This window comes from Bacillus sp. FJAT-42376 (assembly GCF_003816055.1).
Lineage (GTDB): Bacteria > Bacillota > Bacilli > Bacillales > Bacillaceae > Metabacillus_B.
Window position 1 is genome coordinate 114,587 of record NZ_CP033906.1, and the last position, 57,239, is coordinate 171,825.

Annotated in this window: 56 protein-coding genes and 1 other RNA gene (1 of these 57 cut by a window edge); 20 read left to right on the plus strand and 37 right to left on the minus strand. The window is 45.0% G+C overall.

Features of this window, described 5'->3' with window-relative positions; genetic code table 11:
- Positions 1-142: 142 nt before the first annotated feature.
- Positions 143-730, plus strand: coding sequence for a spore coat protein GerQ (gene gerQ / locus CEF21_RS00570; protein ID WP_481747611.1), 588 nt, complete (start codon positions 143-145; stop codon positions 728-730).
- 480 nt (positions 731-1,210) lie between these two features.
- On the opposite strand, the gene CEF21_RS00575 is transcribed toward gerQ, so the two are convergent.
- The 4 genes from CEF21_RS00575 to ssrS all read right to left on the minus strand — a co-directional run bounded on the left by CEF21_RS00575 (position 1,211) and on the right by ssrS (position 3,631).
- Complete coding sequence (locus tag CEF21_RS00575) at positions 1,211-1,582, minus strand: DUF423 domain-containing protein (protein ID WP_123912938.1); 372 nt, start codon at positions 1,580-1,582, stop codon at positions 1,211-1,213.
- A 95-nt stretch (positions 1,583-1,677) separates the two neighbouring features.
- Positions 1,678-2,973 (minus strand): purine/pyrimidine permease, encoded by a 1,296-nt coding sequence (locus tag CEF21_RS00580; RefSeq protein WP_123912939.1) that lies wholly within the window; start codon positions 2,971-2,973, stop codon positions 1,678-1,680.
- A 39-nt stretch (positions 2,974-3,012) separates the two neighbouring features.
- Positions 3,013-3,318 carry a YwdI family protein gene (locus CEF21_RS00585; protein WP_123912940.1) on the minus strand — a complete coding sequence of 102 codons (306 nt, stop codon included), beginning with the start codon at positions 3,316-3,318 and terminating at the stop codon, positions 3,013-3,015.
- 116 nt (positions 3,319-3,434) lie between these two features.
- Positions 3,435-3,631, minus strand: a non-coding RNA gene (gene ssrS, locus CEF21_RS00590) — 6S RNA.
- A 164-nt stretch (positions 3,632-3,795) separates the two neighbouring features.
- Here ssrS and CEF21_RS00595 point away from each other — a divergent pair.
- On the plus strand, positions 3,796-4,143 hold the full coding sequence (locus CEF21_RS00595; RefSeq protein WP_123912941.1) for a YflT domain-containing protein: 348 nt from the start codon (positions 3,796-3,798) through the stop codon (positions 4,141-4,143).
- A 32-nt stretch (positions 4,144-4,175) separates the two neighbouring features.
- Here the strand turns inward: CEF21_RS00595 and CEF21_RS00600 are convergent, their stop codons facing one another.
- A complete protein-coding gene (locus CEF21_RS00600) occupies positions 4,176-4,850 on the minus strand; it encodes a uracil-DNA glycosylase (protein ID WP_123912942.1) in 675 nt (224 codons plus the stop codon).
- Positions 4,851-4,868: 18 nt separating this feature from the next.
- Positions 4,869-5,690, minus strand: coding sequence for a glycosyltransferase family 2 protein (locus CEF21_RS00605; RefSeq protein WP_123912943.1), 822 nt, complete (start codon positions 5,688-5,690; stop codon positions 4,869-4,871).
- Between the two features lie 139 nt (positions 5,691-5,829).
- Here CEF21_RS00605 and CEF21_RS00610 point away from each other — a divergent pair, with 139 nt between their 5' ends.
- Positions 5,830-6,150 carry a YflT domain-containing protein gene (locus tag CEF21_RS00610; protein ID WP_123912944.1) on the plus strand — a complete coding sequence of 107 codons (321 nt, stop codon included), beginning with the start codon at positions 5,830-5,832 and terminating at the stop codon, positions 6,148-6,150.
- 93 nt (positions 6,151-6,243) lie between these two features.
- Here CEF21_RS00610 and CEF21_RS00615 read toward each other — a convergent pair whose 3' ends face one another.
- The 5 genes from CEF21_RS00615 to CEF21_RS00635 form a co-directional block, all read right to left on the minus strand.
- Complete coding sequence (locus CEF21_RS00615) at positions 6,244-6,501, minus strand: GlsB/YeaQ/YmgE family stress response membrane protein (protein ID WP_123912945.1); 258 nt, start codon at positions 6,499-6,501, stop codon at positions 6,244-6,246.
- A gap of 415 nt (positions 6,502-6,916) precedes the next feature.
- Entirely contained in the window at positions 6,917-8,911 is a 1,995-nt protein-coding gene (locus CEF21_RS00620) for a beta-galactosidase (RefSeq protein ID WP_123912946.1), read from the minus strand.
- 20 nt (positions 8,912-8,931) lie between these two features.
- Positions 8,932-10,467 carry a UDP-glucose--hexose-1-phosphate uridylyltransferase gene (gene galT / locus CEF21_RS00625; protein WP_123912947.1) on the minus strand — a complete coding sequence of 512 codons (1,536 nt, stop codon included), beginning with the start codon at positions 10,465-10,467 and terminating at the stop codon, positions 8,932-8,934.
- A gap of 32 nt (positions 10,468-10,499) precedes the next feature.
- The gene (galE, locus tag CEF21_RS00630; protein WP_123912948.1) at positions 10,500-11,483 is read right to left on the minus strand and encodes a UDP-glucose 4-epimerase GalE; all 984 of its coding nucleotides are present in this window, start codon (positions 11,481-11,483) and stop codon (positions 10,500-10,502) included.
- A 12-nt stretch (positions 11,484-11,495) separates the two neighbouring features.
- A complete protein-coding gene (locus CEF21_RS00635; RefSeq protein WP_123912949.1) occupies positions 11,496-12,668 on the minus strand; it encodes a galactokinase in 1,173 nt (390 codons plus the stop codon).
- Between the two features lie 277 nt (positions 12,669-12,945).
- Between CEF21_RS00635 and CEF21_RS00640 the strand changes: the two genes are divergently transcribed.
- On the plus strand, positions 12,946-13,827 hold the full coding sequence (locus CEF21_RS00640) for an AraC family transcriptional regulator (RefSeq protein ID WP_123912950.1): 882 nt from the start codon (positions 12,946-12,948) through the stop codon (positions 13,825-13,827).
- Here CEF21_RS00640 and CEF21_RS00645 read toward each other — a convergent pair whose 3' ends face one another.
- The 3 genes from CEF21_RS00645 to CEF21_RS00655 all read right to left on the minus strand — a co-directional run bounded on the left by CEF21_RS00645 (position 13,828) and on the right by CEF21_RS00655 (position 16,031).
- Entirely contained in the window at positions 13,828-14,109 is a 282-nt protein-coding gene (locus CEF21_RS00645; protein ID WP_123912951.1) for a hypothetical protein, read from the minus strand.
- Between the two features lie 332 nt (positions 14,110-14,441).
- Positions 14,442-15,383 carry an SDR family NAD(P)-dependent oxidoreductase gene (locus CEF21_RS00650; protein ID WP_123912952.1) on the minus strand — a complete coding sequence of 314 codons (942 nt, stop codon included), beginning with the start codon at positions 15,381-15,383 and terminating at the stop codon, positions 14,442-14,444.
- Positions 15,384-15,452: 69 nt separating this feature from the next.
- Positions 15,453-16,031 carry a TetR/AcrR family transcriptional regulator gene (locus tag CEF21_RS00655; protein WP_123912953.1) on the minus strand — a complete coding sequence of 193 codons (579 nt, stop codon included), beginning with the start codon at positions 16,029-16,031 and terminating at the stop codon, positions 15,453-15,455.
- A gap of 156 nt (positions 16,032-16,187) precedes the next feature.
- On the opposite strand from CEF21_RS00655, the gene CEF21_RS00660 reads away from it, so the two are divergent.
- Together CEF21_RS00660 and CEF21_RS00665 are read left to right on the plus strand one after the other, a co-directional pair.
- Positions 16,188-17,000: a bifunctional hydroxymethylpyrimidine kinase/phosphomethylpyrimidine kinase gene (locus tag CEF21_RS00660; protein ID WP_123912954.1), complete on the plus strand. Its 813-nt coding sequence runs from the start codon at positions 16,188-16,190 to the stop codon at positions 16,998-17,000.
- Positions 17,001-17,496: 496 nt separating this feature from the next.
- Positions 17,497-17,730: a hypothetical protein gene (locus tag CEF21_RS00665; protein WP_123912955.1), complete on the plus strand. Its 234-nt coding sequence runs from the start codon at positions 17,497-17,499 to the stop codon at positions 17,728-17,730.
- A gap of 37 nt (positions 17,731-17,767) precedes the next feature.
- Here the strand turns inward: CEF21_RS00665 and nfsA are convergent, their stop codons facing one another.
- On the minus strand, positions 17,768-18,517 hold the full coding sequence (nfsA, locus tag CEF21_RS00670) for an oxygen-insensitive NADPH nitroreductase (protein ID WP_123912956.1): 750 nt from the start codon (positions 18,515-18,517) through the stop codon (positions 17,768-17,770).
- Positions 18,518-18,943: 426 nt separating this feature from the next.
- Between nfsA and CEF21_RS00675 the strand changes: the two genes are divergently transcribed.
- Positions 18,944-20,302, plus strand: coding sequence for a YjiH family protein (locus CEF21_RS00675; RefSeq protein WP_164462056.1), 1,359 nt, complete (start codon positions 18,944-18,946; stop codon positions 20,300-20,302).
- Positions 20,303-20,443: 141 nt separating this feature from the next.
- Here the strand turns inward: CEF21_RS00675 and CEF21_RS00680 are convergent, their stop codons facing one another.
- The gene (locus CEF21_RS00680; RefSeq protein WP_123912957.1) at positions 20,444-21,280 is read right to left on the minus strand and encodes a YitT family protein; all 837 of its coding nucleotides are present in this window, start codon (positions 21,278-21,280) and stop codon (positions 20,444-20,446) included.
- Positions 21,281-21,426: 146 nt separating this feature from the next.
- Positions 21,427-22,638: an MFS transporter gene (locus tag CEF21_RS00685; RefSeq protein WP_123912958.1), complete on the minus strand. Its 1,212-nt coding sequence runs from the start codon at positions 22,636-22,638 to the stop codon at positions 21,427-21,429.
- A 94-nt stretch (positions 22,639-22,732) separates the two neighbouring features.
- On the opposite strand from CEF21_RS00685, the gene CEF21_RS21160 reads away from it, so the two are divergent.
- Positions 22,733-22,873 carry a hypothetical protein gene (locus CEF21_RS21160; RefSeq protein ID WP_164462057.1) on the plus strand — a complete coding sequence of 47 codons (141 nt, stop codon included), beginning with the start codon at positions 22,733-22,735 and terminating at the stop codon, positions 22,871-22,873.
- Here CEF21_RS21160 and CEF21_RS00690 read toward each other — a convergent pair.
- On the minus strand, positions 22,863-23,486 hold the full coding sequence (locus CEF21_RS00690) for a flavodoxin family protein (protein ID WP_123912959.1): 624 nt from the start codon (positions 23,484-23,486) through the stop codon (positions 22,863-22,865). The two genes, CEF21_RS21160 and CEF21_RS00690, sit on opposite strands and share 11 nt — an antisense overlap.
- A gap of 211 nt (positions 23,487-23,697) precedes the next feature.
- On the opposite strand from CEF21_RS00690, the gene CEF21_RS00695 reads away from it, so the two are divergent.
- Positions 23,698-23,988, plus strand: coding sequence for a spore morphogenesis/germination protein YwcE (locus CEF21_RS00695; RefSeq protein ID WP_123912960.1), 291 nt, complete (start codon positions 23,698-23,700; stop codon positions 23,986-23,988).
- A 177-nt stretch (positions 23,989-24,165) separates the two neighbouring features.
- Here the strand turns inward: CEF21_RS00695 and qoxD are convergent, their stop codons facing one another.
- The 4 genes from qoxD to qoxA are packed head-to-tail and all read right to left on the minus strand — an operon-like array spanning position 24,166 to position 28,081.
- Positions 24,166-24,528: a cytochrome aa3 quinol oxidase subunit IV gene (gene qoxD, locus CEF21_RS00700; protein ID WP_123912961.1), complete on the minus strand. Its 363-nt coding sequence runs from the start codon at positions 24,526-24,528 to the stop codon at positions 24,166-24,168.
- Entirely contained in the window at positions 24,521-25,144 is a 624-nt protein-coding gene (gene qoxC, locus CEF21_RS00705; protein ID WP_123912962.1) for a cytochrome aa3 quinol oxidase subunit III, read from the minus strand. Before qoxC ends, qoxD begins: the two co-directional genes overlap by 8 nt.
- Before the next feature lie 14 nt (positions 25,145-25,158).
- The gene (qoxB, locus tag CEF21_RS00710) at positions 25,159-27,111 is read right to left on the minus strand and encodes a cytochrome aa3 quinol oxidase subunit I (protein WP_123912963.1); all 1,953 of its coding nucleotides are present in this window, start codon (positions 27,109-27,111) and stop codon (positions 25,159-25,161) included.
- A gap of 16 nt (positions 27,112-27,127) precedes the next feature.
- Positions 27,128-28,081: a cytochrome aa3 quinol oxidase subunit II gene (gene qoxA / locus CEF21_RS00715; protein WP_123912964.1), complete on the minus strand. Its 954-nt coding sequence runs from the start codon at positions 28,079-28,081 to the stop codon at positions 27,128-27,130.
- Between the two features lie 304 nt (positions 28,082-28,385).
- Here qoxA and CEF21_RS00720 point away from each other — a divergent pair, with 304 nt between their 5' ends.
- From CEF21_RS00720 to CEF21_RS00730, 3 genes are all read left to right on the plus strand, one after another.
- The gene (locus tag CEF21_RS00720) at positions 28,386-28,628 is read left to right on the plus strand and encodes a hypothetical protein (RefSeq protein ID WP_241156740.1); all 243 of its coding nucleotides are present in this window, start codon (positions 28,386-28,388) and stop codon (positions 28,626-28,628) included.
- 594 nt (positions 28,629-29,222) lie between these two features.
- Positions 29,223-30,860, plus strand: a complete 1,638-nt coding sequence (locus tag CEF21_RS00725; protein ID WP_123912966.1) for a PTS transporter subunit IIBC — start codon at positions 29,223-29,225, stop codon at positions 30,858-30,860.
- Position 30,861: 1 nt separating this feature from the next.
- Positions 30,862-31,656, plus strand: coding sequence for an endonuclease/exonuclease/phosphatase family protein (locus tag CEF21_RS00730; RefSeq protein WP_123912967.1), 795 nt, complete (start codon positions 30,862-30,864; stop codon positions 31,654-31,656).
- A 73-nt stretch (positions 31,657-31,729) separates the two neighbouring features.
- Here CEF21_RS00730 and CEF21_RS00735 read toward each other — a convergent pair whose 3' ends face one another.
- On the minus strand, positions 31,730-32,737 hold the full coding sequence (locus tag CEF21_RS00735) for a DUF3231 family protein (RefSeq protein WP_123912968.1): 1,008 nt from the start codon (positions 32,735-32,737) through the stop codon (positions 31,730-31,732).
- A gap of 429 nt (positions 32,738-33,166) precedes the next feature.
- Positions 33,167-36,373 (minus strand): efflux RND transporter permease subunit, encoded by a 3,207-nt coding sequence (locus CEF21_RS00740; RefSeq protein ID WP_123912969.1) that lies wholly within the window; start codon positions 36,371-36,373, stop codon positions 33,167-33,169.
- 128 nt (positions 36,374-36,501) lie between these two features.
- On the opposite strand from CEF21_RS00740, the gene CEF21_RS00745 reads away from it, so the two are divergent.
- Entirely contained in the window at positions 36,502-37,356 is an 855-nt protein-coding gene (locus CEF21_RS00745; protein ID WP_123912970.1) for a TetR/AcrR family transcriptional regulator, read from the plus strand.
- A gap of 404 nt (positions 37,357-37,760) precedes the next feature.
- Here CEF21_RS00745 and CEF21_RS00755 read toward each other — a convergent pair whose 3' ends face one another.
- The gene (locus tag CEF21_RS00755) at positions 37,761-38,885 is read right to left on the minus strand and encodes an endonuclease (protein ID WP_206427812.1); all 1,125 of its coding nucleotides are present in this window, start codon (positions 38,883-38,885) and stop codon (positions 37,761-37,763) included.
- Between the two features lie 315 nt (positions 38,886-39,200).
- Here CEF21_RS00755 and CEF21_RS00760 point away from each other — a divergent pair, with 315 nt between their 5' ends.
- Together CEF21_RS00760 and CEF21_RS00765 are read left to right on the plus strand one after the other, a co-directional pair.
- The gene (locus CEF21_RS00760; RefSeq protein WP_241156817.1) at positions 39,201-39,539 is read left to right on the plus strand and encodes a DUF485 domain-containing protein; all 339 of its coding nucleotides are present in this window, start codon (positions 39,201-39,203) and stop codon (positions 39,537-39,539) included.
- 10 nt (positions 39,540-39,549) lie between these two features.
- Positions 39,550-41,091 (plus strand): solute symporter family protein, encoded by a 1,542-nt coding sequence (locus CEF21_RS00765; RefSeq protein ID WP_123912972.1) that lies wholly within the window; start codon positions 39,550-39,552, stop codon positions 41,089-41,091.
- Positions 41,092-41,343: 252 nt separating this feature from the next.
- Here the strand turns inward: CEF21_RS00765 and CEF21_RS00770 are convergent, their stop codons facing one another.
- The 5 genes from CEF21_RS00770 to CEF21_RS00790 all read right to left on the minus strand — a co-directional run bounded on the left by CEF21_RS00770 (position 41,344) and on the right by CEF21_RS00790 (position 45,925).
- A complete protein-coding gene (locus CEF21_RS00770; protein WP_123912973.1) occupies positions 41,344-42,051 on the minus strand; it encodes an ABC transporter ATP-binding protein in 708 nt (235 codons plus the stop codon).
- Positions 42,051-42,830 (minus strand): ABC transporter ATP-binding protein, encoded by a 780-nt coding sequence (locus CEF21_RS00775; protein ID WP_123912974.1) that lies wholly within the window; start codon positions 42,828-42,830, stop codon positions 42,051-42,053. The genes CEF21_RS00770 and CEF21_RS00775 overlap by 1 nt, the downstream gene beginning before the upstream one ends.
- A complete protein-coding gene (locus CEF21_RS00780) occupies positions 42,805-43,779 on the minus strand; it encodes a branched-chain amino acid ABC transporter permease (protein ID WP_123912975.1) in 975 nt (324 codons plus the stop codon). The genes CEF21_RS00775 and CEF21_RS00780 overlap by 26 nt, the downstream gene beginning before the upstream one ends.
- Before the next feature lie 8 nt (positions 43,780-43,787).
- The gene (locus CEF21_RS00785; RefSeq protein ID WP_123912976.1) at positions 43,788-44,666 is read right to left on the minus strand and encodes a branched-chain amino acid ABC transporter permease; all 879 of its coding nucleotides are present in this window, start codon (positions 44,664-44,666) and stop codon (positions 43,788-43,790) included.
- A gap of 89 nt (positions 44,667-44,755) precedes the next feature.
- The gene (locus tag CEF21_RS00790) at positions 44,756-45,925 is read right to left on the minus strand and encodes an ABC transporter substrate-binding protein (RefSeq protein ID WP_123912977.1); all 1,170 of its coding nucleotides are present in this window, start codon (positions 45,923-45,925) and stop codon (positions 44,756-44,758) included.
- A 362-nt stretch (positions 45,926-46,287) separates the two neighbouring features.
- Here CEF21_RS00790 and CEF21_RS00795 point away from each other — a divergent pair, with 362 nt between their 5' ends.
- Positions 46,288-46,797 carry a hypothetical protein gene (locus tag CEF21_RS00795; RefSeq protein WP_123912978.1) on the plus strand — a complete coding sequence of 170 codons (510 nt, stop codon included), beginning with the start codon at positions 46,288-46,290 and terminating at the stop codon, positions 46,795-46,797.
- Between the two features lie 311 nt (positions 46,798-47,108).
- Here the strand turns inward: CEF21_RS00795 and CEF21_RS00800 are convergent, their stop codons facing one another.
- Positions 47,109-48,092 carry a DUF3231 family protein gene (locus CEF21_RS00800; RefSeq protein WP_123912979.1) on the minus strand — a complete coding sequence of 328 codons (984 nt, stop codon included), beginning with the start codon at positions 48,090-48,092 and terminating at the stop codon, positions 47,109-47,111.
- Between the two features lie 131 nt (positions 48,093-48,223).
- Between CEF21_RS00800 and CEF21_RS00805 the strand changes: the two genes are divergently transcribed.
- Positions 48,224-48,841 carry an NAD(P)-dependent oxidoreductase gene (locus tag CEF21_RS00805; RefSeq protein WP_123912980.1) on the plus strand — a complete coding sequence of 206 codons (618 nt, stop codon included), beginning with the start codon at positions 48,224-48,226 and terminating at the stop codon, positions 48,839-48,841.
- A 182-nt stretch (positions 48,842-49,023) separates the two neighbouring features.
- Here CEF21_RS00805 and CEF21_RS21760 read toward each other — a convergent pair whose 3' ends face one another.
- The 5 genes from CEF21_RS21760 to CEF21_RS00825 all read right to left on the minus strand — a co-directional run bounded on the left by CEF21_RS21760 (position 49,024) and on the right by CEF21_RS00825 (position 52,910).
- Positions 49,024-49,506 (minus strand): GyrI-like domain-containing protein, encoded by a 483-nt coding sequence (locus CEF21_RS21760; protein WP_346773360.1) that lies wholly within the window; start codon positions 49,504-49,506, stop codon positions 49,024-49,026.
- Positions 49,507-49,520: 14 nt separating this feature from the next.
- Positions 49,521-49,886, minus strand: coding sequence for a helix-turn-helix transcriptional regulator (locus CEF21_RS21765; RefSeq protein ID WP_346773361.1), 366 nt, complete (start codon positions 49,884-49,886; stop codon positions 49,521-49,523).
- A 219-nt stretch (positions 49,887-50,105) separates the two neighbouring features.
- A complete protein-coding gene (locus CEF21_RS00815) occupies positions 50,106-50,792 on the minus strand; it encodes a GntR family transcriptional regulator (RefSeq protein ID WP_164462058.1) in 687 nt (228 codons plus the stop codon).
- Between the two features lie 90 nt (positions 50,793-50,882).
- Positions 50,883-51,728: a YitT family protein gene (locus CEF21_RS00820; protein WP_123912982.1), complete on the minus strand. Its 846-nt coding sequence runs from the start codon at positions 51,726-51,728 to the stop codon at positions 50,883-50,885.
- A gap of 522 nt (positions 51,729-52,250) precedes the next feature.
- Entirely contained in the window at positions 52,251-52,910 is a 660-nt protein-coding gene (locus CEF21_RS00825; RefSeq protein ID WP_123912983.1) for a TetR/AcrR family transcriptional regulator, read from the minus strand.
- Positions 52,911-53,074: 164 nt separating this feature from the next.
- Here CEF21_RS00825 and CEF21_RS00830 point away from each other — a divergent pair, with 164 nt between their 5' ends.
- From CEF21_RS00830 to CEF21_RS00840, 3 genes are all read left to right on the plus strand, one after another.
- Positions 53,075-54,538 (plus strand): aldehyde dehydrogenase family protein, encoded by a 1,464-nt coding sequence (locus CEF21_RS00830; RefSeq protein WP_123912984.1) that lies wholly within the window; start codon positions 53,075-53,077, stop codon positions 54,536-54,538.
- A 148-nt stretch (positions 54,539-54,686) separates the two neighbouring features.
- Complete coding sequence (gene exaC / locus CEF21_RS00835; RefSeq protein ID WP_123912985.1) at positions 54,687-56,204, plus strand: acetaldehyde dehydrogenase ExaC; 1,518 nt, start codon at positions 54,687-54,689, stop codon at positions 56,202-56,204.
- Between the two features lie 20 nt (positions 56,205-56,224).
- On the plus strand, positions 56,225-56,602 hold the full coding sequence (locus CEF21_RS00840; protein WP_123912986.1) for a DUF779 domain-containing protein: 378 nt from the start codon (positions 56,225-56,227) through the stop codon (positions 56,600-56,602).
- 140 nt (positions 56,603-56,742) lie between these two features.
- Here the strand turns inward: CEF21_RS00840 and CEF21_RS00845 are convergent, their stop codons facing one another.
- On the minus strand, positions 56,743-57,239 hold the 3' portion of the coding sequence (locus CEF21_RS00845; RefSeq protein ID WP_123912987.1) for a PH domain-containing protein. Its footprint extends 118 nt past the window's final position; the window shows 497 of its 615 coding nt (coding positions 119-615); its start codon lies beyond the right edge, outside the window; the stop codon is at positions 56,743-56,745.

Consider the following 57,239-nt stretch of genomic DNA (forward strand, 5'->3'; position numbering starts at 1 on the left):
GCTCCGGAAACCTGGTACAGCCAGGAGAATTCCGGGCGCTGGATATTACAATGCTTCTATACCCCTAGCCAGCAGGATGGCGCTTCTGTTTTTTCAGCGCGCTGATGTTTTGAAATGACAACTCATGAAATGGGGGATTTTCATGCTATTTAATAAAAAGCAGGGAAACAACGGGCAGCAGCAGGCACCATATCCTTATCCCGGCTACGGGTACGGATACGATCCGGGATATGATGCTTCTTATGACCAGCGGGCTTATCAGCCTTTTGCGATGCAAGGACAGCAAGGTCAGGGACAAATGCAGCAAGGCCAGGGTCAGCAGGGAATGGGACAACAGGGAATGGGACAACAGGGAATGGGCGGCATGCAGGGGCAGCAGGGCCAGGGGCAAATGCAGGGATTTCAGATTCCTCCCATGCAGTCACAGGCTTCTCCCTCTCAGAGTATTCCCGGAATGCTGCCGCTGGAAGAATCGTATATTGAGAACATTTTAAGACTGAACAGAGGCAAAACCGCGACCGTTTATATGACATTTGAAAACAATAAAGAGTGGAATGCAATGATTTTCAAAGGGACGATCGAGGCAGCGGGAAGGGACCATATTATCCTGAGCGATTCCCAAACAGGAAGACGGTATCTGCTTCTCATGGTGTACCTGGATTATATTACCTTCGATGAGGAAATCAATTATGAGTATCCGTTTGCAATGGCAACATATTCACCCCGGTAACCGGATACCGGAGAAACTTTCACTTTTCATAGAGAATTGTGCGTCAAACTGACGGATTAACCGTGTTTTAACGGGGGGGCAATGCTCTGTATTTCTCTGCACTGACCCTCATCCCTTCACCGCATCAAGGGGCAGAGGAAGACTGCCTGCATCCCTTGCGCTGAAAGGATTGGCCGTTTGCAGGGACGGAGCTTTCGTCCTTTAGCGAGGCGAGGGTCAGTGCTATGCACTGACCCTCATCCCTTCACCGCATCAAGGGACAGAGGAAGACTGCCTGCATCCCTTGCGCTGAAAGGATTAGCGGTTTGCAGGGACGGAGCTTTCGCCCTTTAGCGAAGCGGGGGTCAGTGCAAACCGGAAACTGTAAACCGCAAACCGCAACCGGCAAACCATCAACCATCAGCCAAACTGCACCCCCGGAACCCCTGACCGAATCGGCACACAAAAAAAGAGCCATGCTCCTGCACAGCTCTTTTTTTGTTATAAATATTTTACTGCGGCTATCACAATCATAACCCATGAAGCAAGGAAACATAGTCCGCCAAGGGGGGTAATGGCGCCAAGCACACTAATCTGGGTGACGGCAAGGACATAAAGACTGCCAGAGAATAGGATAATGCCTGCAAGCATGAGCCACCCGGCCCACGTCACCAGTCCGGCATTCGAGATTTTATCTGCTAGAAAAGCCGCAACGAAGAGGCCTCCTGCATGAAACATCTGATAGGTAACGGCTTTTTCCCATATGGCGATATATTTCTCCGGAATTTTTCCTTCCAGTCCATGTGCCCCAAAGGCTCCAAGCGCCACTGCCAGGAAGGCGTTAATGGCGGCGAAAATAATGAACAGCTTCATTTCTACCAGCTCCTGTTATGAAATCGTCTTCTTTCATCTTACCCCACCGCTTCGAACTTTCCAACTGACTGTGTCATGAACGTTTTGTGACCGCTTTAGCCATTCGCCTTTTTTCCAAATTTAAGCGTAAGCTGGTCTACTATAATCGCAAGGATGGTTCCCAAAATCAATCCGTTGTTAAAAATAGAGATTAAGACAGGCGGAAATCCGGTAAATGCCTCGGGCGGAACATACATGGCTCCTGTGCCCGCGAGCAGCGCAATCCCCATTGTGTACAGCATTCGATCTTTATCCTGTGTTTCATTAAGCTGTCGGAGTGCCATTCCAATCATGCCCGAGAAAACGACAAATTGAACGGCGAATCCGACCGGTGCTGGAAGTGCGGCAAACAGATTAAGGATCAGAGGAATCATACTCATCACAATAACAAGAAGGTTGGCTAAAATAAACGGACGCTTTGCGCCATTGCCTGTCGTTGTAATAAATCCGGCGGCTCCTGAAATAGGGACAGGACCGACCGCTCCGGTAAGTCCGCTGATCCCGTGGCTGAGGCCGGCAAAAATACTTGCCCGCTTGCCCCGTCCAGGAATCTCCGCATCTCCTCCGCCCAATGCCCGGACAGCCTGCTCTGCCACTTTAATACTTGCTAGCATGTTGGCAATCAGGAGCAGCGTGATAAAAAAGGCCGTGACAATCATGCCTGCATTGAAAACCGGTACGCCGAATGGAAACAGCACGGGGAATGCGAACCAATCGGCTGTACCTTTGACCGGTTTAGCGAGGCCGAGCAGCGCAAAGACCCCCCAGCCGGCAAGAAGGCCGATGAGGATGGAATATTGTTTGAAAAACGGCCGTTTCATCCGGCTTAGAAAAAAGGTAAAAAGCAGGATGGCTGCGGCTGCCGCGAACACAGCCGGATCTGCCTTCGATCCCCGGTAGCCAACCCCCATAATCCCTTTAACGATGGAACCGCTCAGCTGGAATACGAGCAGAAGCAGATAAGTGCCTGTGACAAGGGGAGTAAATAATTTTGCCAGTTTATCAACAAGACCGAGCAGCGCAAACAGCAGAAAGAAACCGCCGCTCATGATAAGCGCACCCTGGAGGTTCTGAAGTGTATCTATGAAGCTTGCAAAAAGCGTGCTGCTCAATCCGGCATAGATGGAGTAAACCCCCCACCACAATCCAGCCGGACCTTCATTAATCGGCAGTTTGTGGCCAAACAGGACCTGCATCAATCCTGCAAGGCCAAGGACAAAGAGCGTACTTTGAATAAGAACGGCGGTCTGGGCGCCATCAAGCTCGTAAAGCTGGCCGATTGCAATCGGCACGACAATTGTAGAAGCAATAATAAAGAAGACCCATTGCAGGGCGGATAAAAGCAATTTCATCTGTGTACCTCCATTAAAAAAAGCCGAACAAACGGCTTATTAAAAATCAAATAACGACGAACCATTCGCTCCTTCATCTTCTAAGCGGCCATCTGTACCCATTATTTTCGAAGAAGAAGGCTTGGATATTCCCATCATTTTCTGCAGTTCAGCTTCACTGATGCCATTTTTCTCTGCCGGTTCAGGTTTTTCCTCAGAACGATCCGGTTCCTGCTCGAGCACCACATCACAAAGACTTTTAATGACGAGAAGCCGATCCCTGATGCCCTGATCAGAGCCTGCTATCTTTGCCTGCCGCAGCTCTGCTTCCATTTTGTTCAGCAGCTGGTGTATTGAAATGTCCATAACGACCCTCCTTCTCACGTTGCTTGTTTCTCTATTTTACCACGAATTGCGGGCCCTTCCCAATCCAGCCATAGGAAAAGCCAGTTTCCCAATGGAAACTGGCTCTAATAACAAATAAGGTAGCCGCTGTTGCCGTAACTCATTATAAGAAAGTTTTAAACCACCACTTCTCCAAGTGGGTGTTCGCAGAAACGCTAAATGATGTCCTCCCTGTCGTATAGACGAAGGCGTATCATCTGCGGTTCAATGTAAAACTCCCTATTACAGCTTAAAGGTTAAAACTTTATTATCATTACGAACAATGCAGCTAGTTTTTATATAATACTTCATTCTTCTGACGAACACAAGGGGTTTGCCTTTTCGGTGGAAAGAGACAAACTTAAATAGGCCGAAAGGACCGAAAAAGCATCCGCAGGTTTTAATTATGCTGATACGTGCTAAATAAGTAGTGGACAACAAAATCAGGAGGCGAAGAAAATGAAACCAGTAGTAAAAGAGTATACAAATGATGAAACATTAAAAAACGATATTTTAGAATTAAAAGGCCAAGGGGTCGATCCTAAAGATTTATATGTTCTTTCACACGATGATGAGCGCACGAAACGCGTAGCCCACAATGCAGATGCCAATACAATCGGTCTAGCCGAGATGGGACTTGGCAGTGCAGTAGGCAATATGTTCAGCAAAAAGGGAGACGAGCTGCGCGCCAAATTGCAGGACGTAGGTTTCTCTGAAACAGAGGCTGAGGCATATGAGGAAAAATTGGATCAAGGGAAGATTCTTCTGATCGTAACGGATCATGAGCGGGCAAAATCCCTCGTATAAAGGCAAAAAGGCTGGCACATTGCCAGCCTTTTTTATATGCACCAGTCAATTTCTTTCAAGCCTTTTTCTTTCAAAAATTCATTCGTTCTTGAAAAAGGTTTACTCCCAAAGAATCCCCGGTTTGCTGAAAACGGACTGGGATGAGGCGATTCAATTACTGCATGCTTCGTCAGATCAACGAGTTCTTTTTTAGCCTGCGCATGCTTCCCCCAAAGGATAAACACAACCGGATCTTCTTTATTGTTCAGGCTTCTGATGACCTCATCTGTGAACCGTTCCCAGCCAAGGTCTTTATGGGAATTGGCTTCCCCTTTCCGCACAGATAAGACGGTGTTCAGCAGCAGCACCCCTTGTTCTGCCCATTTAACGAGGGAACCGTGAGAAGGCTCAGGGCATCCGAGATCGCTGCTCAGCTCCTTATAAATGTTTTTAAGCGAAGGAGGTTTCCGGACCCCCTCTTTAACTGAAAAGCTCAATCCATGAGCCTGTCCGGGTCCGTGGTACGGATCCTGTCCTAAAATGACGGCCCTTACTTCACTGTAAGGGGTCAAATGGAGGGCGTTAAATAAGTCATGCGGGTCCGGATAAACGGTCCCGCTTTCATATTCGCGCTTTAATTTTTCTCTTAAAGATACGTAATAATTCTCTGAAAACTGCTCCTCCAGTTCATTCCACCAGTCGTTTTTGATTAGCTGCTTCGCTGTCATTCCCCTCACCCCGCTTTTCTATTTCGCTAAAGAATTTTCCTGGGCGAGCCTGGAGACAATCGGCATCCCGTCCCAGCTAATCTCACTCGATGATTCAAACGTTTTTATTTCAGGTTCTTCCAGCAGTGCCGAAAAGTTTTTGACCTCTAGTTCTCCAAGATCATGTTTATCAGCCAAAATGTTCAAAAACCCTTGTCTCACAGAGTCCAGCTGGGCAGATTGATTGTCTCCGTCCCCGTCGAATGAATAAATAACCCCTGCAACTGGTACCCGCTTAACGATATGATTTTTCATCACTCTTAAAATAAAATCCCAATCCCAATAATTGTGCACATCCAAGTCAAAGTAGCCTATTTGATCATGAAGCTGCCTCTTGTACAAACTCCCGGACGGTACGTAAGTGGAGAACCGCTTCATATTATGCGGATCATACTGATAGGCAAAGAGCTTTCTCTCCTGCGGGAAACGGATGAATCTCTGCCATTTGAACCTTACAATTTCAGCATCTGAGTAAACAAGATCCGCCTTATCCAATGCGCGGGACATGCGCTCCAGGTGGGCGGGCATGAGCAGGTCATCATCGTCGCACAGCATAATGGCCTCCCCTGTCGCCTGCCTCACTCCGAGGTTTCTTGCGGTAACATGGCCTCCATTTTCAGTTAAATGCTCAATCTGGATTGGCAGCTCCGGATACATCTCCTTCAGTCTGTCCACCCGTTCTCCCGCATCATTGACAATAATGATTTCATACGGCTTCAGTGTCTGCCGCAGGAGACATTCCATTAGCTCGGCAAGCGCCCATAAACGGTTATAGGTTGTGATTACGACAGATATTTTCATTTAGCCATCCCTCACTTACGTTTCTTTGTTTTCATTAAATCATATATTGCGTCCGATATCATCTTTCAGCAGGTTAGTTTTTACTCTTGTCAAACAGGGTACTGTCTCATTAAACACTGTCTTTAGGGAGGAATTGAGAATGAAATTGTTTGTGGTTGAAAATGGAGTTCAGGCCTCTGAAAAAGTTAAGGAGCTGGAAGAACAAGGGTTAAGCAAACATTCCATTTTTTTGTTCGCACAAGATCCGGACCGTTCCAGGCATTTAACCGAAAACACAGATACAAAGGAAATGAGCACAATGGATAAGGGGCTATTCAACACGATGGCGAACGCGTTTCGATCCAGAACGGAAGAATTGACATCCAAAATGGCTGCTCTTGGCTTAAGCCAGAATGAAGCACTTCACTATGAAGAGGAACTTGCCAGCGGCCGCATTGTCATTTTGGCTAAAGAAGAGTAAAGCGCCCTTCATCTGGATAAATAAAAAGACTAACCCTGTTTTAAGGGTTAGTCTTTGACTTGAGAAGCACGGATATGCAATCCGCTTCTTCTATTAATGAGCTGTTCTTTTTGTCGCTCTAAAGATTAGTCCTACAAGGAATACGATAATGGCTGCACCGATAATCGCCGGGATAATATAGAAACCTGCGATTTCCGGTCCCCACGCTCCAAGGAGCAATGTGCCAAGCCATGCGCCTGCAAATCCTGCGATAATGGAACCAATGATTCCGCCCGGCATTGAGTTTTTTACTAGCATGTCACCAATCCAGCCGATGACTAATGCGATTAAGATAGATACGATAAAGTTCATTGAATTGTCACTCCTTTAGGTTTTAATACTCTATACATTCCTTGAAAATACACCTTTAAAACCTATTCAAAGTGGAAATCTTTATAAATAAACCATTAGTCCTGATTAAAAATCCTTATTATCCCTATTTATGATTCGATGGATTCAAAAAAAGAGGCCAGGACAAAAGGTTTCCTTCTAATAAAAAAGCTCTGTTGAACTTTGCTGTTGATTTCCGCTACTGTCGTTCGCTTCAATCAACAGGGTAAAAAAAATCAACAGCATGCTTTAACATAGCGAATAAAAAAACCGAGCTATTATCTGAAACTCTGGTATAGAGTTTCGTAATAGTTCGGTTTTTTTGTTTTTCATGCTTTTTCAAAAGAAATATTCGGTTAAAAGACAACAATTTTAGTTTTGTCCCAGCTTCTAATCTTTATATTTTTTTAAGCAAAACAGAGCCGAGCGGATCCAGCATAATGGACGCCGGAACTTTTTCCTCTGATGCACAATCCATCCATGTTCCTTCAGGCAGATTGAGTTCGGCGGATGAATCGACAGAATGATTCATCGCACTTAAGAAGCTCCCTCTGATGACGACCTCTGTCCCTCGTTCAGTTTCCATGAAATCTGCTCCCGCTTCTTCAAAAATGTCTTTGTATAGAGCCGTGAGCATGTGTTCTTCAAGGGCTGTTCCAATATAATAAACCGTTCCTTTTCCGAATCGGTTCTTTGTAACTGCAGCTGTCCCTTTGTAAAAGCAGCCATCGTATTCTGCCAGAACCTCCGCTGTAACCGGATCAATTAAATCACACCAAACCGATGCGCCGGATTCAAGGCCGTTCAGACTGCCTGACGTCCCGATTACCTTATTCTGCTGTCCGGTTTGCAAAGATTCATACTCATTGATCTGAATACCCGTCATAGCGGAAAGCTCACCCGGAAGCGTTTGTCCGGTTACAAAGTTATTTGGCTTTTTCACACCTGAACGATAGCTGAATACGACTGTTCCTCCGTTTTCTGCATACCGTTTCAGCTTTTCTGTAAATACAGGATTCTCAAGGAAGTAAATAGGGACAATAACCGTTTTATAGCCATCCAGACTGCTGCGGCTGTTTACCGCATCAGTGGCCACGTTTAAACGATGGGCCGGGGTATAATGTCTTAAAAGCTCTTCCCGGTGGGAAAATGCGCTGCTCTGCGGCTGAATTCTCCATGCCCATGCGTTCTCCGGCTCGTAGTAAACCGCTGCCTGCGCTTCATACTTCGAGGCAATCCAGTCATCACCATGTTTCTTTAATGAATCGATGACTTCCTTTACTTCGCGGAATTTCCGCTTCGGAATGCCATCATGGTCAAGAATGCCGTGGCAAAATTCTTCTGTTCCAAAATGCGCTGCACGCCATCTGAAATAAACGATCGCCTCTGCTCCTCTTGAAATAGCCTGATAGGTCCAGAGTTTAATATGTCCGGGTCTCGGAAGGTAGCCGATTTTGCTCCATCCTTGAGCTCCCGACAGTTCCTCCATAACCCAGTAGCCTTTTCCGTTCTTTGTCCCCCGGCACAAGTCATGCTGATGGGCAATGGCGGAAGGAGAGACCGGTTCTGCCAGTCCGCCCCATACCGGATAATTGTCATAGGCGACATAATCCAGATCCTCCGCCATGTCCCATTGATTGATGGCCTGGTCCGTATAGACGAAATTATGAGTCAAAAATTGATTTTCCCGGATATGGGCCCTTAGGATATCGGTCTGCAGCTTGTTGTAGCTTGTGTAGGCGTCCGCACAAAAACGGTCAAAATCAAGAAGCAGACTTGGATTGTGTTCCTGGAGCACTTTTCTCGGCACGGGAATCTGTGCCCAATCCGTATACGTCTGGCTCCAAAAGACGGTACCCCATTCTTTATTAAGACGAACAAGCGTTTCATACTTTTGTTTTAACCAGTCTTGGAAGGCTTGCCGGTCCTCTTCTCCGTAGCTCCGGTCTGATTTTTCATGTCCGTATTCATTATCTGTCTGCCAGCCGATTACATCCGGGTGCTGACCATAATGTTTTGCCATTTCAGCGACGATTTTTTTCGTATATTCACGAAAGACCTTGCTGTTTACCGTGTAATGCCTTCTCGCTCCGAAGGAAATTTGAACCCCGTTCTCATCCGTCGGCAGGATTTCCGGATGCTTCTGGATCAGCCAGGCAGGCGGAGTAGCAGTCGGCGTTCCAAGTACAATTTTGATTCCATGATCGGTAAGCAGTTGAATGGCCCGGTCATAAACGGAGAAATCAAAGCGCCCCTCTTCCGGCTCCATCAGCTGCCAGCCAAATTCAGCCAGTCTTACCACATTCACTCCGAGCTCCTTCATAAGCCTGATATCTTCCGGCCATCTCGATTCAGGCCACTGCTCAGGATAGTAATCCACTCCGATAAACATCCATCCACACTCCTGTCTGCTTATAGTTGAACGGGTTCTCCACCCGTTTTTTCAATAAAGGATGTAAAAGCTGCCATTCCTTTTTCATCCCGTTTAAATACACCGGCATGCTCAAGGATCACAGCGAACACTTTCCCCAGTTCTTCCTGCAATAAAGCATAAGCGTTATCCCCGTTCATGCTGCAGCGCTTCTTTATTTCAAGCGCCCAGTCCAAATGCTTGCGGAGTTCCGGACGCTTCCTGATTTCCTCTTCGGCGTCTTCTAATGGAAGAATCTCGGAAAGCTGCTTCATTTCCTCTGTTAAACGCCCGGGCAGAACCGCTAATCCCATTACTTCAATGAGACCGATGTTCTCTTTTTTTATATGGTGAACTTCTTGATGGGGATGAAAAATCCCCATTGGATGTTCTTCACTCGTCCGGTTATTGCGCAGGACCAGGTCCAGTTCAAACAGTCCGCCTCTCCGCCTCGCAATAGGTGTGATCGTATTGTGCGGTTCCTCTCCCGATGAGGCATACACATTCACATCCGGATCCGAATAAGCCTTCCAGCCATTCAGAACATGATCAGCAAGCTGCACCAGATGCGCTTTGTCCGTCCCCTGAAGCCTGACTACAGACATCGGCCACTTCACTATTCCAGCTTTCAGCCCCGGGAAATCGGGAAAAGAGAACATTTTCTCCATTTCTGCTTTGGCCATCGGGAAGTCGTGGCGCCCGCCCTGAAAATGATCATGACTCAGAATGGATCCTCCAACAATCGGAAGGTCTGCATTGGATCCGAGAAAATAATGCGGATACTCATCTGTGAAGTCGAGCAGCCTTACGAAGGTTTCTTTCGAAATACGCATGGGCTTATGCTCTCCTGCGAATACGATACAGTGTTCTTTATAATACACATAAGGAGAATATTGAAGAAACCATTCTTCTCCATTGAGTCCGACAGGGATAATCCGGTGATTCTGCCTTGCAGGGTGATTCACTCTGCCGGCGTAGCCGACATTTTCCTTGCAGAGGAGGCAGTCAGGATAACGGCTGTCTGCCATTTGCTTTGCCGCAGCAATGGCCTTCGGATCTTTTTCGGGCTTCGACAGATTAATAGTGATCTCCATTTTTCCGTAAGGAGTAGACGAATACCAATGCTGATTTTTCGCAATTCGGTCCGTTCGGATATAGTGGACATCCTGAGCAAACTGGTAGTAAGAATCCGTTGCTGCTTCAATGCCTTCCCGGTCTGATTTTTCAATGAATCGGCGGATGACTTCAGACTGGGATGGAGTAAGACATCCCATCAGCTTCGTATCCATAAGATCCCGGTAAGTGACAGAGTCTGCCTCAAGCCGTCCATTAACAGCCGCCCATCCAAGAATTTTCTCCAAAATCGGAATGGGCGTATCCGGCACTCCGCCAGTTGAAGCCTCGGCCTGTTCACCATTAAGATCCAGAGCCTCAAAAAGCCTGTTTCTTACGAGATCCACATCCCATTTGGACACGAGCTTTTTCTCCATTCCATATTGAAGCAGTTCCTCTATATACGCATAAATCGGATTTGGCATACCGTTCCCTCCTATTCAGTTATGGCAATCGTTTAATAGCCATCCGGGTGTTTTTGATACCATTTCCACGCACTCTCAATCATTACTTCAAGGTCAGCATACTTTGGCTTCCAGCCAAGCTCTGAGACTGCTTTTTCAGACGAAGCAACTAATCTCGCAGGATCTCCCGCTCTCCTCGGCGCCGCTTCGGCAGGAATGGCATGACCTGTTACACGTCTTGCAGCATCAATCACTTCTTTTACAGAAAACCCGTTTCCGTTACCAAGGTTATATGTCCCGCTCACCGCCCCTTTTCTTAGAGCGTCAAGAGCAAGCAAATGAGCGTCCGCCAAATCCGTTACGTGAATGTAATCCCTTATACACGTCCCATCCGGTGTCGCATAATCCTCTCCGTAAATCATAATCTTTCCGCGCCGGCCCAGTGCCACTTGCAGAATGATGGGGATGAGATGGGTCTCAGGATCATGGTCTTCTCCAAGCTTTCCTTCCATATGGGCACCCGCTACATTAAAATAGCGCAGGACCATATAGTTCAATCCGTATGCTTTCTCTGACCACTTCAGCATTTTTTCAATGGCAAGCTTCGTTTCCCCGTATGGATTTGTCGGTTCCGTCGGCTCATCTTCCCGAATCGGAATAGTTTCCGCCTCTCCGTAAGCAGCAGCCGTTGAAGAAAACACGATTTTTTTGACATCAAACTCCTTCATCACTTTCAGAAGGCAAAGGGCGCCGTAAACGTTGTTATCGTAGTACTTCAGAGGATCTTCGACACTCTCTCCAACTAGAGAGTCTGCTGCAAAATGCATTACAGCTTCAATCTCATTCTCCTGAAATAAATGCCTTAAGAACGCTTCATCCCGCAAGTCGCCCGTGTAAAGCTTCGCTCCTTCCAGAACCGCCTCCACATGTCCTTTTTGCAGGCTGTCCGCCACAATGACCTGTTCTCCCCGGTCCAGCAGCTCCGACACCGCGTGACTTCCGATATATCCGGCTCCGCCGCAAACTAAAATTGCCATGATATTTCCTCCTTAAATAGAAGTGATTTCTCTTGCACCTTCGCCAACTTCCACAACATAAAATGCCGGGATCAGACCTGTTTGTTTTTCATAAGCGGCACCCGCCCCGGAAATGAATGAAGGGACCGCGTCTTTTTGTACAATACTGACCGTGCATCCGCCGAAGCCTGCACCAGTCATTCTTGAACCGGTGACACCCGGCTGTTCCCAAGCAATTTCCGCCATTGCGTCCAGTTCTTTTCCGGTTACTTCATAATCATCCCTCAGTGATTTGTGGGACTCATTCATTAATTGTCCGAAGCCTGCTATATCTCCTTCGCGGAGACGCTTCACCGCCTCTAAAGTCCGGATATTTTCCATAACAGCATGCCGGGCTCTTTTTCGGTCTGTTTCATTTTCGATTGCATATTGGTTTTGTTCAAATTCCTCCGCAGACAGATCTCCGAGTGACTGAATATCGAGCTTTCTTTTCAGTTGTTTCAATGCGCGCTCACATTCAGCACGGCGCTCATTGTACTTTGAATCCGCAAGTGTCCGTCGTTTTCCTGTATTGGAAATGACGAGGACCGCATCATTCAATTCCAGCGGACTGTACTCATACTCCAGAGTTTGGCAGTTTAGGAGCACAGCCGAATCCTTCTTGCCCATCCCAATGGCAAATTGGTCCATAATTCCGCAGCTTACACCAATAAAGTCGTTTTCTGCATGCTGACTCATTTTGACCAGTTCAATCATGTCTATTGAAGATCTTGTCAGTTCGTTGAACATCACAGCTGAAGCAAGTTCAATGGATGCTGAAGATGAAAGTCCGGCACCGTTCGGGATATTTCCGAAATACAGCACATCCATTCCGTGGATCAGCTTCATTCCTTTTATAGCGAATTCTTTCATAACCCCTTTCGGATAATTAGCCCAATCATGTTCCTCCCGATATTGGAGATCATCCATCCCGAATTCCATGATTCCTTTTTCTTTGAAATTCAGAGAATACAGCCTCATCAGCTGATCGCTCCGTTCTCTTACAAGACAGTATGTTCCGACATTTAAGGCACACGGGAAGACGTGTCCGCCGTTATAATCCGTATGCTCTCCGATTAAGTTCACTCGTCCCGGAGCAAAAAAAGCCCGCGGTTCTGACCCATGCCCGAATACTTCATTAAATTGATTAAGTAACTTTTTAAGCATCGTTTTCCCACCTGACATTCTATCAATATTTATCGCACGAACCGTCTTTCGCACTCTGGATACGAACATTTCTTTTCGTATTTGAAAACGTATTCAATACCTATTTTCATTGTAGAGGTGTGAATAGGGGATGACAATGGTAAAATAGTTCATAAACAAGGGTATTTTTTTGCTCTTATAAAAGAAGGCTATTGCGCAAAGGTTCAATGTTTCCACAACTTAGCAGATTAACTGTCCTGCAGATAAAATAATCTTTTTTTGCTTGGAGGGAAGGTTTATGCCTGCATCATCATACGGGTCTGTCGCGTTCCGCTTTAAAGAAGAGCCTCTGAATAAGCTCGCCCAGCTCTGGTCGGTCGGATGGGATGTGCAGGCATCCTCCATTTATTCGTGGAGCGGGACTGAGAGGAAGGATTTGGGGAAGGTCATTTTCCAGGTGACCCTCTCAGGATTCGGAGAAATTCAAATAGACGGGAAAACCCATCGAGTTCAGCCGGGACAGGCTTTTATCGTAAAAAGCCCAAGTAATTACCGCTACTATTTGCCGGAAACAAGCGATAAATGGGAGTTTATGTACCTAACCTTGTATGGGGAGGAAGCAGATCGCTGCATCAATCATATCCGTCAAAAGACCAGCCAGGTTCTTCGTTTCCATCCAGAATCCATCCCGGTGAAGCTGTTAAAACAAATTTATGATGAAGCGAGTACAAAAAACATCAAATCCGCCTATAAAGGATCGAGTCTCGCCTATCAATTCATCATGGAGCTGTATGAATACGTATCGGAGATGGATAAAGAAATGGATGAGTGGCCCGAGAGTGTCGTCAGTGCCGTGCTTTTCGCAAGACATTCGTACGATAGCCCGATCGGTCCTGACGAAATGGCAGATGCATCCGGTCTTTCAAGATACCATTTCACAAGAATGTTCAAGAAAAATACGGGTCTTACCCCGATTCAATATTTAACGAACATCCGCGTGGCAAAAGCAGTTGAATTGCTTACGCACACCAAATACACTATTGAAGAGATTGCCGGGCTTGTCGGATATACGAATGCCAATTATTTAAATAAAGTATGCCGGAAAGTAACCGGAAAATCCCCCGGACAGATCAGGAAGGAAAAAACCGAGTGGCAGCAGGAGAAATTCATCCAAGACTAACTAATCATTAATTTCAATCGTCAATGATCCTTTTGAATGAACGATTTTCATGCTCGTTCCCGGTGTCATGATGTTTTCAAAAATATCTTTAGCCGTTTGAAGAGCAAGTTCCATCCGCTCCGCTTTCTCTTTTTCCTCTTCATTCAGCCCGTTTTGCTGCAGGGTGCCCATCACTTGATTGTGGTCCTTTTCCAAGCGGTCATAAATCTCATCATATAAGGTTTGAATGTCCAACGGATCACCTGCTTTTTCTTCATTTAGTGTCATTATATCACGGTTCAAACCATGTGCCGCCGGTTCAGTTTATACGGCGGCGGCTTCCTGATTTTTTTACACATTCATCGGAACGCAGCTGCTTCTTCTCTTTTTTATAAAAGCTCTGTTAAACTTGGCTGTTGATTTCCGCTGAAGTCGTTTGCTTATCCTTGGGCGGGCGGTGAGCCTCCTCCTGGCTTCGCCACTGCGGGGTCTCACCTGTCCCGCTGCTCTCAGCTCGGAGTCTCACGCCTTCCGCTCCAATCAACAGGTGTGAAAAATCAACAACATCCTTTAAAATAGCCTTTATAAAAGCCCGAGATTCGGACAAACCGGCTGAAACGAATGATTTCTTTTAGTTAAGAGTGCTCCGAGCGTGCCATAAAAGCCAGCGTTTCTGAAATCCCACGCTTATAGGATGTAGATGGAAGAGGTCCTGCCTTCTGTTCATATTTCTCCCCGGATAAAATAACAGGCTGTTCATTCAAATACATCATTTCTCTCACTTCCTTCATATTCCGGTTAAACAGACCCATAAACCAAATCGCCCGTTTTCCTATTTTCATGACAGGTCTCGAGTAGCCGGCTTCTGTTTTGAGCAAGCTTATTATTTCGTTCCCGCTTATTGTCCCCGCCCCAGGAATGTTCCAATTTTGCCCGTACGCCTCCTCATTTAAGATCAGAGTTACCGCAGCTTTAGCTCCATCCGGAGTATAGATGAATTCTCTTTTTATCTCCATATCTCCTATAAAAATGGCCCGTTTATTGGCCATGACATTTTTCAGTGTTTGATGAAGAAGCGAATTCTCAGCATTAGGCCCGTAATAATCAGGGAAATGGAGGATCATGTATGGGATTCCTGCTTCTCTTACCATGTTCTCAAGGGATAAACGAATTTTCCCCTTTTTAGTATGGGGATTTTTTTGCGCATTTTCCGTTACTTTTTTGCTGTATTGTCTGCCATATGCGTAAATATTATCAATTATAATCAGCTTCGCCTGCTCAATCTTAGCCGCCTGCACCGCATGCCTCATGATGGCGGGGTGTCCATCCGTCCAGTCCGAATAGGGAACACTGACTGTATGAAAAATCACTTCCGCTCCTTTGCAGGCCTGCAGGATATCTTCCTCTTTAAAAGCATCGCCAGTTTTAATATCGATTTCTCTTACTCCTCCAAAGAGCCGCTCAAGTTTCTTTTTATTCCGTGCAAATGCCGTCACTTCAAATCCTTGACGCACAAGTTCGTTTACTAGTGAATACCCCATTCCTCCTGAGGCTCCAAGTACCGCAATCTTTTTCATCCAAATCCCTCCTATTATTTAACCAGTGGTCAATTACGGGGTAAAAAAAGGCTGCAGCGCGATCTGCAGCTATTTTTTAATAAGTGTCTGCATTAAAAATTGGACATGGCGCTCCGCCATTTCTTTCGTATCTTCAAACTTCATTCCTGTTTTGCTATAATGTGTCACAAATCCATGGAGCGATAGAAAAACAGACCAGATTTCGGAAACCGTTACTTTTCCATCCGTGAGGTTATAAAGAGACTGTGCGAATTTCTCATAGCTGATGTTCGGTTCCTGTGCAAAATAGCTCTTTACTTCCTCATCCTTAATAAGAAACATCACTTCATAGTGACTCTGATGGGTGAGCCCAAATTCAATATATCCAAATAAGATGCTTTTGAGCTTCTCTTCATCTGATGCCTGTTCCCTGTCCACAATTCGGTTCAGAACGTCATCCAGGAGCTGAAAATCAGAACGGACCATCGCATAAAAGAGTTCCGCCTTGCTATTGAAGTGATAGTAGATGGATCCATGGCTGTACCCAAGTTCTTTTGCTATTTTCCTCATAGAGACATTCTGATATCCTTCTGCTGTAAATAGCTCGCGCGCAGCATCCATGATGATATCCCTTGTCAGCTCCTGCTTAACTGCTTTTCTCGCTGCCACTTTTACACCCCGTTTTATTAACCACTGTTTAATTAAGAGTTTATCTGTTATTCCCATAAACTGCAAGTTCTTTTTAACGACAGCACGTGAATCTTTATAACCACGGACTCTATTGGTATAATAAATAAAGAAGAGACAAGGATGGAGGTACAGCATATGAATATGCCTAAAGCATTAACCATTGCCGGATCGGACAGCAGCGGAGGAGCAGGAATCCAAGCTGATTTAAAAACGTTCCAGGAGCATGGAGTTTACGGAATGTCTGCTTTAACAGTAATTGTCGCGATGGATCCCCACAACGAGTGGCATCATCAGGTTTTCCCTGTTGAGCTTGATATAATAAAACCGCAGCTCGCTACAATCGTCGAAGGAATTGGAGCAGATGCAATGAAAACCGGTATGCTGCCGACTGTGGATATTATCCAGCTTGCAGCAGATACAATAAAGAAGCACGGTTTGAAAAATGTGGTCGTGGATCCTGTTATGGTATGCAAGGGAGCGGATGAAGTCCTTTACCCGGAGCTTGCTGAAGCACTCCGTGATATCTTAACTCCGGTTGCAACCGTTGTTACACCCAACCTTTTTGAAGCCGGACAGCTGAGCGGAATCGGCGCCATCACAACCGTTGATCAAATGAAAGAAGCGGCGCAAAAAATTCATGCACTCGGCGTTCCATACGTTCTGGTTAAAGGCGGCGGAAAGCTTGATCATGAGAAAGCAGTCGATGTTCTTTATGACGGCACAGACTTTGAAGTCCTTGAAAGCGAGCGGATTGATACTTCGTATACTCATGGCGCTGGATGCACGTATTCATCAGCCATTACCGCGAACCTTGCAAAAGGCCTCGATGTAAAAGATGCCATTTATGAAGCTAAAAAATTCATTACAGCTGCGATTAAACATTCCTTCCCGCTGAATGAATATGTCGGACCTACCAATCATGCAGGATTAAGACTGTATGGTGAATAAAAAAGAGCAGCCTGATCGGATGATTGGGCTGCTTTTTTGTTTTTGGTGAGATGTGTTGCCTGTTCCGGGGCATTTAGTTTTTTCGTACCTGGTATTTAGCTTGTTTTGGGGAATGTCTGAAAACCGCCCTATTCAAGTTCCTTTCCCTGCCGGCAATCAAGGTTATCCACAGTTTTATTAAGGTTTCGCTTTTATTTTGTAAATTGTTAGATATACACAGGTAAAACTCGGTTTACAAACAGGTTATCCACAAAAGTTATCAACATATCCACAAAAGTTATCAACATTTTGTGTGGGTACGTGTGTTCCCTACTATATCTGCGTCTGCGTTTTTCGTCATACACAGCTTGTTCACAGGTTCATGAAATAAAAAAAGGAAATGGATCATGGTATGGAGAAATTAACCTTATAGATGGGATGAAAACTTTGCGAGGAGAGGTCTTTTCGATTTACGAATGTACTAGAATAATAGAAAAAGCCGGGGGACACCGCTTCAATGCCAGAACTTTTATTGATCCTTCTTATTGCATACGCAGTTTGCTTTATCCTTTTTTCTGTACTGTTTGCCCTTCTCTATCTAGCTTCAGGCAAAAAAAGCTCCTTTAAACAGGCTGCTGAGGATGTAGTGGATCTCTTTGTTTTAACGCCTGCCGGATGGTTCATTTCCATCCTTTACTTTCTGTATCTTGTGGCCGTTTTCCCTTTTTGGTGGCTGTCGAAACGAAAATAACGAAACAAGCCCCCATAGACACCGGGGGCTTGTTTCGTTATTGCTTGTTTAAGCCGTTCTTTTCCACAAATTCCTTCATGTACATCCGCTGAGGATGGGAAAGCATTTGCGCCATTTGCCCCGTCCACGTATCCGACCGCTCTCCTCCGGTACGCTCCTTATAGTAGGAGGACACTGTTTCGTTGTATTCATTAAGCTGTTTCTCATACTCTGCCGGATCTGTATCATATTGCTCCTCGAAATAAAGATGTTCGAATGGCAGTCTTGGCTTTACATCAGGATTCTGGTCCGGATAGCCGATCGCCATTCCGAATAGCGGAATCACGCGTTCCGGCGTTTTAAGCACTTTCGCCACTTCCGGGAGATTGTTCCGCAAACCTCCTATATAACAGATGCCAAGCCCCATCGATTCGGCAGCGACAGCTGTATTTTGGGCGGCAAGAGCTGCATCGATGAGAGCGACCATGAATTTTTCTGTGCTTTCAAGGGATTCGGTTACATCCATGTTCTCCATTTCCCCTATTTTCTGATGCCGGTAGAGGTCTGCGCAAAATACAAAGAAATGGCCGTTATGCGCCACATAAGATTGTCCGCCGGCAAGCTCGGCAAGCTTCTCCTTCGCTGCAGGATTTTTCACTCCGATAATGGAGTATGCCTGGATATTGCTTGAAGTGGAGGCAGCCTGCGCCGCTTTCACGAGCAGAGAAATTTGTTCATCTGTTAATGGCCGGTCTTCAAACTGGCGAATGGAGCGGTGTTTTAATATCGTTTCAATAGTAGAATTCATTGTCTGCATCCCTTTCTTTTTTTAAAAGCTCCGTTAAACTTGGCTGTTGATTGCAACAGTTAGCAGGCGCTCACTTTCTTCGGGGTTTCACCTGTACCGCTGCTCTCGCTTGAGTCTCGCGCCTTCCGCTTCAATCAACAGGTGTTAAAAACCAACATCAGGCTTTAACAGAGCCTTTGTTAAAGCCCGCTTCCTGACGGGCATGTAAACAGGAAAGCCTGTGAAGCAGTTTCCAATCTTTATACTCTTTTCCCTCTCACCTCCGTACTGATTTCCTGTCTAAAGAGTATCCAAATTGGCAGAAGCGCGTCAAACAATTGGTTTTAGAGAGGTTTAAAAGCGAATGTTTGAGGAAAATAAAGAAAATAGCTAATGAAGCTTTGATGAGAGCCAATGTATGAATAATCACCCTAAGGAGTTTTCAGCTTGAGCGTACATACAAAAAATCAGATACAGTCATCTAATATAATAAAATTTCTTATTCCGTCTCTGCTCGGTATTTTCCTGTTTATCATTCCCATAAAATACGGCGGGGATGTCACCATCCCTATTGCTATATTCTCAAACGTGCTTCAGGAGGCTCTTGGCGGCTGGCTTCCTGGTATTATGACAGGCATTATTACCGTAACGGCTGCGGGAACCATTTTGTACAAAACCGCTAAACCTGCTTTTATGGAGAATAGCCCGTTTTTGACTGCCCTTTTCAATGTTCTCCCGATTTGGACAGCCGCGAGGATCATCGGAGCTATTTTTGCGGTACTCACTTTTTTAAAAGCGGGACCGGAGTGGATTTGGTCAGAGGACACGGGCGGCCTACTTTTAACTGATTTACTCCCGGTGCTTTTCTGTGTATTCCTTTTTGCAGGCTTGTTCTTGCCGCTGCTCCTGAATTTTGGTTTGCTCGAGTTTTTCGGTGCCCTTCTTGCCAAGTTTATGAGGCCGGTCTTTAAGCTTCCCGGCCGTTCTTCCATTGATTGTCTGGCATCCTGGCTTGGTGACGGAACGATTGGCGTTTTGCTTACGAGCAAGCAGTATGAAGAAGGATTTTACACAAAGCGGGAAGCGGCGGTTATTGGCACGACCTTTTCAGTTGTGTCCATTACGTTCAGTCTTGTCATTATTGGCCAGGTCGATTTAAAGGGGTACTTCATTCCCTTTTATTTAACGGTAACAGCTGCAGGGATTGTGGCAGCGATTATCTGTCCGCGAATCCCTCCGCTTTCGAGGAAATCGAACACGTATGCAAATAACGAAGAATCAGGATTGAATGAAGACATTCCAAATGGATATTCCCGTTTTGGCTGGGGCTTGAAAATGGCTTCCGAAAAAGCAGAGAGTAGCCGGGGCGTGAAGGAATTCTTCAAAGATGGGGCAAAGAATGTATTGGATATGTGGATGGGAGTTGCACCGATTGTCATGGCGCTCGGGACCATCGCACTCATGATTGCTGAGTTCACTCCTTTTTTCAAATGGCTCGGCTTACCGTTCATTCCCATTCTCCAGCTTCTGCAAGTACCGGAAGCGGCGGCAGCCTCTCAAACCATTATGGTCGGGTTTGCTGATATGTTTCTTCCTTCTGTCATAGGCCAGGATATTGAAAGTGATTTGACCCGTTTTGTGATTGCTTCCTTATCTGTTACACAGCTCATTTATATGTCAGAAGTGGGAGGCTTGCTGCTTGGCTCCAAGATCCCCGTATCTTTTTGGGAGCTGTTCGTCATCTTTCTGCAGCGGACCATCATTACGCTGCCGGTCATTGTCCTGGTGGCCCATATGCTTTTTTAAAAATCAGCTTCGTGCAGTTTGGAACACCGGCTAATCCGGGCATGCAGTGGAAGCTAAACGGAAGACCTGTCTGTCACGGAAATCAACTAACAAGTAAGCACTGAATATAAAAAATCCCCTCCGGCATCGAAGGGGATTTTTTTACGTTTTCGGAAAGGTAAAGCCTTCACCGAATACATCGCGGACGTCATGGATGACGACAAACGCTTTATCGTCAATCTTATGAACAATTTTTTTCAGCTGGAACAGCTCCTGTTTGTTAATCACGATATAAAGGATGTCCCGTGACTCTTTTGTATAGCTGCCTTTTGCAGAGATAACCGTTACTCCCCGGTCCATATCTGCATTCACCCGGATTGCCACTTCATCTGCATAATCGGAAATAATGGTCGCAGCCTTCCTTGTATCGAAGCCTTCCAGTATATAATCAAGCACTTTTGTACTGATATAAATGGAAATGACGGTATACATCGTATTCGCAGCACCAATGACGAAATAAGAGCTCAGTACAACAATCATATCGAACAGCAGCATGGAGCTGCTTACACTCCAGCCGAAATATTTCTGAGTCATTCTTGCAAGTATGGCGGAGCCGCCGGTTGTTCCTCCTGCCCGGAGAACAAGCCCAAGGCCAACACCGATAAAAATTCCAGCAAAGACCGTCCCAAGAATCGCATCTTCAACCGGCGCGGCCATTCCTTCTGTAAGCCGTAAAAAAACCGATGTGAAAACAATTGAAATAATGGAATAGTACGTCACCCTCTTACTGAGCATGCGGTACCCGACAGCAAGCAAGATTCCATTCATGATGAAATTCGTGAAGCCCGGCGACCATTCCAGCACATAGTATAAGAGCATGGATATCCCTGTAACTCCGCCTTCTCCAAGATGATTTGGAATAGCAAAGAGATTAACACCAATTGCAAAAAAGAAAGATCCGATAATAAGAAGGCCGTATTCTTTAAGATTTGTCAGCATAGTTGTCGCCCCTCGGAGAATTTCGTTAAAAGAGTGCAGAAGCCGTTCCGGAACCGTGCATCTGTCTGACGCTCCGGCCGTCTTCCTGCCCTTTCTGTCCATCAATATATCATCCGCCACAGCGGTAATCAATACTCGGATTGTTTTTAATAATCTTCCAGCTCCGTTTGCTTTGTTTCTTTTCCTAAAAATGCTACAGCGAGCACCCCGACAAAGATAGAAATACAGAAAACGGTGAAAATGGTGCCGATTTCAATCTGGTTTTTAATCATGTAGCCAACGAGCAAAGGCCCAAGAATCCCGCCGATCCGGCCGAATGAAGCAGCCATTCCGGAGCCCGTTCCCCTGATTGAAGTAGGATATTGCTCAGGTGTATACGCGTAAAGCGCACCCCATGCCCCCAGATTAAAGAAGGAAAGCAGCATGCCCGTTGCAAGGAGAAGGCCGGCTGTTTCTGCATTCCCGAAGAAATATGCACTCGCGGCCGTGCCGGTTAAATAGACAATCAAAACAAATTTTCTGCCCATTTTTTCAATCAGCCAGGCAGCACTGAAATAGCCCGGAAGCTGGGCGAGGGTCATGATCAGCACATATTCAAAGCTTTTAATGAGGGTAAATCCTTTCAGCGTCATCACGCTTGGAAGCCAGAGAAACATCCCGTAGTAGGAAAACACGACAGAAAACCATAAAATCCACAGCATGGCAGTGCGCTTCGTATATTTTCCGCTCCACACTTTTGCCATTTTCACGAAAACTGATTCACTGTCCTTTTTTTGAACCGCTGTAAATGCACGTGAATCCGGCAGATTCCATCTTAAATACAGGGCGTAAAAGGCTGGGATGGCACTTATGACAAGAGCCGTTTGCCACCCGAAACGAGGGATGATAAAGAAAGCAATCAATGCAGCGATCAGCCAGCCGCCTGCCCAGAAGCTTTCAAGGAGAACCACAATCCTCCCTCTTTCATGCGGTTTGACACTCTCTGAGACTAACGTTGAAGCTACCGGAAGCTCTCCGCCAAGACCCATTCCAATAAAGAAGCGCAGGAATAGAAATACCGGAAGCGCCCATGCAAGAGCAGATAGCCCGCTTCCTACAGAAAACAGGAGAAGCGTAATGATAAAGACATTTTTCCGGCCGATGCGGTCAGCCATCAATCCAAAAATGAGAGCTCCCGCAGCCATCCCAATTGAGTTAACAGAACCAATCCAAGCCATTTGGTCAGGCTTGAGCTGCCATTCGACTGCAAGGGCAGCGATAATAAATGAGAGCAGTCCTACATCCATTGCATCGAACATCCAGCCCATGCCGGCTATTCCCAAAAGCTTTCGTTTTGAAAGCTGTTTCTGATTGTCCATATGTAACACCCTTCTTTTTCAAAATTCTTCTTCATTATGGCACAACCTTCCGTTTTAGCAAATATGATTCATGTTCCTTTTGACGGAAGGAGGAATGGAAGAAGAAATCCTCATGCTGCGCCATACATCATCCGGTCATGGAAGAGGTCATGATCGCGTCCATGACGCAGCAGGAAGACAACAAAAAAAGCACAGGCACTCCGAAGCCCATGCTTTTAACTTTCTTATTGAATGACCGTCCCTTGAGCGGGTATTGGATTCTCTTTCAGCAGACGGGCAAAGTGTATTAGATTATAGGCGAGCATTTGAACATGCTGCTTTGTAAATTCATTCTTGTACCCTTCCGCTTCAATGAATGAAGGTCCCGGACCAGCTTCCCCTACCCAATATGTATCGGTATTTGGAGGAATGGTAAAACCCATATGCGCCAGACCGTACAGGATGGATTTGGCCGCATCTTTTGCTCCATCTTCATTTCCTGTAATCACGGCTCCGCCTACTTTGTTGTAGTAAATTGACTGACCCTTCTCATTCGTTAAACTGCTTCCGCCGTATATTCTTTCCATCACCATCGTCGCGATGCTGCTTTTTTCTCCCAGCCACAGCGGTGTTCCGATAATGACAATATCAGCCTCTTTTATTTTTTCAAAAATCTCCGGCCATTCATCTCCGCCCCCCATGTCATCTGAAATTCCAAATGACACGTTGTAATCGGCCACTCTTACGATTTCCGTATAAACGCCCTCCCGCTGCATAATTCCGGTTACTTTTTTAATTAAGGCCTCCGTATTGGATTCTTCTTCTCCTTTTTTCAGGGAACAGTTTAAAACAAGTGCTTTTACCGTCATTTTTCAGCCTCCTCAAAATGTATAGTTTAAAAATTCCACAAATGAGAAATGCTAAACATAAAAATAGGCAAAAAATCTCAGCTAAAATCCTTTAATTTTCTGAATTTTGTGATATACTAATTGTAACAGAAAGTTCACAAATTGTTCTTCTCTCTGTCACAATTGGTCAAGTTATGTAAGCGTTAACAAATTTGACAAGGAGGTAAGTGAAATGGATGTGTTCGTGGTATATTTGTTTATCGCAACAGCTACTCCTTTATTTCTCTGGCCTGAACGTAAGAGATTAGCCCTTCTTCATATTCCGTTTATTGCAGGAATGTGGACGTACTTTCTCCTCTATCTCAGCGGAAGCCTGAACTTCATTGACCACTATGTCCTCAACATGATCTTCGTCGGCAATGTAATCTTTGCCCATATCGCAGCATTCCTAATTTACGCCATCCCAATGATTCAGCGCGAACGGGAGAAAAAAAATTCTCCAAAATCACCGATTATTGAATAAACCTTGCGATCGGCAATCGATCCAAGGTTTTTTCTTTTCCTTAAAACTTAATGATATGGATTCGTAATGACCGATTTTTGGCTGAATGCCTGAGTTTGAAATGAAACAGAGGGTTTTCAACCATTAACAAAGGCAAAAAGAAGCCGGAGAATCAAAGAATTCTCCGGCTCTTCTTTCTTATTCATGTCCTTCATGTTCACCATGAGAAGGAGCATTTTTCTGATGTTCCATGTGTCCTCCATGAGAACCCATTACCCATACCGTTCCAGCTACAATCACAATTGCAATGAATGCGGCAAATACGGTATTGATCGTTTGTATGACTCCGCTGCTGCTCTCTGTCATATGCATGAACATGAGAAGCTGCAAGGCAGCCTGGAAGAAAGCAAAAACGAAAATAATGATCAGAATCGTTGTGTTTGAGAATCCTGAAGCTAATCCAACCCATAGGGCCAGAAGGGTTAAAATGATGGATAATGCGAATCCAATCACGTTACTCCAAGGAAATTTATCGTGAGATGTTTGCGTATTACTAGCCATTATACAACACCATCCCCATCAAATAGACTCCTGTGAAAATGAAAATCCAGATAACGTCCAGGAAATGCCAGTAAAGACTGGAGATAAACAGTTTTGTAGCATTTCGTGAATTCAAACCGCGTTTTTTCACCTGGATGAGGATCAATGTGATCCACGCGATCCCAATGGATACGTGGAGTCCGTGAGTTCCGGCAAGAACAAAGAATCCGGACCAGAACGCGCTCGTTTGAAGCGTCGCTCCTTCATGCACATACTCGATAAATTCATACACTTCATAGCCTACAAAGCCCAGGCCGAGAAGAAGGGTGATAATCGTCCAAATAAATACACCCTTAACGTTGCGGCGGCGCAGTTCATGAACTGCGATACCGCTTGTGAAACTGCTCACTAAGAGCAGGAATGTCATAATCAGTACGCCTTTAACCTGGAATAGGTCTCCCGGAACCGGGCCATCTGCCGTTTGGTTGAATAGTGCGAAATACGTTGCAAACAATGTTGAAAACAGCGCAATTTCCGCTCCAAGGAAAATCCAGAAGCCAACAATATTCAATCTTCCTATTTCAGATTGGTATTCCAGCGGCGTGTTAAGATCATCATGTGTTTGTGAATGTCCCAAATTTCACGCCTCCTTTAAACGGTTGCCCGTTTTTCCGTTTCTTGTATTTCTTCTACGCTGACGTAGTAGCCGTCATCAATTTCAATTGACCGCAGGATCATCGTTGCGAATACACCGATCAATCCGAGAATCGCCATCCACCATAGTGAGAAGACCAAACCGAATCCTGCAATTCCAAAGAATACAGACATGATTAACGGTCTGCCGGAGTAGTTAGGCATATGAATTGGTTTATATTCAACGACTTCACGCTTGCCTGTCGTTTTATTCCGCTGCTTAATTCTCCACCACTCGTCCATTCCTGTTACTTCAGGGATAACAGCAAAGTTGTAGTGTGGAGGAATTGCTGTAGATGTTGACCATTCAAGTGTACGTCCATCCCATGCATCTCCCGTTTGCTCTCTTTCCGCATAACGGTAGCTGTAATAAATGTTGTAAACAAGAACCATAAAACCAACGGCCATTCCAAGAGCTCCAATGGAAGCAACAATGTTCAGATCCTGCCAACCGTCAGCTGCATCGTACGTGTTAACACGGCGAGGCATACCATCAAGACCAAGGAAGAACATCGGGAAGAAACATACGTTAAAGCCGATATTAAAGAACCAGAAGCTCCAGCGTCCAATTCTTTCGTTCAGTTTGTGGCCAAACATTTTTGGATACCAGTAATATAAACCAGCGAAACATGCGTAAACTGTACCTGCAATCAATACGTAGTGGAAGTGGGCAATCAGGAAGTACGTATTGTGGTACTGATAATCAGCTGCTGCCATCGCAAGCATAACTCCTGTTACTCCTCCAATTGTAAAGGTCGGAATGAAAGCAAGAGACCAAAGCATTGCGACGGTAAATTTAATTCTTCCTTTATAAAGCGTAAACAGCCAGTTAAAGATTTTAACCCCTGTCGGGATCGCAATGGCCATTGTAGTAATCGAGAATACAGAGTTAACTCCTGCACTTGAACCCATTGTAAAGAAGTGATGCACCCATACAAGGAAGCTCAAGCCGGAAATAACAACAATCGCTGCCACCATCGCTTTGTAGCCGAATAGTGCTTTGCGGGCGAAAGTTGCAATAATTTCTGAGAAAATACCGAATGCCGGCAGGATAACGATGTATACCTCAGGATGTCCCCAAATCCAGAATAGGTTCGCCCAAAGCATCGGCATACCGCCGTCTGCAAGCGTAAAGAAATGGGATCCGAACAAACGGTCAAATGACATAAGTGCAAGTGCAACAGTCAATACAGGGAAAGCAAACACAATGATTACGCAAGTGATTAAAGCAGTCCATGTAAACATAGGCATACGCATTAACGTCATGCCTTTCGCACGCATTTTCAAGATTGTAACCATGAAGTTAATACCGGTCATCAGTGTACCGATACCTGCTACCTGAAGTCCGAGCAAGTAGTAGTTCTGACCAGGTCCGGGTGAACTGTCAACACCGGCAAGAGGCATATAAGCTGTCCAGCCCGCTGACGGGGAACCCCCGAATACGAATGAAATATTAAACAGCATCGCTCCTACGAAAAATGTCCAGAAGCTCAATGAGTTCAAGTAAGGATAGGCAACGTCGCGTGCTCCGATTTGAAGCGGAACCACCACGTTAATTAAACCGATAAGGAACGGCATCGCCATGAAAATGATCATGATCGTTCCATGTGTCGTAAAAATTTCGTTATAATGCTGTGAATTTAAAAACTGAGAGCTGTTCACTGTCAGCTGCGCCCTCATTAGAAGTGCATCGACCCCTCCGCGGAATAGCATAAGAATCGCGGCGATGATATACATAATGCCGAGCTTTTTATGGTCAACGGAAGTCAGCCAGTTCGTCCAAAGCCATTTCCATTTCTTGAAATAGGTAAGAACGGCAATGATAGCAATTGTTGTAAGACCAATGGATACCTGGGCTCCCACAATAAGCGGATCGTCAAGGATCAAATTGTTCTTGATGAATTCAAACACTGAAATTCCTCCTTTCTTATTTGGAGCCTAGTTCGTCCCCAGTATCATTTTCCTCTTGTTCTTTATCTTTTGAAGAGTGCTCTTGATACGTCACTCCATATTTCTCACGTACTCTTTCTGCATACTCTGCATCTTTTGCATGATCCACAAATTTCAAATGCGTAGAAGAGAACGTCATTGGTTTTGTATGACCAGGGAACATCAATTTTTCATACTGTTCCTCTTTAAGCTTCGGTGCGCTTTTGCTTTTCTCTACCCAGGCTGCAAAGTCCTGTTCTGTCTGGGAATAAACTTTAAAGCGCTGGTCCGTAAATCCTTCTCCAGTAAAGTTGGCGTTGCGGCCTTCATACGTGCCCGGCTCATCCGCCTGAAGGTAAAGCTTCATTTCCATTTCAGACATGGCATATTTCTGTCCGCCAAGCTGAGGAATCCAGAATGACGCCATATTATCTGCTGATGTCAGACGGAATTCAATCGGACGGTCTTCAGGAATATAAAGCTGATTGACCGTTTCAATGTTTTCTTCCGGATAGCTGAAAATCCACTTCCAGTCGACAGATGTAGCATACACAACAAGAGGCTTCTTGTCCGCGTGTTCACTTTCCGGTATCTCTTCAAGGCTGTAAATAGCCTGAACCGTTGGAATAGAAAGTGCAATAACGATAATAATCGGAATGACTGTCCAAACAATCTCCAGGAACTTGCTGCCTTCCATTTCAGGCGGCTCATACCCCATGTTTGTCGGGCGTTCGCGATATTTTATAATGATAAGAACAAACAAAACAAAGACAACTGCTATGATTAGCAGCATAAATACGATTGAGAGCATAATCAGATCTCTTTGCTGCGCGGCAACCGGTCCTTTCGGATCGAGAACGGCCATCTGGCTGCAGCCGCCAAGCAGGAATACTGACATTAAAGCTCCAAATAAAATGATGGGTTTTAAATATTTACCCAAAAGGTTCACCATCCTTCCCAATCCTTCTATTAAAAATGACAAAAAAAGTCCATAAGCCGTGAATCCACTTAAACTTTTACCCTTATAGTAACAGACCGCAAACAAAAATGGCTTTCCAAATTTTAATGTCATCCAGTTTTCATACAAAAGTCACATCTTGTTCAATATTTTTTCACAATATGGTCACATAATTGGATAAATATTGATATGAAGGAACTTCCATTCTCTCTATCCAGCGCTTGAGCACTATCAGAAAAATAAAATTTTTCAAACGCTTTCATCATGAACACCGCTTACGTTTATGGAGGTAAAAGAAGTGGAATACACAGATTATATCAGGGAGGTGGAGAAATTGTCGAAAGAAAGCACAAAACATAAAAAAGATCATCCAGAGCAAGTTCCGACAGAAAACGAAAGTCTGCATGATCAATTTGAGAGTGAGCAAAATGTTGATTCCATTCCCTTAGAGGATTTAAAGCAGGATTTGCAGGATGAGAAGAAGAAACATGAAACAAAGAGCCATTCGGACTCTGAGGAAAGATTTAAGAAAAACAAATAAAAAAAGCCGGCGGGGGTGCAGAATATGGAGCACGGTCCGCCGGCTTTTCCGAGCTTGCTGCAAATAAGTTTTTCATGTTTAAAACTGATTCCGGGTCAGCGCTTTTATCGCACGCTCTAAAGATGATTTCGCCGCTTCCGGTCTTTTATCTTACGCTCACGCTTACCTTTCAGCCATTCGGCTGTTCCAATCCGGCCTCCGTTCTAAGACAGCACATTTCGCCCCGTAATCCTTCTTACACCGTCTTTCATGTATCCACCTCCGTAAAGCGAATTACTTTGACAATTCTCGAATCAAAAATCTAAGGTTGCATTAGTAAAAGGCTGTATTTTACCCATAATAAGAAAAAGAGTGTTTGGGTCGCATATCACGAATATGAGCTAAAATATCCCATATAATGCGTACATATTCCCTCAAAAAATATTTTTCCAGAAACTATTGCATTATAGATTTATATTTCATATAATCAGAATGCAAACGGTTGCACTTATAGTTGCACAATCACTCTTTATTTTATTAGTAAAATGTATTCGGTTACACCCATGCATTTTTTATTTCTTATCAATGTAAGCCCATACAGAGGAGGAGCAAGACATGAAGAATTTATTCACATTTGATTTCTGGCAAAAGTTTGGTAAAGCACTTATGGTCGTAGTTGCTGTAATGCCGGCTGCCGGAATTATGATTTCCCTCGGCAAGCTTGTAGCGATGCTGGGCGGAGACGTTGCATTGGTTATGACCATTGCACGAGTGATGGAGGATATCGGCTGGGCCATCATCACGAATCTTCACATTTTATTCGCAGTTGCCATCGGTGGTTCCTGGGCTAAAGAACGTGCCGGCGGAGCATTTGCAGCACTCATCGCTTTCGTTCTTATTAACCGCATCACTGGGGCGATCTTCGGAGTAAACGCTGCCATGGTTGCTGACCCGGCCGCAACTGTCCAATCATTATTTGGACAAGATATTCTTGTAAAAGACTATTTTACAACCATTCTTGGCGCTCCTGCATTAAACATGGGGGTTTTCGTGGGAATTATTTCTGGTTTCCTCGGTGCCAACCTATTCAACAAATACTATAATTACAGCAAATTGCCTGATGCTCTTGCATTCTTCAATGGAAAACGTTTTGTTCCTTTCGCAGTAATCGGCGGTTCCGTTATTACCGCGATCGTTCTTTCTCTTGTATGGCCATTCATTCAGGGATTGCTGAATGATTTTGGTAAATGGATCGCTTCATCGAAAGACACAGCACCTATTATCGCACCATTTATCTTCGGAACCCTTGAGCGTCTCCTGCTTCCTTTCGGATTGCACCATATGCTGACGGTTCCTATGAACTATACAGCACTAGGCGGAACGTACACTGTTCTGACTGGTTCATCTGCGGGAACTGTTGTTTCCGGTCAAGATCCTCTATGGCTTGCATGGATTGCTGACTTGAACAACTATCTATCTGCCGGCAATCAGGCTGGATATGAAAAACTATTGAACGATGTTCATCCTGCCCGTTTCAAAGTCGGACAGATGATTCTATCAACTGCTTCACTAATCGGTATCGCATTTGCTATGTACCGCAACGTTGATAAAGACAAACGCACGAAATACAAATCCATGTTCTTATCTGCCGGTCTTGCTGTATTCCTTACCGGTGTAACGGAACCAATTGAATTCATGTTCATGTTCGCAGCTCCTTTGCTGTATGTTGTGTACGCGATTACAACCGGACTTGCATTCGCACTGGCCGATATTATTAATCTGCGTGTTCACTCTTTCGGATTTATTGAGCTTTTAACCCGTACACCAATGATTTTCAAAGCTGGTTTGTGGTTGGATTTCGTTAACTTTATCGTAGCATGTCTTGTATTCTTCGGACTGAATTTCGGAATTGCCAACTTCCTGATCAAACGTTTCAACTTCCCTACTCCGGGACGCAACGGAAACTACATTGATAATGAAGAGGGTGAAAAAACAGGCGGAGCTGTTCAAGAAGGTTCCCTTGCACCTGCTATCATCGAGCTTCTTGGCGGAAGATCCAATATTACAGATGTAGATGCCTGCATGACACGTCTTCGCGTGACGGTTAAAGACTCTTCTCTTGTAGCCGGCGAACCGAAGTGGAAAGAACAAGGCGCACTCGGACTGATTGTCAAAGACAAAGGTGTACAGGCTATTTACGGACCAAAAGCTGATGTCATCAAGTCTGATATTCAGGATTTACTGGGAGCTTAATATGAAATTGCTGACTCTTAACTGCCATGCCTGGATCGAAGAGAACCAAATGGAAAAGATAAGAACGCTGGCAAAAACCATTGCTGAAAAAGAATATGATGTCATCGCACTTCAGGAAGTCAATCAATCGATAAAAGAAGAAACGGCATACGGACTGATTAAGAGAGACAACTATGCCGTTGTTCTTCTCGATGAACTGAAAAAAATCGGGGTTGAAGGCTACGAACTTCACTGGGGACAGTCCCATATCGGCTATGAGAAATATGAAGAAGGATCGGCTTTGCTTTCAAAGTACCCGATTAAAGAAACCCATTCCTTCCTTATTACAAACAGCACGGATCCTGGCTACTGGAAAACGAGAAGAATCGTAGGAGTCACCGCAGAAGCAGATGGAGAGCTCATCTCCTTCTACTCCTGTCACCTCGGCTGGTGGGACGATGCAGAGGAGCCCTTTAAAGAACAGGCCGTATCTCTTCTCCGTCAAGTTCATCAGGAGCAGCGCTTCTTCCTGATGGGTGACTTCAACAACAATGCCCACATCCGCGGTGAAGGCTTTGATTACTTGATGAGCCAGGGCCTGCTTGATACGTATGAGCTGGCTGAGGAAAAGGACCGCGGCATTACCGTACCAGGGAAAATCGCCGGCTGGGAGGAAAATGAAGATCCCCTCCGGATTGATTTGATACTGACCAATCAGCCCTTGAAGGTTCGGCATTCGGCTGTCATCTTTAATGGGGAAAATAAGGCTGTCGTTTCAGATCATTTCGGGGTGGAGATTGAAGCTGTCCTAAAGTAAAACCTAAGCCCAATCAACAGATACAATAAAAAAACTGACCTCATTTGGACGTTCGTCCATCAGGTCAGTTTTTTTATTTTCCTGCAAGCTTATCGCGGTTTGCTGCTAGCGGAGGCTGCTCAAGCCATCCGTTTTTAATGCTCATCTTCACTCCATCATAAGAAAAATCAAGAATTTCCAGGGTCAGGCTGCTGAATAAAATAGACAGATCCTTTCTTGCCACTTGTGAAAGAGCCGTGCCATAATTCGAGACACCAATCCCTGTCGCAAGACCTGTATGATAAAACATGAGCTTATCAGAAAAAGGGGCGATGGTTGATTCACTAACCTCCGGATCCCATAGCTGCGGGGAAGGAAGATCTTCGTCGGTTAATTTATTCATAAACAGATCGATATGCTTGTGTGACATTTTCCTCCCGCGGATCAAATATTCTTTAAGCTCCTTCGATTTAGCGGATTGGCTAAAAGCAATCATCAAAGATTTCCCAAGCATGTTCGCATCAAGATTGATATAAATCTCCCGGATTTCCTGTGCCGTTACGGAACGGCTATTGCCTTTGAATTTCCCTAAGAATTTTTTATCCTCAATAAAATGAACTTCCTTCGGCACAGGGATGCTCGGGGTACGGATGACGATCCCTTTTTCAAGAAGAAGCTCTATGGCAGCGTGAAATACCTCTGTATACTCCCTGCTGTTTTCAGCCATAAATTCCCTGATATCTCTGCGGTGTGAGGCAAATAACCCGTTATTATACTGAATAATAGAAGTTCGGCTCATTTCTTTTAAGTAGAACATATAAAATTTGTCCGAGAACATTCTGGGAGAATTTAAAAATACATCCTGCTCACCAAATCCTTGCGGGGTTTTCATCCCCTCTCTCTTGAACAAATCCCGGAATGCCTGAACCCGATTTTCCGTTTTATCCAGATTCATCTCCAGAAGCTTCCGCACCTGGGCGTCTTGTACATAATGAACAAAGCTATTCATTACACATAAAAGCAAGGTTTCTCCTATGTATGCAGACCATAAGGATCCAATCTCACCCGATGAAAGACTAACAATCCTGCCTTCGCTGGACATGACCACACCCCAATTCTGTTTTTAACTTTTTAGCTCTGTTAATTTTGGCTGTTGATTTCCGCTGAAGTCGTTCGCTTTCCGCGGGGCGGGCGGTGAGCCTCCTCCTGGCTTCGCCACTGTGGGGTCTCACCTGTCCCGCTGCTCCCGCAGGAGTCTCACGCCTTCCGCTCCAATCAACAGGTGTGAAAAATCAACAACATCCTTTAAAATAGCCAACTTTTTAAATTGAATGCTTTTGGTTTCTTGCTATCCGAATATTATGCAAGCACAACCTCAGCTGCAAAACAAGATGCACCCTATTTCATCACCTTTTTTATATTATCGGGAAATGTCAGGGAGGTTATTCAATACAAATACCGTTTCTAAGAAATGAAAACACCCCAAAAGTTAAGTTTTCACTTTTGGGGTGCAGTATAAAACCGGTCTTTTTTATTCCATCTCTATTTGCTTTCTTTTACGGAACTTACTCAAGACCTCATACACAATCGGAACGATGAGCAAGGTTAAAAGCGTGGAACTGGTCAAACCGCCGATTACCGTGATTCCAAGGCCTTTTGAGATCAATCCGCTTCCTTCAAGACCGAGCGCAAGGGGCGCCAGAGCACCAATCGTAGCGATTGCCGTCATAAGAATTGGTCTCAGACGGGTTGTGCCGGCCTCGAGGATCGCTTCACGGGTTGGAATCCCTTCATTTTCTTTATGGATGACGCGGTCAATCAGAACAATCGCATTGGTTACAACAATCCCGATCAGCATTAAAGCTCCAATCATGGAAGATATACTGATGGTTTCACCCGCAATGTACAATCCTGCGAGAGCACCGATGATGGTGAACGGCAAAGAGAACAGGATGGCAAAAGGTGCAAGCCCGCCGCCAAACGTAATGACGAGAATCAGATAGACAATCGCGATAGCTGCGAGCATGGCAAGACCGAGCTGGGAGAAGGATTCCTGAATATCTTCGCTTACTCCGCCCATTGACAGGCTTACTCCGGCGGGCTCTTTTACGTCATTGATTTTTTCCTGTACGGCTGCAGATACTTTCCCGACGTTATCTGCTTTAATGTTACCTAATACAGAGACACTGATTTTCCCGTCACGGCGGGTAATGGTATCAGAGGTGGATCCCTCTTTTACTTGCACGACATCTTTAATGGCCACTTCCCGGCCTAATGAAGACATGATTTTCTTATCCGTTAAATCCTCAATACCTGAAAGCTTTTCTTCTTCAGCCTGAAGATAGACATTGATGTCTTTTCCATCCTTTTTGATGGTTGTGACAACAGGACGCTGTGTTTCCCGGCTAAGCTCCATTCCGATTTGGCCGGCAGTAAGGCCAAGCTCACTCAGCTTTTTCTGATTGGCAGCGAGCGTGTATTCATCATATGTTTTCGACAATCCGCTTTCGACGTTTTCAAGATCGCGATTGTCCTTCATGATTTTCTCAACATCTGCTACAACCGGCTTGATGTCATCGATGCTGTCACCATTGACGAACACTTCCAGCGAGTTGCTGCTTCCGCTTGAGGAGAAGCTTTGAGACGCCCATTCTCCTTTGGAAGTTCTTTTTTGAAGTTCTTCAATGACTTTTTCTTTTTCCTTTTCAAAGTTTTCATAATCATCATTGTACTGGACGAAGAAGAGCGCCTGATTCTGTGCCCCCGGGTTCATTGGATTTTCTCCCCCAAGGGAGTACTGGATGGTTTCTGCCCCTTTTCTTTCATTAAAGAATTTCTCTGCATCAAGAGCAATCTTTTCCGATTCTTCCCTCGTTTGGCCCGGTTCCGGATTGTAGGTCGCCATGACCATTTTCTGTTCTTCATCCGGGAGGAAGCTGACTCCGATCAGCGGGACAAGCGCCAGGCTTCCCACAAGCAGCAGTACGGCAATTCCGGATGTGATCCATTTATGGTTCAGAGACCAGTTCAGTACATTCCGGTAAAAGCCTGATAACTTTCCTGGCTTTTCTTCTTTATGATGCTTTTCGCTTAACCCTTTTTTAAAGAAGGAATGAGCCATCATCGGAACAATTGTAATCGCGACTAACAGCGAGGCAAGAAGCGAGAATACAATGGTCAGGGCGAAAGGAAGGAACAGCTCCCCAATCATCCCTTTGACGAGACCAAGCGGCAGGAAAACCGCAATGGTCACGATTGTGGATGACATGATCGGCACGAACATTTCCTTTGTGGCTGATTTGATCAGCTCTTTCCCTTTTAGCGGCTCATTTTTCAAAGCCATTCTTCTGAAGATATTTTCAATGACAACAATGGAATCGTCGACTACCCGTCCTATAGCTACGGTCATCGCACCAAGTGTCATGATATTCAGCGTGATATCCATTTGATTTAAGATCAAGATGGCAATGAGCAAAGATAGAGGGATGGAGATGACTGAAATAATCGTTGTCCTTATATTGCGCAAGAACAATAAGATGATCAATACGGCAAAGCCTGCTCCGAATAAAGCTTTGCTGAGCATCGTATTAACCGATTCTTCAATCGGCTCGCCCTGGTCAAAAGTAGACGTGAAATGAACGCCCGGATAGTCTTTCTCCAGTTTTTCCACTTGTTTCTCAACTGCATTCACGACATCAACCGTGTTCGCATCATCCGATTTGATCACTTGGAATCCGATCGATTCTTTGCCATTCGTTCTTGATATCGATTCCGCTTTCCCGACTATTTTCACGTCCGCAATTTCCCCAAGCTTTACCGTTGGCAATTTTGCGTCCTGTGCGGGAGGGGCCTGGCTCATGCCTTGCTGCGGTGCAGTTTGAGTACCCGCTTGCTGAGGCTGCCCCGGGTTTTGTGAAGCACCCTGCTGCGGCGGAGCCTGAGCGCTTCCCTGCTGCGGTGCACTTTGCTGTACAGACGGCTGCCCAGCTCCATTAGGGACAACTGGAATGTCAATGTTTTTCAGGTCCTCAATGGTGGACACATTTCCATCAACTACTACTGATTTTTCCGTATTTCCGAACGTGTAAAGACCTAAAGGAGAAGTAACATCCGAGCCTTTAATCATATTTTGTACCGTCTCTTCATCAAGACCGTACTGTTCAAGCTTAGACTTTTTGAAAACAAGCTGGCCTTCTTCCACCTGCTGGCCTGTCAGCTGGACAGAACCGACTCCGTCCAGCCCTTCAAATGAGGGAAGCAGGTCTTCTTCTGCTTTTTTCGTCAAATTTTCAAGGGATTCTTTATCGCTTGATGCACTTAGGACGATGACAGGAAAGGCATTCAGGCTAAGCCGGGATACTTCCGGTTCTTCCGCTCCATCCGGCAGTTCCAGCGAGCTCAGCGCCTCTTCAGCTTCCCGTTTTGCTTCATCCATGTTCTTTTCATACCCGTATTCCACTTGCAGGGATGAGACATTTTGAAAAGAGGAGGAGCTAACCGAGCTGACTCCATTTAAATTCTGAAGCTTTTTTTCCATCGGTTCAGACAGCTTGTCAGCTACTTGCTGAGGCGTCGCTCCCGGATAGACGGAGGTAATGGTTAAAAGCGGAGTATTAATGTTGGGGATGGTTTCGAGCTTCATGTTCAGCCCGGAATACAAACCTGCTGCTGTAACAATAATCGTCAGCAGCCATACGGCAAACTTATTTTTTAAGGAAAAACCGATTATTCGATTCATTGCTGTCCTCCTATGTAAATTGACTGATTGGTCATAACCTCTTACAATATAACTGACCACCTGGTCATAGTCAATGTACAAGGTGTGAACGATTGAACAAATGGTCATAGATTCGGGGAGCGACTTGAATGAAACATAAAGAACTCATTATTATGGAAGCAGCCAATAAACTATTTGCAGAGAAAGGATTCCGCGCAGCCTCCATCCAGGATATCGCATCAGCAAGCGGGATTTCCAAAGGCGCTTTTTATCTGCATTTTCAATCAAAGGAAGCTTTGCTCCTTTCTATCCTTAAATATCATCACTCGCAATTCGATGAACGGGCATCTGCCATTGAGCAAAAGAACCTGCCGCCGCGGGAGACATTTTTACAATGGGTATCGCTTACTTTTGAAGAAATTTCAAAACACCGTGAATTTATTATTACCCATCTGCGGGAACAAACGGTCCCTTTTAATAAAGAAATCGAAAACTTTTTCCGTCAAAAGGAATGGGAAGGATATTTGCTGTATGAAAAGAATTTGATTCGTATTTACGGAGAAGGAATCCGCCCTTTCCTTGGAGACCTGATTATTCTGGCAAAAGGCATGCTGCGTTCCTATCTGGAGCTTATTATTTTTGATGTGGTTTCTTTTGACCGGAATCACTTGCCCGCTTTTCTCCTGGAACGGATGGACCACCTTGTTGAAGGATTTAAGGGCAGCAGGCTTGAGCCGATTATTTCAGAGCAATCCATGAAGCAGATGTGGAAATCGGTCCGCACGGCAAAAATCGGTTCCGTTGAGCATATGATTGAGGAACTTCAGGAAACGAGAAAACTGGCTCATGATGATGAGGACATCCTCATTACCCTCGACGTTTTGGAGGAAGAATTGCAGAGCAGTCAGCTTAGAAAGCCCGTTGTTAAAGGAATGCTTGCAAATTTAGAGAAAGACGAATCATTCCGGGAGTTTGCAGACCTGCTTAGAACCTATATTTTATAAGACAAAAGAGCTGGGACATAACTAAAATTGTTGTCCTTAAGCCGAATATTTCTTTTAAAAAGGCTTTGTTAAAGCACGTTGTTGATACTTAACACCTGTTGATTGGAGCGGAAGGCGTGAGACTCCGAGCTGAGAGCAGCAGGACAGGTGAGACGCCGCAGTGGCGAAGCCAGGAGGAGGCTCACCGCCCGCCCAAGGATAAGCGAGCGACTGCTAGCTGCAATCAACAGCCAAGTTTAACAGCGCTTTTGAAGAAAGGATGAAAATCAATAAAACCGAACGATTACGAACCTCTATACGAGAGATTCAAATAATCATTCGGTTTTTTATTAGCCGGAAACCTTTTGTCTCAGCCTCTCTTTTTATTCATTATCTCTGTTAACATGCTTTAACAGAGCCATTTATTAATTAAACACCTGTGCCGCCCATTCAGGATGATCGATGAATGGATTGCGGTTATGCTGATAATCATTGTAAATAACATCGTTCCGCTTGCGTTCCCAGCCGCTTACAGGATCCTGCTGATGCCACTGGAGGAGAACGGATTTTTTGCCCATGTAAGGAGCAGGTCCATTGTTCACACTCTCATTCATCTCAAGATCGGGTTCGCCGCTATCGCCTTCATAACGGACAGCCATGTAAAAAATCATGCGCGCAACATCGCCTTTTACTTCATCGCGGGGCTCCCACGAATCGCTGTCGAAATAGTTTCCAAGAGCTTCTGAATGCTGTGTTCCGCCATTATCAAAATCCAGATTTCCTCTTGAGCTGTTTACGGAAACGTCTGTCGGACGAAGATGATGAAGGTCGGTTCCCGGTCCCATCGCGGTACCAAAATCGCCATGTGATTTTGCCCATACGTGTTCACGGTTCCAGTCGTTCACATTACCGCCGTTTGTCAGTTTGCTCTGTGAACGGCCTGTATAAAGAAGAATGACATTATTTGAGTTCAGCGGGTCTTCATCTGTATGACGCAATGCATCCCATACGGCGTCATAAGAAATCTCGGTATGGTCATCAATGATATTGTGCAAGGCAGATTTTAAAGAAGCTCCTGTTTTCCCAATAGCCGTATTGTAGTACGTCCCGTCATATGGAGATGGAGTGGCTGTTCCGCCGCCGTCAGATCCGCCCCCCTCATCCGGAGGGACTGTCCCGGTTACTTTCTCCATCTGAACAGGACTTTTTACTCCTGCATGGGAAAAATAAGCCGATAAAAGTCCGGTTACTTTAATCTGCTGTCCTTTTAGCGAAGGATTCGACTGAAGTCCGAACGTGCTGCGGTAGGAGGTTGAAAGCTGTACATAAATCATATTGGCCGGGTTGGTTTCATTCGGTGAATCTGCAAGAGCCAGTGCATAATCATTCGGATAATTGCCGGTTATGACAGTGGAAGCTGCGGTAGGCTGCCCCACTATGTATCCCTGTACCGTTTTGGAAGATCCGCTTTGATTGCCGATTCCCTGTGAAACAGAATAGGGACTTGTCCAAGCACCGGTTCCGGTAACGGCTTCAGCCGGTACCAGCATTGAAAGGATAAAGATCAAAACAAAAGACAAAGAGATCATTGGCCTTACGCTTTTTTTCACGTTTGTTCCTCCTGAAATGATAGTTTCCCTTTATCCTGTCACCAAAGTTTTTCTCTTTTTTTAGTTGTTTCATTCCTATTATTTCTTTTTTTGGCTAATGGACACAAGTTTCTTTAGTCGCAATCCATCCAATTCCAAAGTCCTGTATGTCGAAGCGGGAAGGAATATGATGAAAAGACAGAATTTACATATTTTTCTGAATTAATTATAATAGAGAAGATGTTACCTGATTTTAAAGGGGGAATTGTGTTGGATATTAAGGAAGAGACTCAAGAACTTGCAGAAAGGAAGAAGGGGGCCAGGATTGACTATACAGCCATTGCCGAATCACCCGCCTTCCGTAATCTGATTGCTCAAAAGAAAAAATTCATTCTGCCCTTATCCTTATTTTTTCTCGCTTTTTATTTCACCCTCCCTATCCTCACCGCCTACACAAAAGTTTTGAATAACCCGGCTTTCGGCTCCATCAGCTGGGCGTGGGTCTTCGCTTTTGCCCAATTTGTCATGACGTGGGTTTTATGTTCCCTTTATTCAAAAAAAGCAGCTTCATATGACGAGATTGTAGAAGAAATCAGAATGGAAGCTAAACAATAAGGAGGATTCGATGAATCTATTAGCCTTTTCACTCTTTTTAGCGATTGTTGTTTTAACATTGGTAATTACCTATGCAGCTTCAAAACGAACGAAAACAACGAGTGATTTTTATACAGCAGATGGCTCGCTGACCGGATGGCAAAATGGCCTTGCCATCGCAGGAGATTATATGTCTGCGGCCTCTTTTTTGGGTATCGCCGGAATGGTAGCGCTTTCAGGTTTTGACGGATTCTTCTACAGTATCGGTTTCCTGGTAGCGTACCTTGTCGTCTTATATATTGTAGCGGAGCCGTTAAGGAACCTGGGCAAGTACACAATGGCAGATATGATCGCCGCACGCTTTAATCATAAAAAAATTCGGGGCGTTGCTGCATTAAATACGATTTCCATCTCTATTTTCTATATGATTGCTCAGCTTGTAGGAGCCGGAGCATTGATCAAGCTCCTGTTAGGGATCGATTACATATGGTCTGTACTAATTGTAGGCACTTTGATGACCATTTATGTTGTGTTCGGAGGGATGACCGCGACAAGCTGGGTGCAGATTGTAAAAGCACTTCTGCTTATGATGGGAACCTTTATCATATCTGTTATCGTTTTTGCAAAGTTTGATTTTAATGTGATGAAGATGTTTGAGGAAATGCGCTCGGCTACTCCATTAGGGGAAGCGTTTCTCAATCCGGGCAACAAGTTCACAAACCCCCTTGATACGATATCTTTAAATCTTGCACTCGTTTTGGGTACGGCCGGCCTCCCGCATATTTTAATTCGCTTCTTTACCGTGAAGGATGCCATTACTGCAAGAAAATCGGTCGTGTACGCAACATGGATTATCGGAATCTTTTATGTCATGACCATTTTCCTGGGATTTGGAGCAGCTGCTTTTGTAGGATATGACACGATCGTTGAAGCTAATGCCGCCGGAAATATGGCCGCTCCGCTGCTTGCAAAAGTCTTGGGTGGCGACTTTCTGTTTGCCTTTGTATCTGCCGTCGCCTTTGCCACCATTCTCGCGGTAGTCGCAGGACTTGTTCTATCCGCAGCCTCTGCTTTCGCACATGATTTTTACAGTCATATCATGAGAAAAGGAAAGGCAACGGAAAAAGAGCAGGTTGTGGCCGCAAGATGGGCCTCAGTAGGCGTCGCCATTCTGTCTATTATTCTTGCATTATTTGCCCAGAAAATGAATGTGGCTTTCCTTGTGGCTCTCGCCTTTGCTGTCGCCGCAAGTGCAAACCTTCCAATTATTCTGCTGACCATCTTCTGGAAGCGTTTTAATACCGCCGGTGCCATTAGCGGAATGCTTACCGGACTTTTGAGTTCTCTGTTTCTCGTAGCCGTCAGCCCGAATTTATGGTCTCCGGAAGCGGGAGCCGCCATTTTTACGGGAACGCCGTTAATCTCCTTAACCAATCCGGGAATTATCTCCATTCCATTAGGCTTCCTGGGTGCATTTCTCGGGACCGTTCTTTCAAAGAAGAAAGAATCTGAGAGCAAGTTCGATGAAATTGTCGTGCGGGCGAATACGGGGATTAAGGGGAATTATAATTAGACTGCAGGTTGAAGGAGCTTTTTGTGCGGTGCCTGCCCCGCAGTATTTTACCGTACTAAAGCTCCGGTCCTGGTCCGTAAATCCTTGATCTATATGGATTCCCGCACTCTGGCCTCTGTCCCCCGCTGCGGTGAAGGATGATGGGACTGGCACCGCACACCTCCGCTATTAAAAAAGCTGCCGCAAAGAGGGACTTCCCCCTTTTAATGGCAGCTTTTTCGTTAGCTATATGTTATCTTTTCACTTAAGGATCTAATGCCCTCCAAGATAAGCCATTTTCACCTGTTCACTTGCATTCAGCTCGTCAGGATGGCCTGAAATCACGACGCGGCCGGTTTCCAGTACATAGGCCATATTGGCGACAGACAGGGCCATGTTGGCATTCTGTTCTACGAGCAGAATGGTGGTCCCCCCCTTATTTATTTCCTCAATAATCCGGAAGATGGTTTTGACGAGGAGGGGTGCAAGCCCCATGGATGGCTCATCCAGAAGGAGAAGCCTCGGCCTTGCCATGAGGGCGCGGCCCATGGCAAGCATTTGCTGCTCCCCTCCTGAAAGAGTGCCAGCCTGCTGCTTAATCCGTTCCTGAAGACGGGGGAATAAATCATAGACCATGTCAAAGTCATCCTTAATTCCCTTTTTATCTTTCCGGAGGTAAGCTCCAAGCTCCAAGTTCTCTTCCACCGACATATTTGCGAAAATCCGGCGCCCTTCCGGAACGTGGGAGATTCCCTGCTTCACGATGATTTGTGCAGCCTTGCCGTTTATATTTTTCCCTTCGAATGTCACCGTACCTTTTTTGGGTTTTAGCAGGCCGGATATCGTTTTAAGAAGTGTGCTTTTTCCGGCACCGTTTGCGCCGATCAGTGTAACAATTTCACCTTGGCGGATTTCCAGAGAAACCTCTTTGAGTGCCTGTATATGTCCATAATACACATTGATTCCTTCTACCTTCAGCATTATGAAACCTCCTCGCCAAGATAAGCTTCGATGACTTTTGGATTGTTCCGGACTTCTTCCGGGCTGCCTGATGCAATCATCTGGCCGTGATCGAGCACATAAATCCGCTCGCATACTCCCATCACAAGAGGCATGTCATGTTCAATCAGGAGAACCGTCAGATTAAACTTTGTCCGGATGAACCGGATCAGTTCCATCAAATCTTTTGTTTCCTGAGGGTTCATCCCTGCAGCAGGCTCATCGAGAAGCAGCAGTTTCGGATTTGCTGCCAGCGCTCTTGCAATTTCAAGACGCCGCTGCTGCCCGTATGGCAGGTTTTTGGCTTTTTCATCCCGGTACGTATCCAGTTTAAATATTTTCAGGAACTCAAGCGCTTTTTCCTCCATATCCTTCTCTCCTCTGAAGTGGCGCGGCAACCTGAAAATCGATTCGGCGATGGTGTGCTTTGACAAAGAGTGATAGGCCACTTTTACATTATCTATGACCGAAAGCTCCCCGAAAAGCCGGATATTCTGAAAGGTACGGCTGATTCCTTTTTTCGTAATTTTATACGGTGCCAGGTTTTTAAGTACTGTTCCATTTAAAGAGATGGAGCCTTCTGTCGGAACATATACCCCTGTAAGCAGGTTGAAAAATGTCGTTTTCCCCGCACCATTCGGCCCGATTAAGCCGGCAAGTTCCCCTTCAAAAAGTTCCATATTGACCCCGGAGACAGCCTTTAAGCCTCCGAATTGGATACTGACGTCATCTACCTTAAGCAGGGGTGTTTTGTTTTTCATCTGTCTGGCCTCCTTGTGCAGGTTTCTGCTTTTTGAAGAAGGATGTAATTTCTTTCGTTCCGAGTATTCCCTGCGGACGGTACAGCATCATAACGATCAGGACAAGGCTGTAAATGATCATCCGTGTCTCCGGATAATCCTGAAGGAAGGTCGAAACAATGGTTAGGAGAATTGCCGCTATGACAGCTCCCGACATGCTTCCGAGTCCACCCAGGACAACAAAAATCAGGATATCGAATGATTTAAGAAATCCAAAGTTGGACGGCTGAATAATATAAAAGTTATGCGCAAAGAGACCGCCAGCTATCCCGGCAAAAAATGACCCAATGACAAAAGCCATCACCTTGTAGTAGGTCGTATTAATCCCCATTGCATCTGCAGCCGTTTCATCTTCCCTGATGGATATGCATGCTCTTCCGTGAGTTGAGTTTGTAAAGTTGCGGATGACGATAATGGTGAGAAGGAGGCAGCCGAAAATCCATGGCCATGTTGTCAGATTAGACACCTGCATTCCGCTTGCTCCGCCAACGTAATCCAAGTTTAAAAGCATGATTCGGACGATTTCCCCAAATCCGAGTGTCGCAATGGCCAGGTAATCCCCTTTCAGCCTGAGGGATGGAATTCCGATAATCAGGCCCGCCACAGCCGCTGCTAATCCTCCTGCGAGCAGGGCGAGTCCAAATGGAAGCTGAAGATTCATTGTGAAAATAGCCGAAGCATAGGCTCCTACCGCCAGGAAACCCGCATGCCCGATTGAAAACTGGCCTGTTATTCCGATGATTAAATGCAGACTCACTGCCAGAATAATATTAATGGCGATGGTAAAAATTGCGTTTACGTAAAAGGGATTTAATATTCCCCCGGAAATAAGGACCTGAAACAGAATAAAACCCGCTATTGCGGCTCCGATTGAGAGCCAAAAACCAAGTCTTTTATTTTGTTTAGCCATGGCTCCTCCTACACTTTCTCTCTCATATTTTTCCCGAACAGTCCGGATGGACGGAAAATGAGAATTAAAATCAGGACAATAAAGGCCACTCCATCACGCCATAATGAAAACCCGAGCGCACTGACAAGTGATTCAATGACTCCAAGGACAAGTCCGCCAACCATCGCACCGGGAATGATGCCGATCCCGCCAAGCACAGCCGCAACAAATGCTTTAAGTCCGGGAATAATCCCCATTAACGGCTCAATTTTTATGTAATACACACCAAAAATAACGCCTGCTGCTCCTGCAAGAGCGGACCCAATGGCAAAGGTCGCGGATATGGTATTATCCACATTAATCCCCATCAGCTTAGCTGCCTCGGCATCGTGAGAGACTGCACGCATCGCTTTCCCGATTTTAGTGCGGTGGACGATGAATTGCAGTAAGATCATCAGCAGAACAGAAATCCCTAATATAAATAATGACTGCGAGCTAATATTTAATCCAAAAAAATTGATCGTTTCTTTTGGCAGAACAGTACCGGGGTATGCTTCCGGCTGTGCTCCGCGAACGTAAATCATCCCGTACTCAATAAACAGGGAGACTCCGATTGCCGTAATGAGAGCTGCAATTCTCGTTGCATTCCTGAGCGGCTTATAGGCAATTCTCTCAATCATCATTCCGAATAAAGCACAAACGGTCATAGCCAGAATGAGGGCAGGAAAAAAGGGGAGCTTCAGCACCGTAATGGAATAAAAGCCGACAAAAGCACCCACCATAAAAACATCGCCATGAGCGAAGTTGATTAGTTTTACAATCCCGTAAACCATCGTATAGCCTAAAGCGATCAAAGCATAGATACTGCCGAGCGATATGCCGTTAATCAGCTGCTGGATCAATTCCATCGCTAACTCTCCTTATTGTGCCAGTTATTTTTATGGAAAAATGCGAAAAAGGAAAAGGGGGAAAGCCCCCGATTCCAAGCTTTATATGCTTATTCAGGCTCTACTTTAGTCTTAAATTGCTGCTGCCCGTCTTTATATTCGAGAATGGCTGCTGATTTAACCGGATCATGATTTTTATCCAGCGTCAGGTTTCCTGAAACGAGAGCCAGATCTTTTGTTTCAGCTAAAGCCTTTTGAATTTTGACAGGATCACCGCTGCCTGCGCGCTTGATGGCATCTGCAAGATAATAAGCCGTATCATATCCTAATGCCGCAAATGCGTCAGGAGATTTGTCTTTATACTTGCCTTTAAATGCTTTTACGAATTTTTGAATTTTTTCATCCGGATCCCCTGAAGAGTAATGATTTGTAATAAACGTGTTATTCAAAGCATCCCCTCCTGCAATTTCGGCAAGCTTTGGAGAATCCCAGCCGTCTCCGCCCATAAACGGAACATCAATTCCAAGCTCCCGGCCCTGCTTGATGATCAGACCCACTTCCTCGTAATAGCCAGGAAGGAAAACGAAGTCCGGCTTCGCCGATTTGATTCTTGTTAAGGTCGCCCGGAAATCCGTATCTTTGGCAATATATGCTTCCTCAATAACCACTTTTCCGCCAGCTTTCGTAAAGGCTTCTTTAAATGCAGCCGCCAGTCCTTTAGAATAGTCACTGGCGGAGTCGATGTATACCGCTGCTGTTTTCGCCTTCAATTCACCTGAAGCGAAGTTCGCCGCAACGGTTCCCTGGAAAGGATCGATAAAGCACGTTCTGAAGGCAAACTCATTCACTTTGTCGTCTTTATTCGTAATCGCAGGGTTCGTTCCTGTCGGGGTAATAAGAGGCACTTTGTTTTTCGCGAGAATTTCTACTTGTGCAAGCGTGTTTGTGCTGGTAGCTGCCCCCACTACAGCCGCCACTTTATCCTGGCTGACGAGTTTTAGTGCTCCGGAAGTTGCTTCAGCCGCTTCTGATTTATTATCGACTTTCACAAGCTCCAGTTTCTTTCCGTCAATCCCTTCTTTATTGATTTCTTCTAAAGCTAATTCCAAACCTTCAGAAACAGATTGTCCATATGACGCAACTCCGCCTGAAAGCTCCAGATTCGCACCAATTTTAATTTTATCGCTTGCAGTACCGCCTGTTTGTGCTCCGCATCCTGCCATAATCCCTGATAATAAAGATAAAGATAGAACAATTCCGGTTAATTTTTTCTTTCTCATTCGCCCATGCCCCCCGTTTACTTGAATAGATTGCGAGATTCATTGTCCCCTCTGTCATTTTTTCGAATAATTACAATAAAATTAATATTCTGAAAATATTTTACATAATAGAATCTATTCCGTCTAGTAGGTTTGGATGCCTTTCTTCTATTTTATTTCTACATTATGTGACATTATTTTTAGGAAGAAATGACTGTTCTGCTCGCATTATCGCCTTTCATTCATAAATCTGACCTGTCGTACTGGAAAAACATAGGGAGAAAAGGCGGTTCTTAGCATTAAAAAAATTTAATAAAATACACGAAAGGAGAATTGGAACTTTTTAGCATTTCATTCGTAAATGATGGATGGAGGTGGATAAAATGCAAAGAAAGATCAGTTCCCTGCTGTTATTCGTTCTTTTAGTAACTGCTGGCTGCTCCTTGTCCGTGAAGAATGTCCCTCAGAATTCAAACCAGGACCCAAATATCACCGCTATAAAACAGGTCTTGCACTCTCAGTTGACAGGACCCGATTCAGAATTCATCAATGGCTTGGATAACATCCCAAAACTTGAACAGTATTATGAAAAACGCTACAAGTCATATTTTACTGAAGAAATGTACAACAGCTTTGTCTCTGCATATGCTTATAATTATCTTCTCATGGCACATGTTAAAGGACAGCAATTAAAGGTGGATGCTGTCAATGTTAAAAGAATTGATTCCAAAGACGACATCTATGATTTTAAAGCGCTCGTCTTATATGGCAAAAAGGGAAGCAATCAAAAGTCCGCCGAAGTTTCAGGCAGTGTCAATTTCAACAAAGAAGGAAAAATAACTGGTATCACATACAGCGAGGATGACGGATTATCCAAAGAACTGAAGGATTAAATGGATATGAAAAGGGGCCGGGACATAACTAAAATTGTTGTCCTAAAAGCCGAACATTTCTTTTGAAAAAGCACTGTTAAACTTTGCTTTTGATTTCCGCTGCAGTCGTTCGCTCCAATCAATAGGTGTTCAAAAACAACCATATGCTTTAACATAACCTTTGAAAAAAGCATGAAAAACAGTAAAACCGAACGATTACGAAGCTCTATATCAGAGTTTCAAATAATCGTTCGGTTTTTTTATTAGCCGGAAACCTTTTGTTCCAAGCCTCTTTCTTGTAAATATTTGCATTTTCTATCAGCAGCTCCACTTTATATTTTTCTTTGAGCCTGAGGAGGCTGCTCAAGCCATCCCCGCTCCATCATGAGCTTTGCGCCTTCTTCTACATAAAGCAAAATGTCTTTCATCAGAAGCATATAATGAGCCCCCACATCCCGTCTCATCGCAGCAGACAGTGACCTGCCGAGCAGCCATATCGCGGTTGTAGTGGAAGTCGTAATCATAAACATATTCAATTTATCCGAAAACGGGCTGACGGAAGAAGCCGTCACCTCCATAGACACGGGAAGCGTTCCCAGGTGCCCTTCTTTCTTGAGCAGGTCATTAAATGTGTCAATCTGTTTCTGGGCAAGCTTCTGACCTTTTATAAAAAACTGCCTGACATCATGGTCTCTGCACGTTTGGATAAGCCCCAGGAGATGGATCATTCCGATATAATTCCTCTCTATAATGAAAAAGGCTTCTCCCAATTCAAAGGCATTGAGCGGTCTTTCCTTCAGCCAGCCATTGAGGAAAGAGTCTTTTTGGACGAAATCCGCCTGGTCCGGATAAGGAATTTTAGGCGGACGGTCATAAATTCCTTTGGAGAGCATAAGATCAACTGCTTTCCGGTAAACTTGCGACGCCCTATCCTTTGAGAGAGTGAAAAAATCGAGTAAATCTTTTCTGGCAACCGTTATAAAAGAATACGTATATCCCATCATCCCAAGCTGGCTGACACGGTACACATAACTTAGAGCATAGAGGTCCGTAAACAGCGGAGGAGCCTTTTCATCCAAATCAGCCTCTCCAAAACCATAGGGGACCGGATAATTTTCTTCCTCAAATATTGTTTTCAGGCGGGCAATGGATGATACAGACACGTCAAAGGCTTCCTGAACGACTGGTCTGATTTCTTCATCCTCCATGTGAAGGAGAAAATGTTTCAAAAAACAGGAGGACGCCGTCTCCTGCATATAAGCGGTCCATAAAGCAGATATTTCAGGAGTGGTTAGGTTAATATTGTGCTGAACCAAATGAATGACCCCCGGCCGATTTTTCCTTACTATGTGCAACAGGAGGTTTTCTATTCAGTTAAAAAGCGTTGGTTCTGGATTTTCCAGAGCTGTTTGTTTAAAATTCTTTAAAAGATGAGGGAGGAATGGAAATGAACATCACTGTATTCGGAGCAAGCGGAGGCACGGGAATTGAACTAGTGAAACAGGCAGCCGATCAAGGCCACCTAATAAAGGCTTTTGTGAGAACCCCATCCAAATTTCCTTTCAAAACCGAACCGGCTATTGAAATGATTCACGGCAATGCTCTTGACCGCTCGGCTGTAAACCAGGCCGTCAAAGGCAGTGATGCAGTCATTTCCTGCCTTGGAGCAGATGGTCTAAACAAGACGACTGCTCTTTCTGACATGACATCAAATATCCTGGAAGCTATGAAAGAGTCCGGCATTCAGAGACTCGGGTATGTAGCCAGTGCTGGAATTGACCGGGAGATCCCTGGATTGCGCGGAAAAATGGCTGCTTTCTTTCTGCGCAACGTTCTCGATGATCACCGGAAGGCAGCAGAGCTAATGAAAGAATCGGGAATGGAATGGACAATCGCCAGGCCAATGCGGCTGATGGATGAACCGTTAACCGGTGTATACCGCACCTCACTTGAGAGTGTCCCTGAAAACGGTCAAAAAATCAGCAGGGCAGATGTGGCACACTTCATCCTATCATCCATCCAGAACCACACGTTTATCCGGAAATCAGTTGGTCTTGCTTACTGATTGTTTCACATGGAACAAAAAAAGAAGCCTCTAGCGAGTGCTTCTTTTTCGGCTATTCATCATTTTTTTTGCAATCGGGTAGATAATGGGGGCCCATTTCATCACTTTTCTAATAAATTTTCCCACTTGGATCCCTCCTCATTATCTATACATTTCCCAACATTGGAGCAGCATAAACCAGCTTATTTTTTTATGATTGGCACCCACACTTCACACCGGTAATCCAAATGATACGGGTCCCCTGCCGGATAGACTTCCATTTCAGGACCCGCTGCGTGTTCATACCCCGTTGATGGAAACCACTCTGAGTAAACCCTTCCCCAAACATCCTGAATCGCATTCGGCATGGGTCCGGCGGATTCAAATACAGCCCATGTCTGGGCAGGAATGATCCGCTCCTCCAGTTCCTTATCTTCTGAAGTCCCCGTCTGCTCTGCAGCAATCATATAAACCATTTCTTCTTTGTCCTGATTGATATCAAGGCACAGCCCGAGGAAGCCCATCGGACCGAGATTTGGTGCAAGCCTTTCGCTTAACCCATTCGGCCGATTGGACTCCTCCCAAAACTCACTGATGGTTTTCTGCTGGTGCCCATTGGCTGTCGAAGTTTTAATCGACTTTCCAATCACTTTAAAGCTTTCTTTGTTCACAATCCGATAATTCATTTCTTTTTCTCCCTTCAGCTGAATGTGAAAAGAAGCCGGGGATAAGCCTTTAGCAAACGGCCCGATTTCCGGGCTTCGGTCGGGCTCATACCGTGAGCTCTCCGGAATGCTTTAGAGAAAGATTCAGGTGTCTCATAGCCATATTTCAGGGCAATATCGATGACCTTAGCCGATGTGTTCACCACTTCCTGTGCAGCGAGGGTCAGCCTTCTATTTCGCATATACTCACCCGGAGTAACCCCTGTAACCATCAAAAACATCCTTTGAAAATGAAATTTTGACATACAGGCGATTGAAGCCGCTTCCTCTACGCTGAACCCTGAGCTCAATCTTTCCTCCATATAACGGATACTGTCATTCATGCGGATTAAAGCTTCCACCCCGCACCTCCTCTTCTCTATCTACTGTACCTGCCGGAGAATTTCCCTTCCTGTCCGTTCTTGCTCTTTTATCACCAGTTCTTCTCATGCTTCTTCATGAAAAAGAGATTTTCCTTCTTAGAAATCACTCTGCTCATTTCCGCTGCAGCCCGGATCCCCTCCATCCAGAGCAAAATGAATATGGCCTAATCAAAAAAGACCAGCAACTCATGCTGATCCTTATTCTCCAGATAATATTTCGGCTAAAGATTGAAAACCTTCATCCTGCAGGCGCAAATCGTTTATGCTCCGCTTCATATGCTGGTCAATTAATTCATGAAGCTCATCCGCATTCTTTTCTTCCATTGCCTTCACCATTTTTTCATGCTCGGCAGCCCTTGCGTTATGCTCGGTTTCCACCTGATAAAATACATCAAACAGAAAAAGGTACACATTGTTTTGATTGAGCAGCTGTTCCATATAGCGGATCAGGAACTTATTTTCGCTTTTTCTCGCCAGGTATAAGTGGAATTCCTTATTTAAATTCACGTATCCGTTCAAATCTTTGTTTTTGTAAGTCTCCTGCTCTTTTGCCAGCAGGCTGTTGAGCTTTTTAATATCCTCATCCCTAATATGCCTGAGTCCGTATTTAACCGCCATATGTTCAAATTCTTTTCTCATATCGAAAAAGGAAAGAATCTCTTCCTTTGACGGGTGAACAACATAAGAGCCTTTGTTTGGAATAATTTCAATGAGTCCTTCTGTTTCAAGCCGTTTGAAAGCCTGCCTGATGGGGGTACGGCTTACCTTCAGCGTTTCCGAAATGGTTTGCTCCACAAGCTGGGTTCCCGGAGCAATTTTTCTGGCAAGCAGCGCCTCTTTCAAATGAATATAGACGCGCTGCTCTGTCGTCTGTTTTCCCTTCAAATCGCTCACCCTTCATTTCCGCACATTTCCCGTTTCTTCTCTTTATCATAAACGAAAACAAGTGCGTGAAAAAGAGCAGAGGCTCGGAAATTAAGCAAAAGTCTTAAAATTCCTTCCCATGATTTCGTTCATATTATGAATGGTCACAAAAGCGTCCTTGTCTACAGATTGAATGTACATTTTCAGGCGGTGAAAGTCTCTCCTTGCCAGGATGGTCGTGATAACTTCCTTTTCATCATTTGAAAAAGCCCCTTTCGCCGTATGCACCGTAGCGCCTTTATTCAGTTCCAGCAGGATATACTGCTTAATTTTGTGACTTTCTCCGCTGATGATGACCACTTCTTTATTTTCGTTCATCAGCTGCATTGCGTAATCAATCAGGAATCCTTTTATAAGAAGACCCAATAAGGCATACATTCCCGTTTGAATGCCAAATACCAGTGCGGACGATAGGACAATGAGAATATCGGCAAGCAATACGGCCCTGCCCATTTCCATATGAGTAAATTTATTAATGATTCTCGCAACAATATCCGTTCCCCCTGTAGATGCATGCTGGCTGAATACAAGGGCACTTCCCACTGCACCAATAATCATCCCAATTATCAGCTCGATTAAGGCATCATCACTCATAGGCTTTTCCATTGGGAAAAAGATGCTGAACCCCCATACAATCAAACTGAGTGTAATGCTTGAGTAGAGAGAGATGGCTCCGAATGCAGACCCAATCGTAAGAAATCCGACGATAAACAGGATTCCGTCAAGCATGAGCATGATTTGACCGACCGGCAGCGGCAGGAAGTGCTGAATGACAATGGATAATCCTCCCGTTCCTCCAGCAGCAATTCTATTTGGGGAAAGGAAAAAGTGAATGTTTGTTGCGACCAGGATCAATCCGAGATTTATTTTCAAAAATGACAGCATTTTTGGACTCATTCGGAGACCTCCTTTTCAGAAAATATTGTCGTTCAAAATTGTTCAACAATCCAGATTATAACGACCCGCGAACGGGATGTAAATGATTAATCGAATGTTAAGCCCTTACATTTGAATTTGATTATTTGAAACAAGAAAATAGGAATATACCTGCCTTCCAGCGATTGGAATGAAGAGAAAATGGAGCCTATGTCCCTATGACAATAAATGAATCTCCAATCCATTTCGCTCCTTCATTTAATCCTTAGAAAATCCACCATTTATCGTTTCCGACAACTCGGAAAATTGCCCTTATTTAACTAAAGGCTTTGTTAAAGAAAGTTGTTGATTTTTAACACCTGTTGAGTGGAGCGGAAGGCATGAGACTCCGAGCTGAGAGCAGCGGGACAGGTGAGACCCCGCAGTGGCGAAGCCAGGAGGAGGCTCACCGCACGCCCAAGGATAAGCGAACGACTTCAGCGGAAATCAACAGCCAAGTTTAACAGATCTTAACTAAAAAAAGCAGCCCCGACAGGCCGCTTTTTACGCTTGCATTTTTTTCAGGATGTAGTCAATCAAATCTCCCATTGGACGGTCATCAATCGCGTCCAGGACCTCCGGCTTCAGCAGCTGGAGTTTTTTTATTTCATAGTAATCATACAGGGCACGTTTAACGGAAATCCCCTCTTCCATAAGGAAGGCAGGGCTCAATAAGCGCTTAAAGGCCGCTTCATCCTGCATAATCAATAGGGATGGATTAACCGGATGAAAGACTCCTTCTCTGATTCCTTCCTCGTAGAAATCTTTTATATGATTTTCTCTCCATTTTCTTCCTGCCGTAATTTCCTGATACACGTCAGGACAGCTTTGACGCAAATCCCTCATGAAAATTTCAGATGAATAAATGGCCGAAAGAGCGGCCTGCTGAAATACCTTTTGAAAGCGGTACGTGTAGCTAATTTCTTTATTTAAAAGGGTTTCATCCACTTCTTTGCTGTAATCGGTAAATACCTCTCCCACTTTTTGTATAATTTCTTCCTTTGAGGAAAAATAATTATAAAGGGTTGCCTTGCTTACGTTGATCAGCTGAGTCATATCCTGGATCTTCATCTTGCTGAAACCTTGTATGCGCATGACATTCATGAGTTTCTTTGCATAGGAGGTCCGCATTTCCTCTCGCTGTTCATCATCTAACTTACGCATTCCTCTCACTCCTTTCAAACAAAGTAAGCTCTATCCATTAGAACATTTTAGACGAAATAAGTCTAGTTGGTTTACAAAGATTCCTTGTGTGTGATACATTGTTCCACGTAAACATTTTAGACTTTTATAAACCAAAAAGTACAAAATAAAAGGAGCGATACAGCATGAATACGAATTTTACTCAAATTTATATAAATGGAGAATGGAAACCAGGATCCAGCGACAGCATGATTAAAAATATCAATCCTTTTACTCATGAAGAAATTCTTGAAATCAAAGCCGCTGACAAGCAAGATCTCGATGATGCCTATAAAGCAGCGGAGGCTGCACAGGTCAAATGGTCAAAAGAACTTCCACAAGTTAAAAGAGCCCTTCTTGAGAAATCCGTTCAAATAATGGAAGAACAAAAAGACGTGTTTGTTGACTGGCTTGTGAAAGAATCCGGCAGTACCGTGTTTAAAGCGGAAGCTGAGTACCGTGCAGCGATGAATGTACTAAAAGAAGCCGCTACATTCCCATACCGAATGGAAGGCAAAATTCTTCCTTCTCAAACGCCAGGCAAAGAAAACCGGGTGTACCGCGAGCCGCTTGGAGTAGTTGGAGTCATCAGTCCGTGGAACTTCCCGCTTCACCTTGCGATGCGTTCTATTGCATCAGCCATCGCAACTGGTAATAGTGTAGTCATCAAACCGGCAACCGAAACTCCTGTAACAGGCGGTCTTATTTTTGCCAGCCTGTTCGAAGCAGCTGGAGCCCCGAAAGGCTTAGTGAATGCAGTTGTTGGGCGCGGTTCAGAAATCGGCGATGATATGGTGACTCACAAAACACCGCGTCTCATTTCATTCACCGGGTCAACCGAAGTAGGAAAAAGAATCGGCCAGCTTGCAGGCGGAGAATTGAAGAAAACTGCCCTTGAGCTTGGTGGAAACAACGTGTTTATCGTTCTTGAAGATGCCGACATTGACCAGGCTGCCGAATCTGCCGTGTTTGGTAAATTTTATCACCAAGGCCAGATCTGCATGGCCATCAACCGCATCTTTGTCCACAGCAGCATTTACGATCAATTTGCTGAGCGTTTCATTGAAAAAGCAAAAGAGCTAAAATACGGAAACCCGGCGGAAGCTGATACAAAAGTAGGTCCGCTGATCAACCGCGGACAGGTTGACCGCATTTTAGAGGACGTAAACGAAAGCGTGAAGCAGGGTGCCAAATTGCGTCTAGGCGGAAAAGCGGAAGGAAATGTTCTGGAACCTACTGTTCTGACTGGCGTGACGAACGAAATGCCGATTGCTGTGAACGAAATCTTTGGACCGGCAGCTGCTCTGATTTCATTCGATTCTGAGGAAGAAGTCATCGAAATGGCCAATGCGATGCCTTACGGATTAAGCGGTGCTGTGCATTCAGCTTCAATTGAGCATGCAACCCTTGTTGCCCATGACATTCACACTGGTATGATTCACGTAAATGACCAGCCTGTGAATGAAGAGCCGCACATGCCGTTCGGCGGAGAAAAAGATTCCGGGATCGGCCGTTTCAATGGTGAATGGGCACTGGAAGAATTCACAACCGTTAAATGGCTTTCTGTTCAGCATAACCGCAGAAACTATGGTCCATTTTTTAAATCTTAACCAATCATGACAGGATGCCGGCCCCTTATGGAGCCGGCATTTTCTATAAATCAAATAATTGACAATTTTCAAAATACATGATTCCCTTAAGTTAGATTGTAATCGCTTACAATCTAACTTGTTACATATACGGGAGGAGAAATGAAGCATGTACAAATTTCCAAATTCGGAAGGCTCCATTATTCAATTCAAAGACCGTTATGACAATTTCATCGGAGGAAAATGGACATCCCCTGTGAAGGGTGAGTATTTTGAAAATGTCACTCCTGTCACCGGGAAAGTCTTCTGCCAGGTAGCCCGTTCAACGGAAGAGGACATTGAACTCGCTCTTGATGCGGCCCACAAGGCAAAGGATTCATGGGGAAAAACGTCTGTAACCGAACGTTCCCTCATCCTTAACCGCATTGCAGACCGGATGGAAGAAAACCTCGAAAAGCTTGCACTCGCTGAAACATGGGAAAACGGAAAAGCGGTCAGAGAGACGCTGAATGCCGATATCCCCCTGGCTGTCGACCATTTCCGTTATTTCGCCTCTGTCATCCGTGCCCAGGAAGGAAGCATCGGCCAGATTGACGAGAGTACAGTTGCTTATCATTTCTACGAACCGCTCGGAGTAGTCGGTCAGATTATCCCCTGGAACTTCCCTATTCTTATGGCTGCCTGGAAAATTGCACCCGCACTCGCTGCCGGAAACACCATCGTTTTAAAACCAGCCGAGCAAACCCCTGCCTCGCTTATGTTCATGCTGGACTTAATTGCGGATCTTCTCCCCGACGGCGTACTGAATGTTGTAAACGGCTATGGACTTGAGGCCGGCAAGCCGCTTGCATCAAACCCAAGGATCAGCAAAATTGCGTTTACCGGCGAAACAACGACCGGACGCCTGATTATGCAGTATGCTTCCCAAAACATTATCCCTGTTACCCTTGAGCTCGGCGGAAAATCTCCCAATATCTTTTTCGAAGACGTGATGCGGGAAGATGATGCTTTTCTGGATAAAGCAATAGAAGGTTTTGTTATGTTCGCTCTGAATCAGGGCGAGGTCTGTACGTGCCCTTCGAGAGCGCTTATCCAGGAATCCATTTATGACAAGTTCATGGAACGGGCAATTGAACGGGTAAAAGCTATTAAAACCGGTAATCCTCTCGATCCGAATGTCATGATGGGAGCTCAGGCATCATCCGAGCAGATGGAAAAAATCCTTTCTTATTTGGAAATCGGTAAAGCTGAAGGAGCAAAATGTCTTACGGGCGGGGAACGAAACCGAATGGAAGGAGAGCTTTCTGACGGCTACTATATTCAGCCGACCATTTTTGAAGGCAAAAACAATATGAGGATCTTCCAGGAGGAAATTTTCGGACCAGTCCTGTCTGTCACAACCTTTAAAAACCCGGAGGAAGCGCTATCCCTTGCAAACGATACCCTTTATGGCCTTGGGGCAGGCGTCTGGACACGCGACATGAACACAGCCTTCCAATTCGGACGTTCCATAGAAGCGGGCCGGGTGTGGACAAATTGCTATCATCAATACCCTGCTCACGCTGCATTCGGCGGCTATAAAATGTCCGGGATCGGCCGGGAAAATCATAAAATGATGCTCAGCCACTACCAGCAGGTTAAGAATCTCCTCGTCAGCTACAGTACGAACAAGCTTGGATTCTTTTAAAAACGGAGGTGCATGAAATAATGGCCGACCGCGTCACTGCGACAGAACCGGCAATCGCATTGATCAAAAAGCTAACGGAAAGACACGGCCCTATTATGTTTCACCAGTCAGGAGGCTGCTGTGACGGCAGCTCGCCGATGTGCTATCCAGAGGGCGACCTTCTCATCGGCAGCCAGGACGTTCTGCTTGGAGAGATTGGCGGCAGCCCCTTCTATATTCATAAAAAACAATATGAATACTGGAAACACACTCAGGTCATCATTGATGTAGTGGATGGCAGAGGGGGCATGTTTTCACTTGAAGGGGTGGAAGGCGTCCGATTCCTGAGCCGGTCCCGTCCCTTTACGGCGGAGGAGATCCGGGAGCTGAATGCAGAGGAGGAGGCCGGGCGTCGTTAGGGAATCAGATGAACTCGGATACCCTTTACGCGCACACGCTGAAAATCCGGGAATCCAGTCGAAAAGTCGATAAATTGGTTTTCCGGCTTTTCATGTATCATAAAAACCCGGCTCCTCACACTAAGGAGCCGGGTTTTTCATCAGTTATTAATATATTTCTCAAACACATAGCCGAAGTCTTTAATACTGTATTGCTTTTTCGTATCCATCAGCCAAGAGAAGGCCGTCTGATTTACTTTCTTGAACTCTTCGGACAGGCTGCCTTCTGTGCTTCTCATATTGCCGAGTGTCGTGGAGGCCATTTGCAGACTCTGTTTTGCATAGTCAAGAGCCTGCTTGCTTTCACGGTTAATCTCCGCAATTTTAATGAGTGCTTTGTACAGATCCTTCAGCTCTTCCAAATGTTTTTTATGTACATCAATGGAGTAAGCCGTGCTGCCCATCTTAAACTTGATTTCCACGTCGAGATCCACCGTTCCCGCTGTTTCCAAGAACACGTCGGAAATCTGGTTGGTACGGTACTCAAGCCGGCGGAGTGTCCGTTTTTTGCTCGCTGCACTGGCTCCGTCCAAATGTACGAGTGCCCGGTTTGTAAAGCAGTACTCATCGGCTTTCGATTTAATCAAAAAGAAAATGC

Excerpts from the sequence above, each read along its gene's own strand:
- galE (WP_123912948.1), bottom strand. The coding sequence starts at position 11,483 with ATGGCAATTTTAGTTTGCGGCGGAGCCGGATATATCGGAAGTCACGCG.
- CEF21_RS00840 (WP_123912986.1), top strand. The coding sequence starts at position 56,225 with ATGGCCGACCGCGTCACTGCGACAGAACCGGCAATCGCATTGATCAAA.
- CEF21_RS00765 (WP_123912972.1), top strand. The coding sequence starts at position 39,550 with ATGAATCTATTAGCCTTTTCACTCTTTTTAGCGATTGTTGTTTTAACA.
- CEF21_RS00600 (WP_123912942.1), bottom strand. The coding sequence starts at position 4,850 with ATGACAGCGAAGCAGCTAATCAAAAACGACTGGTGGAATGAACTGGAG.
- CEF21_RS00595 (WP_123912941.1), top strand. The coding sequence starts at position 3,796 with ATGAAACCAGTAGTAAAAGAGTATACAAATGATGAAACATTAAAAAAC.
- CEF21_RS00605 (WP_123912943.1), bottom strand. The coding sequence starts at position 5,690 with ATGAAAATATCTGTCGTAATCACAACCTATAACCGTTTATGGGCGCTT.
- CEF21_RS00635 (WP_123912949.1), bottom strand. The coding sequence starts at position 12,668 with ATGCTTAAAAAGTTACTTAATCAATTTAATGAAGTATTCGGGCATGGG.
- CEF21_RS00805 (WP_123912980.1), top strand. The coding sequence starts at position 48,224 with ATGAACATCACTGTATTCGGAGCAAGCGGAGGCACGGGAATTGAACTA.
- CEF21_RS00790 (WP_123912977.1), bottom strand. The coding sequence starts at position 45,925 with ATGAGAAAGAAAAAATTAACCGGAATTGTTCTATCTTTATCTTTATTA.
- CEF21_RS00620 (WP_123912946.1), bottom strand. The coding sequence starts at position 8,911 with ATGTTTATCGGAGTGGATTACTATCCTGAGCAGTGGCCTGAATCGAGA.
- CEF21_RS00610 (WP_123912944.1), top strand. The coding sequence starts at position 5,830 with ATGAAATTGTTTGTGGTTGAAAATGGAGTTCAGGCCTCTGAAAAAGTT.
- CEF21_RS00825 (WP_123912983.1), bottom strand. The coding sequence starts at position 52,910 with ATGCGTAAGTTAGATGATGAACAGCGAGAGGAAATGCGGACCTCCTAT.
- CEF21_RS00770 (WP_123912973.1), bottom strand. The coding sequence starts at position 42,051 with ATGCTGAAGGTAGAAGGAATCAATGTGTATTATGGACATATACAGGCA.
- galT (WP_123912947.1), bottom strand. The coding sequence starts at position 10,467 with ATGCCAAATCCGATTTATGCGTATATAGAGGAACTGCTTCAATATGGA.
- CEF21_RS00780 (WP_123912975.1), bottom strand. The coding sequence starts at position 43,779 with ATGGCTAAACAAAATAAAAGACTTGGTTTTTGGCTCTCAATCGGAGCC.
- CEF21_RS00740 (WP_123912969.1), bottom strand. The coding sequence starts at position 36,373 with ATGAATCGAATAATCGGTTTTTCCTTAAAAAATAAGTTTGCCGTATGG.
- CEF21_RS00585 (WP_123912940.1), bottom strand. The coding sequence starts at position 3,318 with ATGGACATTTCAATACACCAGCTGCTGAACAAAATGGAAGCAGAGCTG.
- exaC (WP_123912985.1), top strand. The coding sequence starts at position 54,687 with ATGTACAAATTTCCAAATTCGGAAGGCTCCATTATTCAATTCAAAGAC.
- CEF21_RS00820 (WP_123912982.1), bottom strand. The coding sequence starts at position 51,728 with ATGAGTCCAAAAATGCTGTCATTTTTGAAAATAAATCTCGGATTGATC.
- qoxD (WP_123912961.1), bottom strand. The coding sequence starts at position 24,528 with ATGGCTAGTAATACGCAAACATCTCACGATAAATTTCCTTGGAGTAAC.
- gerQ (WP_481747611.1), top strand. The coding sequence starts at position 143 with ATGCTATTTAATAAAAAGCAGGGAAACAACGGGCAGCAGCAGGCACCA.
- CEF21_RS00680 (WP_123912957.1), bottom strand. The coding sequence starts at position 21,280 with ATGCTGACAAATCTTAAAGAATACGGCCTTCTTATTATCGGATCTTTC.
- CEF21_RS00795 (WP_123912978.1), top strand. The coding sequence starts at position 46,288 with ATGCAAAGAAAGATCAGTTCCCTGCTGTTATTCGTTCTTTTAGTAACT.
- CEF21_RS00695 (WP_123912960.1), top strand. The coding sequence starts at position 23,698 with ATGGATGTGTTCGTGGTATATTTGTTTATCGCAACAGCTACTCCTTTA.
- CEF21_RS21760 (WP_346773360.1), bottom strand. The coding sequence starts at position 49,506 with ATGAATTATCGGATTGTGAACAAAGAAAGCTTTAAAGTGATTGGAAAG.
- CEF21_RS00735 (WP_123912968.1), bottom strand. The coding sequence starts at position 32,737 with ATGTCCAGCGAAGGCAGGATTGTTAGTCTTTCATCGGGTGAGATTGGA.
- CEF21_RS00650 (WP_123912952.1), bottom strand. The coding sequence starts at position 15,383 with ATGAAAAAGATTGCGGTACTTGGAGCCTCAGGAGGAATGGGGTATTCA.
- CEF21_RS00755 (WP_206427812.1), bottom strand. The coding sequence starts at position 38,885 with ATGCTGGTACCGGCTGAAGCCGTTACCGGAACCGGTGCTTGGACAAGT.
- CEF21_RS00580 (WP_123912939.1), bottom strand. The coding sequence starts at position 2,973 with ATGAAATTGCTTTTATCCGCCCTGCAATGGGTCTTCTTTATTATTGCT.
- CEF21_RS21160 (WP_164462057.1), top strand. The coding sequence starts at position 22,733 with ATGGAAGAAGAAATCCTCATGCTGCGCCATACATCATCCGGTCATGGA.
- CEF21_RS00640 (WP_123912950.1), top strand. The coding sequence starts at position 12,946 with ATGCCTGCATCATCATACGGGTCTGTCGCGTTCCGCTTTAAAGAAGAG.
- CEF21_RS00745 (WP_123912970.1), top strand. The coding sequence starts at position 36,502 with ATGAAACATAAAGAACTCATTATTATGGAAGCAGCCAATAAACTATTT.
- CEF21_RS00725 (WP_123912966.1), top strand. The coding sequence starts at position 29,223 with ATGAAGAATTTATTCACATTTGATTTCTGGCAAAAGTTTGGTAAAGCA.
- CEF21_RS00730 (WP_123912967.1), top strand. The coding sequence starts at position 30,862 with ATGAAATTGCTGACTCTTAACTGCCATGCCTGGATCGAAGAGAACCAA.
- CEF21_RS00690 (WP_123912959.1), bottom strand. The coding sequence starts at position 23,486 with ATGACGGTAAAAGCACTTGTTTTAAACTGTTCCCTGAAAAAAGGAGAA.
- CEF21_RS00830 (WP_123912984.1), top strand. The coding sequence starts at position 53,075 with ATGAATACGAATTTTACTCAAATTTATATAAATGGAGAATGGAAACCA.
- qoxA (WP_123912964.1), bottom strand. The coding sequence starts at position 28,081 with ATGGTGAACCTTTTGGGTAAATATTTAAAACCCATCATTTTATTTGGA.
- CEF21_RS00665 (WP_123912955.1), top strand. The coding sequence starts at position 17,497 with ATGCCAGAACTTTTATTGATCCTTCTTATTGCATACGCAGTTTGCTTT.
- CEF21_RS00660 (WP_123912954.1), top strand. The coding sequence starts at position 16,188 with ATGAATATGCCTAAAGCATTAACCATTGCCGGATCGGACAGCAGCGGA.
- CEF21_RS00685 (WP_123912958.1), bottom strand. The coding sequence starts at position 22,638 with ATGGACAATCAGAAACAGCTTTCAAAACGAAAGCTTTTGGGAATAGCC.
- CEF21_RS00575 (WP_123912938.1), bottom strand. The coding sequence starts at position 1,582 with ATGAAGCTGTTCATTATTTTCGCCGCCATTAACGCCTTCCTGGCAGTG.
- CEF21_RS00615 (WP_123912945.1), bottom strand. The coding sequence starts at position 6,501 with ATGAACTTTATCGTATCTATCTTAATCGCATTAGTCATCGGCTGGATT.
- nfsA (WP_123912956.1), bottom strand. The coding sequence starts at position 18,517 with ATGAATTCTACTATTGAAACGATATTAAAACACCGCTCCATTCGCCAG.
- CEF21_RS00785 (WP_123912976.1), bottom strand. The coding sequence starts at position 44,666 with ATGGAATTGATCCAGCAGCTGATTAACGGCATATCGCTCGGCAGTATC.
- CEF21_RS00775 (WP_123912974.1), bottom strand. The coding sequence starts at position 42,830 with ATGAAAAACAAAACACCCCTGCTTAAGGTAGATGACGTCAGTATCCAA.